Raw genomic sequence first — 57,671 nt, forward strand, 5'->3', positions numbered from 1 at the left:
CACCAATAATGCAGGATTTCCGGTGAATTCCTGGGTAAGCGTCGTCATTGACAGTCGGTGGGTACTCACAGTGCTCGTCCACACGAGCAGTGACGTCGAAGTGGCGGCGACGGGTGTTGCCAACAAGGTTTTGGCGCAGTTTCCCAGTAGCTTCAGCACGGGACTCTGCCCGAATTGAATCATGTCTGTCCCAGGAGGCGAACGTAGTGGTTGAGAAATTCGGTCGTTATGAATTGCAGGATCAAATCGGTCAGGGCGGCATGGGGCAAGTTTGGCGGGCTTATGACCACGAGACCGATCGCTATGTTGCTCTCAAGCTTTTGCCCAAAGAGTTCGCTGCCGACAGTCAGTTCCGGGCGAGATTTGTCCGAGAAGCGCAAATCGTAGCAAAGTTGCAACACCCGAATATTGTTCCCATTCACAGTTTTGGCGAAATCGATGATTGTTTGTACATCGACATGGCGCTGCTCGACGGAACGGACATGGAAACAGTAATAAGACGGACTGGACGGCTTTCACTCAAACGTACGACCGGCATTATTCAACAGGTTGCATCAGTGCTTGACTCCGCCCACAGCGCGGGGTTGGTGCATCGCGATATTAAACCCGCGAATATTTTTCTACATACTAGTGGCCATATTTATCTGATCGATTTTGGAATTGCTTACCAGGACGGAATGACTGCTCTGACGAGTGGTGTGGGTGCAATCGGCACGCTAGCGTACATGGCTCCAGAGCGTTACGACGGAGTGGTAGGTCCTGCGGTGGATGTTTATTCTCTAACTTGCGTCCTTTTTGAATTACTCACCGGTGAACGGCCTTTTTCCGGAGCCAGCGCTGCTCAGCAGGTTGCTGCGCACCTCACACATACCCCGCCGAGCATAAATGCCGTTAATTCGGAAATTCCCGTTGAAATTGACAGTGTTATTCTGCGCGGAATGGCAAAAGATCCGAGCGATCGTTACCAAAGTTGCACTAAGTTGATAGATGCCGTGACTAGGAATTTATCCGGAGAAAGTTATGAGATAGCTCATGGGCGGTTCGAAGAGCTGAATATAGAGAGTGAACTAGCGTTCGAGCCGGTTGAATTAAAAGAAGTAGCGAGGCGTTATGAAGGGCGAGTTTATAGCCTGACTCCTGGCGGAGTATTTTACGGAACCATTGCATTTGGTCGTTCCGGCGATGGTAAAAGAATAGCCGTAAACCATTCTGAAATGACAGAAGGTTCGACAGGCTTGGTCTTGGGTGACTTGGTAACATTTCAGATATTAAATTCGCCGCAATTTGCAACCCCCCGCGCGGTAGATATTGTAAAACTTGCAAGTTCATCTGATCTTGTAGAAGAAATGATCGGGTCACTGAATCCGAGTATTGTCGACGTAGCTAATAAGGTTCCCGTGCCTGGCATCTTTGTCGAACCAAAAGAATCGGAAAAGCGTTACGAAGGGCGAGTGCATGCCCTTACTCCACACGGAGATTTTTACGGAACGATTGAATTCGGTCGATCTGGAATTGGTGGAAAAATAGTAATGGATCACTCTGAAATGAAGCGAAGTTCTATCGTATTAGCTTTAGGTGATCGCGTAACTTTTAGAATAGTGATATCACCGGAATGGGGAACTCAACGCGCAGTCGATGTTCTTAAAATTACCTCATCACCTAAAGATGGAAAGTGGAATTTGTTTACCGGGCGTGGAAATTAGGGATCTGTATCCCTGAGGCGAGGAATTGTGACCTCTTTCGCCATGAACCCCGGCAAGGTGATCTGAGCGCCGCCAGTCGTAACCGAATCGATTTCCGGAGTTACATCGGCGAAATCCCACCTCCCTACTCTCGAGTTGAACCACTTGGTTCAACTCGACGTAGGGAGTCACGAATGTTCTCTTCTCAACTGACCACGGCCAGTATCGTTCCCCGGCGCGTGGACACCGTGGCGGCAGTTCGGGCAGCCATCGCGCTTGACGGCGCGGCGGTGTTCGGCGGACTGCATACGGAAACCGACGCCATTGCGTTTGCGTCGAAGTTACTCGGTGACAAGTACATTCGCGTCGGACGCCAGTTCGAGGCAACAGCCCGCAGCCAGGACGCGGAAGCTGCAGTTGTCGACGAGCAGCCGGTGGACAAGCGTGGCCGCAAGCGGTATTTCGACATGTCGCCGGACCGTATGACGGCGCACAACGACGGCTTTGCCTTTGGCGACTACGCGCCCGATTATCTGTTCCTGTGGTGCAAGCAGCCGGCGCTTCCCAGTGGTGGAGATTCGTTCCTGATCGATGCGGTCAAACTCACCAGACTGCTGGCACTGGATCCGTCCACGGCGGAGCTTGCGGACTTCTGCAGGAGCGTGGACATCGACCATTCCGAACCGAACTTTCAGCAGTCCACGTTCTCGCCCATCGCCAGGACGGTTGCCAGTGGTCGTGAGCAGGCGAGATACCACCCCTTCCTCGCGCCGATCGAGGGTGAATCCGAAGATGCGCAGTGGCCGATGGTCCGCAAATGGAGCGAGACGGTGACTTACGTGCGCGACAGTGGACCGATGTTCCGCGCCGAGGCCGGCGAGATGATCTGCATCGACAACTACCGCGTGCTGCACGGCCGTGACGGATACACCGATCCGAACCGTGAGTTGTACTCGATCTGGGGATGGTCGACCGAAGCCGTCGCGGTTCCGCAGCAGGCCCTCGACATCGTCCAACCGGACCTTGCGGCGCTGGCTATGTAATCGGTTCCGCAGCAGCGATGATCGACTCCGTCAGATGCCGAGCGGCGCGATTGACCAGTGTGCTGTCACCACCGCCGATCAGCGTCATCTGGAACCCGCGCCACGCGGCCACGATTTCGTGTCCCAAAGTTTCGGCAAGTTCGGCGTCGACGCCGGTTTCGGCTATGGCACGGGCGGTTTCGTCGGCCCACTCGTTTGCGACGCCCTCGAGGAGTGGTCGGTACTGCTCCGAGTCGAATGCGGCCACTCCGAAGAGTTCGAAGAAGAGCCGATGGTAGGCAACAAGTTCGGGGTCGGCGAGGATGTCCCACGCGCCGTGGAGACGGTCCGCGATGGGGATCTCGGAATCGCGGATCAGATCGAGGAGGTGGGCTATTCCGGAAAAGCGAAGCCCGGCGCGGCGTAGTGCCTCGAGGAGCAAACCGGCCTTGCTCCCGAAGTAGTAGAGGAGCATGCGATTGTTGGAGCCGAGGGCGCGACTCAACCCGCGGAGCGTTGCAGAGGAGACGCCGAACTCGAGCACGTAGTCGGCAGCAAGGTCGAGAAGGCGATCGCGCTCTGCGCTCTCCGGACTACTCACCGCTCGACTCTACTTCTCGGGCGGCACCAAGCCGTGGACTGTGAGCACCTCGAGGACATCCTCGGGGTTGGTGCCCAGATCCCAGCGTCCGAAGATCAACAGTTTCTCGGTGTCGGTCGCACGGTCCACGATGTCGATCTCGAGCATGGGGACGCGTCGACCCAGACGCGGGTAGCGCACCAGGCGCACCCGGTCGATCTGTGGCCGGGGAAACACGTGGCGGGCGAGTAAACGCTGCACGGCGATAGCTGGGGTGCCGTTGTCGTCGATCACGGCGAGTCGCGGACGCTGCTTCAGGGCGAGCCCGGCCATCACGAACAATCCGATCACGGCAAGGGCGAGAAGGAACCGTCCGGCAGTCTCCGTCGGCACCACGATCGCGGCGATCGCAAGCGCGATTCCACCCGCGAACATCGCGTAGACAGCACCCATCGGAGTGGCCCACGAGACTACGTCCGAGCCGTTGTCACGAGGCTGTGGATGAAATTCATCCTCGAGCATGTGGATAACTTCCTAGGTTGTCCACAGGAGTTATCCACACTGGGGATGAATGACACCCATGTAATTGAAAGCCGGTCACGATCAGGACTAAATCGGGAACGCGCAGGTCAACGCCATTTCATGGTCATGATGAGTCCGACCACCATGAATCCGAAGCCGATCAGGAAGTTGTACGCTCCCAAGTCGTTCATCCATGTGATCGAATCTGCGGCCAAGTAATACACAATCAACCATGCCAATCCGACAAGCATGAAACCGAGCATCACCGACACGTACAACGTGCTCGACGGACCCATCTTCACCTTGACCGGAGTGCGGTTCGCCGGGTTGATCGTGTAGTCGTTCTTCTTGCGTACCTTCGACTTGGGCATAACGTCCTCGCTCTTACGGTGTGACCTGCATATGTGTACCTACACGCTAACGTAGCTGGGTCCGGCCGGTCACGGGCCGACTGGGCATGACAGCGGAAGAACCAGGACAGGAACTAGGAGAGTGACGTGGGACAAACCGTCAGGTCCACCGGGTCACGCAACACCGGGTTACGCACCTTCTGGCGCGTCGGTGTCCTTGTTGTCTGCCTCGTGGCGGGACTGATGGCCGCAACCGCTACGCGTTCGGCCGAAGAAAATCAGCTTCAGGTCACCGACAGCACCAGGCTCTCCGATCTTGTGCGCAGCGCACAGGCAAACGCCGACGGTATTTCCACGACCCGAGACGAACTCTCGGCACAACTGAACGCACTTCAAGTGGAGGCCGCGCGGTCCGATGACGGTGTTGCCGAGGCGCTTGCGCAACTCGACGCGATGGCCGTCGACGCGGGTCTGACGGCCATGACCGGACCCGGTGTAGTCGTCACCATGACCGACGCTCCGCGTAATGCGGATGGCAAGTATCCCGTCGACGCCACCCCGGACGACCTCGTGGTCCATCAGCAGGACGTCCAGAGTGTCCTGAACGCACTGTGGGCGGGCGGAGCCGAAGCGGTCGGGATGCAGGACCAGAGAATCGTGAACACGTCGGCGCCGCGGTGTATCGGCAACACGCTGCTCCTGCATGGTCGGACGTACAGCCCGCCGTACGTGATGCGGGCGATCGGCAACACCGAACGGCTCGAGGCGGCGTTGGCCGGCGAACCGGGAATTCGCGTGTTCAAGCAGTACGCCACCAGGTTCGGTCTCGGCTATACCCAGGCGAGTTCGGGCGAGATCACAGTGCCCGCGTACACCGGCGGTTAGCTCGGGCGTTTACCCTGCTCCTATGAGGATTCTCGTCGTCGACAACTACGACAGCTTTGTGTTCAACCTGGTTCAGTACCTGGGTCAGCTCGGAACCGAAGCCGTGGTGTGGCGTAACGACGATCCGCGACTGACCGCTCCGGGCGGGCTTCATGCGGCTGCAGAGCAGTTCGACGGCATTCTCCTGAGCCCCGGCCCCGGCACTCCGCAGCGTGCGGGAGTGACCATGGACCTGGTGAAGGTGTGCGCCGATACCAAGACGCCGGTGCTCGGTGTCTGCCTCGGCCATCAGGCGATCGGCGCGGCTTTCGGAGCCACCGTGGATCGTGCACCGGAGTTGTTGCACGGAAAAACGAGCAAGGTTCTTCACACGAACGTCGGCGTTCTGGCCGGTTTGCCCAATCCGTTCACTGCGACGCGCTACCACTCGCTGACGGTCCTCGAGGACACCATTCCCGACGAACTGGAAATCACCGCGCACACCGAGAGTGGCGTCGTGATGGCGATGCGCCACCGCGAACTTCCCATTCACTGCGTGCAGTTCCACCCCGAATCCGTCCTCACACAGGGTGGGCATCGGATGCTGGCCAACTGGTTGACGGTATGCGGCGAGGCTCCACCGGAAGCGCTTGTCGCGGCCCTCGAAGCTGAGGTCGCGTCGGCGCTCGGTGGAGCCCTGCCGGCAATACTCTGATCTACCGACTCTGACCTATCGGTTGGGAATTCCCAACGCTCCCACACTGACCGTGACGACCGCGTCCTTGGAGATCTCGGACCCGGCGGGCTGAGTCTGCGAGAGAATCTTGCCGACCATTTCCGGTGTCAGTGTGGTGGTCTGCGTCTGCACCAACTGGGCGGCCGTTCCCGCCCAACCGGCTGCACGGAGCGTGGTCAAAGCTTCGGAGACGGTCTTGTTGGTGAGATCGGGAATCGCGATCTTGTTGCCGTTAGACACCCGGAGCGTCACCGTCGAGCCCTTGGTGGCAGAGGTTCCACCGACAGGATCAGTGGAGACGACCTGGCCTGCAGGCAGTCTTGAGTCGATCTCGGTTATCGACACGACAAATCCGGCGCCTTCGATGTTGGGTCGCGCCACCTCTTCACGCTGGCCCGTGACGTCGGGAACGCGGACCTGTTCGGGACCGGAACCGACGGTGATCGAGACAGCCGAATCGAGAACAACCGAAACACCGACCGCCGGATCTTGACCGACAACCTTGTCCACCTCGGCGATCGTCGACGGCGCCTGACCGATCGTGGGATCGAGTCGCAGGCCGATGGCGTTGAGTTTGCGTTCGGCGTCGTCCTGGCTCAATCCGGTCAAGCGCGGGATGGCGACCTGCTCCGGTCCGGTGGAGACGTCGAGCGTGACGGTGCTGCCCTTTTCGAGGTTGACTCCGCCGACCGGGCGCGTAGTGATCACATTGCCCGGCGCAACAACCTTGTCGGTCTTGTTCTGCCGCTCGACGTTGAAGCCGGCGTTGCGGAGAGTCGCCTCCGCGGAATCGGCGGGCTGATTGGTCAGGCCCGTCGGCACGGCGACGGTTTCCGTCTTCGGCGAGTTCACCTGCCACAGGAAGGCACCGATCAACGCGATGACGATGACGGCGGCGAAGCCCATCAACGCGTAGCGCAGACCTTTCTTCTTGGCCGGCGGCTCCGGTGCCCGCCTACTCGCGGCGGCGGTGGTGACGGGAGCAACGGGATCAGCTGCGGTGCGGAGATTTCCGGTCTCGCTGCCGACGGCACCGAGAATCGTGGTGCGATCCTCGTCGTTCATCACCATCGGCGCGCTCGGACGCTGGCCGCCAAGCACCCGAACCAGATCGCTTCGCATGTCGCCCGCGCTCTGGTAACGGTTGGCGGGGTTCTTGCTCATCGCCTTGAGGATGATCGAATCCAGCTCGCGCGGAATGTCGGGGTTGATCTCCGACGGCGTCGGCGGATCCTCACGGACATGCTGGTACGCCACGGCAACGGGAGAGTCGCCGGAGAACGGCGGCTGACCGGTCAGGACCTCGTACAGCACACAGCCGAGCGAGTAGACGTCCGAACGTGCGTCGACCTGCTCGCCGCGAGCTTGCTCGGGTGAGAGGTACTGGGCGGTGCCGATCACGGCAGCCGTCTGCGTCATCGGGCTGGACGCGTCGGAGATCGCTCGGGCGATACCGAAGTCCATCACCTTCACGGCGCCGGCGCGGTTGATCATGATGTTGGCCGGCTTGACGTCACGGTGGACGATGCCGTTGCGGTGACTGAAGTCGAGTGCGGCGCAGACGTCCGCGATCACTTCCATCGCATGACGCGGCGCCATCGGGCCGTTGCTGCGCACGATGTCACGCAGGGTGTCGCCGTCGACGTACTCCATCACGATGTACGGCAGCGGTCCCGCGTCGGTCTCGGCCTCACCGGTGTCGTAGACGGCCACGATCGCCGGGTGATTCAGTGCGGCAGCATTGTGTGCCTCACGACGGAACCGCAGGTAGAACGTAGGGTCACGCGCGAGGTCGGCCCGCAGGACCTTGATGGCTACATCTCGGCTGAGGCGGAGGTCGCGTGCCAGATGAACCTCGGACATTCCACCGAAGCCGAGAATCTCACCCAGCTCGTATCGGGAGGAGAGATTACGAGGTGTCGTCATTCGTCTTGTCCTAGCGGTTCTTCTGCAGCGTTTGTCGTGGTGGTTGTAGTTGTCGTGGTGGTGGTGGTCGTGGTGGTGGTCGGCTCGGTGGTGGTCGTCGTAGTCGGCACCGTTGTTGTCGTGGTGGTCGGCTCGGTCGTTGTTGTCGTCGGCCGAGTTGTCGTGGTGGTCGGCTCGACGGTTGTGGTGGTGGGACGCGTCGTTGTTGTCGTCGGCCGCGTTGTTGTCGTCGTGGGACGCGTGGTTGTCGACGACGTCACGACGGCCGGCGAGGAATTGTCAGGGCCGTCCGTCGCGATCCACACGCCGCCGATGATCAACGCCAGAGCGATCAAACCACCGCCGGCCCACGCCATCGCCTTCTGGCCACTGGTCAGTCCACCTGCTGCGGCCGCATCGTCAGCGGCCATCGCGGCCGGACCCGCGTAGCCGGCGGTCGGGGGCATTATCTGAGTGGCGCCCGTCGGCGGCAGCGTGCCGCCCTGGCCCAATCCTGGTGGCGGCGGACGCCTTCCAGCGCGGACGGCTGCGACGGCGTCGGCGAATTCGCCACCGTTTGCGTAGCGACCGGCCGGGTCCTTGGTCAACGTGATGTCGATGAGTTCGCGGATGTTGGGCGCCAGGTCGGCCGGCATCGGAGCCGGAATCTCCTGGACATGCTTCATTGCGACGGTCAAAGCGCCGTCGCCGGTGAACGGGCGACGGCCTGAAAGTGCTTCGTAACCAACGATTCCCAGCGAGTACACGTCACTGGCCGACGTGGCGTCCTGCCCGAGGGCCTGCTCGGGAGCGATGTACTGGGCGGTGCCCATCACCATTCCGGTGCGCGTGACAGGCGCGCTCTCGACGGCCTTCGCGATACCGAAATCGGTGATCTTGACCTGACCTGCGGGTGTGATGAGGATGTTGCCCGGCTTGACGTCCCGGTGCACCACACCTGCATCGTGCGCAACCTGCAGCGCCCGACCGGTCTGCTCGAGCATGTCCAGCGCATGCGGAACCGCAAGACGGCCGACGCGCGCCAACACGGCATTGAGCGGTTCGCCGTTGACCAGTTCCATCACCAGGTAGGCAGTGGAATCTCCTGAGCTGTCCCGAGTCTCGCCGTAATCGTAAATACCGGCAATGCCAGGATGATTCAGCTGCGCTGTGGTGCGCGCCTCGAACCGGAAACGTTCCAAGAACTCCGGATCGGACGAGAACTCGGACTTGAGTACCTTGACGGCAACGCGTCGATTGAGCCGGGAATCCGTGGCTTCCCAGACCTGTCCCATACCGCCGGTGGCGATGAGACGGTTCAGTCGGTAACGATCGGCGATCAAAGCGCCATTGTTCAACGCCATGGTTCAGCCCCCTTGTATTCCGGCTGCGATAACTGCTCGACCGATCGGTGCAGCCACCGAGCCACCGGTAGCGGCAAGTCCGCGGTCGCCACCGTTCTCGACGATGACGGCGACTGCAACCGTCGGATTCTGAGCCGGTGCAAACGCGATGTACCAGGCATGCGGCGGTGTTTCGCGCGGATTCACGCCATGCTCGGCGGTGCCTGTCTTGGACGCGATCTGGACGCCGGGGATCTTGCCCTCGCCGCCGGTGAAGTTCTCCGAGCCGATCATCAGATCGGTCAGAGTTGCCGCCACCGTCGGTGAAATCGCCTGGCCCATCGATACCGGGGCCGGTGCACTGAGTTCGGTCAGGTCCGGTGCCTGCAGTTGGGAAATCAGATTGGGAGCCATCCGCACACCGCCGTTGGCGACGGTAGCGGCGATCACGGCATTCTCGAGCGGCGTCACAGCGACGTCGCGTTGACCGATACTGGTCTGTCCGAGGGCCGCGTCGTCGGGGATGTCGCCGACGGTGCTGTCTGCGACCGACAACGGGATGGCGGGAGTGTTGGGGCCGATGCCGAATGCCTTGGCCTCGTCCTTGATGGCGTCGGCGCCGTCCTTGATACCCAGCTCGACGAATGCGGTGTTGCAGGAACGCGCAAACGCGTCACGCAGCGACGCCGTCGGATTGGATCCGCAGGTGCTTCCGTTGTAGTTCTCGAGCGTGGTGCTGGTTCCGGGCAGCGTGATCTGCGGCGCCGCAGTCAACTGATCCTCCGGGGTAGCACCGTTCGTGAGCGCAGCCGAGGTGGTGATCACCTTGAACGTCGAGCCGGGCGGGTAGGTCTGGGAAATCGCCCGGTTCACCAACGGATCGGCCGGGTCAGCGTTCAGTTCGTCCCACGCTTTTGTCGTCTCGGCGCCGTCGTGGCCCGCAAGCAGGTTCGGGTCGTAGCTCGGTGTGCTCACCATGCTCAGGATTCGGCCGGTGCTCGGCTCGATCGCAACGACGGAACCGGTGTAGCCCTTGCTGGTCAACTGGTCGTAGGCAACCTGCTGCATTGCCGGATTGAGAGTTGTCACGACGTTTCCGCCGCGCGGATCGCGACCGGACACCAGATCGAAGAATCGCTGGCTGAACAACCGGTTGTCCGAACCGTTGAGGATCGGATCTTCGGTGCGCTCGAGGCCGGTGCTGCCGTACTGCATCGAGTAGAAGCCGGTCACCGGCGCGTACGGGTACGGATTGGGGTATTCGCGCAGGTACTTGTACCGATCCTCGGTGATGCTGGACGAGGCCAGTACCTGACCGGCAGCGGAGATCTGACCGCGCTGGCGTGAGTACTCGTCGAGCAGCACCCGCGAGTTGCGGGGGTCGGCCCGCAGGTCATCGGCTTTGATGACCTGAACGTAAGTCGCGTTGGCGAGGAGTGCGACAACCATCAACATGACGGCCATCGCGACGCGGCGTAGGGGAATGTTCATACGCGCGGCATCATCTCGGTATTGGCGTCGGCGATAGGGGGCGGACCCTTCTTCTTGGCAACTGCCGGCGCGCGGGCCGCGTCGGAGATTCGGATGAGGATGGCCATCAGGAGGTAGTTCGCGAGAAGCGACGAACCGCCGTACGACATGAATGGCGTCGTCAAACCTGTGAGCGGAATCAGCTTGGTGACGCCGCCGACGACGACAAAGATCTGGATCGCGATGGTGAACGACAAGCCTGCGGCAAGCAGCTTGCCGAAGCTGTCACGCACGGCCAGTGCCGTGCGCAGGCCACGAACGATCAGGATCAGGAACAACATCAAGACAGCAGCGAGGCCGATGAGCCCCAACTCTTCGCCGATGGTCGCGATGATGAAGTCGGTCTTGGCGAACGGCACCTGATTGGGCCGGCCACTGCCCAAGCCTGTACCGGCGATACCGCCCGTGGCCAGGCCGAACAGCGACTGCGAAATCTGATAGCCGGTATTGGCGTAGTCGCCGAGCGGATCGAGCCACGTGTCGACGCGCACGCGGACGTGGCCGAACATCTTGTAGGCGAAGAAGAATCCGATGGCGAGCAGTCCGCCACCGATCACGAGCCACCCCACGCGCTCGGTGGCGATGTACAGCATCACCAGCACCGTGCTGAACAGCAGCAACGACGTACCGAGGTCGGTCTCGAACACGAGCACCCCGACGGACACGATCCAGGCGAGCAGGATCGGACCGAGATCGCGGGCACGCGGAAAGTCCATGCCGAGGAAGTGCTTGCCGGCCGTGGTGAACAGATCGCGCTTGGCAACCAGGACCGACGCAAAGAAGATGATCAGCAGGATCTTGGCGAACTCACCAGGCTGAATACTGAATCCGGGCAGGCGAATCCAGATCTTCGCGCCGTTCACACTCGAGAACTTCGCCGGCAGGATTGCCGGGATCGCCAAAAACACCAGTCCGGCCAGACCCAGCGTGTAGCTGAACCGGGCCATCAACCGGTAGTCCCTCAAGAACACCAGTAGCAGAACAAAACCCGCAATCGCCAAGGCCGTCCACATGACCTGCTGGTTAGCGTCCGGCGATGGCGCTTCGACGCCGTTGTACAGCGCAGTCTGTTGGTCGGCCAGGTCCAGACGGTGAATCAGGACCAGGCCGAGGCCGTTGAGCAATGCCACGATCGGCAACAGCAACGGATCCGCGTACGGCGCATATCGCCTGATCGCCAAGTGCGCAATCAGGAACAGACCCGTGTACGCCAGCGCGTACTTCGCCAGATCCAGAGTGATCTTCTGCTCCTGGCTTGCCTCCACCAGCAGCAGTGACACCGTGGTGATGATGACTGCAAACCCGAGCAGCATCAGTTCCATGTTGCGCCGAGTGGACTGGACCGGCGCCGGAGCAAAACCTCCGGGCGGGCTCGGAAAAGCCGTCCCAGCAGTGGCGTTGGACGACATCAGTTGACCGTCCTGCAAGTCTGACCGGGAATTCCGGTCGGTGTCGGTGTCGGAGTGGTGGTTGTTGCCACGGGAGGCACAGGCTCTACCGGTGGCGGCGGCGCTTCGGTAGTCGGAACCACCGCTGTTCCCACCGGCGGCGGCGTCGGAGTCGCCGAAGTCGTGGTGGACGGAATCGATTCACAACGAGGCAGAAGGTCGCCGCCGATGAGCCGGATCATCTGGCTCTGCGCGTCCGTACGATTGCCCGACGGCAGCCCGGCCCTGACCTGTTCCTGCGCCGACGGCTGCAGATCGGTCACCTCGAGGATGTTGCAATCGCCCGGGATCTCGTTCGGGGAGACAAGCGTCAGGACGTCGTCGTCGCCGACGCACCCGATCAGGTCAGCTTCCTGCAGAGAGTAACCGAGGACTGAACCGGGAATTCCGCGCAGCACCGTGACGCGGCCCTCGTCGGCTCCGACGTAGTAGTTGTTGCGGATAACGGTGCGTCCGATGACGGCGCCAACTCCGATCACCGCGAGCAGCACAACGGCGATAACCACCCACCACAACCGGTTCCGCTTCTTCTTCGGTTCGGGTTCAGGCTGGGAAACAACACGTTTGGGTGTCGCGCGCGGTGGACGCATAGCGGCAGCGCGTCCGGCAGCGGTATTGGGAGGAGGAGTGAACTCTTCTTCCTCGGTGGACGCGGCGCCCGCGACGATGGGACGTGACTGTCCGTAATCGAGGTCGATGACGTCGGCCACGACGACGGTGACGTTGTCCGGACCGCCGCTGCGCAGGGCCAACTCTATGAGTCGGTCCGCGCACTCTTCCTGCGAGCCCTCGCGCATCGTGTTCTCGATGGTTTCGTCGCTGACCACGTCGGACAATCCGTCGGAGCACAGGAGATAGCGGTCGCCGGCGCGGGCTTCGCGCATGGTGAGCGTCGGCTCGATCTCGTTGCCCGTCAGCGCGCGCATGATCAGCGACCGCTGCGGGTGAGTGTGTGCCTGTTCTGCTGTGATCCGGCCCTCGTCGACCAAGGACTGAACAAAAGTGTCGTCGCGGGTGATCTGCGTCAGATGGTTGTCGCGCAGCAGATACGCGCGCGAGTCACCGATATGCACCAGGCCGAGCTTGCTGCCCGAGAAGAGAATCGCGGTGAGCGTTGTCCCCATGCCGTCGAGTTCAGGTTCTTCCTCGACATGATCGGCAATGGAGTCGTTGCCCTCACGCGTTGCCACCTCTAGCTTGCCGAGCAGATCCTCGCCGGGCTCGTCGTCGTCGAGATGGGCAAGTGCCGCGATCATCAGCTGCGACGCAACTTCACCGGCCGCGTGGCCGCCCATACCGTCGGCCAGAGCCAGGAGGCGAGCGCCCGCGTACACGGAATCTTCGTTGTTGGAGCGCACCAGACCACGGTCGCTGCGCGCCGCGTAGCGGAGAACAAGGGTCACGGGCGTAACTCGATTACCGTCTTGCCGACACGGACCGGGGTACCCAACGGGACCCGCACAGCCGTGGTGACCTTGGCGCGGTCCAGGTAAGTGCCGTTGGTGGAACCAAGATCTTCGACGTACCAGTCGGCCCCGCGTTGGGAGAGCCGCGCATGGCGCGTCGACGCGTAGTCATCGGTCAGGACCAGCGTGGAATCGTCGGCGCGACCGATCATGACGGGTTGCGAACCCAACGTGATGCGAGTGCCGGCGAGAGCGCCTTGTGTGACGACCAGATAGCGAGGCACCTTCGTTTTACCGAGGGAGGGGAGGACTTTCCCGGCGCGTGTGTACCGCTGAGGAACACGCACTCCGGAGCCGGCGTAGATATCCGACCGCAGCGTGCGCAGGACTGCCCAGACGAACAGCCACAAGAGGAGCAGAAAGCCTGCCCGTGTGAGTTGCAGAATCAGGCCCTGCACGGCTGTCCACCTCCTTCTATGGCTCGATCCCCGCCGCAGCAAGGGTTCGAGCGTTGTCGACTGGCAGCATCATATGGGGCACGGGGCCCCGAAAGATCACGATACTGACATGCAGTGCCGGAGGCGCGCCGACGGACCGCCCTATGTTCGATTGTTATCGGAATATTCGCCAGCAACCTTCGTCACACTCAGAGGATACGGACCAAGATCTCGGAGTGACCAGCGCGAATGATGTCGCCGTCTGCGAGTTGCCAGTCCTGAACCGGCGCCCCGTTAACTGTGGTGCCGTTCGTGGAACCGAGATCGGACAGCATTGCCGTCCGGCCGTCCCAGCGGATGTCGATGTGACGACGTGAAACACCGGTGTCGGGAAGGCGGAACTGCGCTTCCTGGCCGCGGCCGATGATGTTGCTGCCATCGCGGAGCTGGAAGTGGCGTCCACTGCCGTCCTCGAGCTGGAGGGTTGCCGTCACAGCAGCCTGCGGGGCTGCGGGCGCGTAACCACCCTGGTTGTAACCCTGCTGGGCGTACGACTGCGTCTGGTCGTAGTTGCCGCCCTGATTGTTGTATGCCTGCTGGTCGTAGCTGCCCTGATCGTAAGACTGAGCGTCGTACGGCTGCTGCTGGTAACCCTGCTGGTCGTAGCTGCCCTGATCGTAAGACTGGGCGTCGTACGGCTGCTGCTGGTAACCCTGCTGGTCGTAACCACCCTGGTACGCCTGCTGGTTGTAACCGCCCTGGTCGTAGGACTGCTGATCGTAGGCAGGCTGCTGGTAGCCGCCCTGCTGAGCGTCGTACGGCTGCTGCTGGTAGCCCTGCTGGTCGTAGCTGCCTTGGTACGCCTGCTGGTTGTTGTTGTACGGCTGCTGCTGGTAGCCCTGCTGGTTGTACCCGCCCTGGTCGTAGGGCGCCTGCTGCGGCTGATCGTCACCGGTGCGGTAACCGTCGCCGCGGTCGTACCCGTTCTGCGGCGGCGCTTCCTGGCCCCGTGGTGCCGGGTAGTTGCCGTCGTCGTGTGAGTATCCGTTGCGCGCCGGCTGCTGATCGGGCTGGCGACCAGCCGGTTCGCGGCTGGACTCGTAGCCTGAGTTCTGCGTCATGGTGCCGGCTCCTGGTTGTGACGGGACTGGATTCGAAACAGGGGGAACAATAGGTGCAGGTGATTGTGGCGGTCGAGACGATACCTGCGGAACATTGGACCGGGGCGATGCCTGATCGGCATCGTCGTCCGGGTCGACAGTGCCGCGGGTGCGGAACTGACCGGTATGCAATGTAGGCGAGGGCTCGAAAGTCACCGAAATATCGCCATACGTCTGCCAGCCCTGATCTCGGATGAAATCCTGCAGATGCCGGCTGAAAGCCTTGATAGTGAGGTCGCGGTCGGCCGCCAACTCCTCGTGATCCGAATTGTTGATCGTGATCACATAGTGGTTGGGGGCAAGGAGAATTCCGCCGCCGAGGTGCTCGACGCGGTCGCGCGCTTCCTGTTGGAGCGCAGCCTCTACTTCTTGCGGTACGACGCCGCCGCCGAAGACACGTGCGAATGCGTCGCCGACAGCTCCTTGAAGCTTTCGCTCAAAACGCTGAACGATGCCCATCGGGGTCTCCTCTCGCTTCGCATTTCCCGGTGGAAAAATGCTCGGCAACTAGCGCCGGCATCGCCCACTCGCGTGTCGTTCGAACTGCTGTCAGGTTCCACGGTACTGTCAAACGGCTGTTCGGCAGTATCTGCCTCTGGTTCCTGCATGATATCGGTTCCTCCCACTGAAGTACCCTGTGTTCTTCGTTTCATGCCGTGACCAGTACGAATAGAAGTTTCAAATGTTGTCGTGATAATGTTTCGACGTTGCTCGGGCGAGTGGCGGAATGGCAGACGCGCTGGCTTCAGGTGCCAGTGTCCTTAGGGACGTGGGGGTTCAAGTCCCCCTTCGCCCACCACAGACGAGGCCACGAACTCTTTCGAGTTTGTGGCCTCGTTTTTTGTTGGTTGAGGTAGTCCGGAAATTACGCGTTGTTCTGTCGTCGGACCATCTCGTTGATCCAGATGGGTGCAAACGGAGATGTGCAGTTCGGGGGAGTCGGGTAATCCTCGAGTACCCGCAGCCGTTCGCCTATGTCGATTGCCCGGGCGCGGTACTCGGCGTGCTCGATCCCGATCTGAGCCAGGGTGTGGTTCATCGCCCACTGCAAGCGATCGGGGGCGTCCTTCATCTCCGCCTCGATGACGTCGAGCAGACGCGTTAGGTCGAGGCCATCGGGCTTCTTCGCCACTCGTTCGGTGGTCAGGGCCCAGCCGGCGCTGGCTACCACTGGATCCGGATCCTCTGACCAAGCCAGACGCAGTTCCTCGGAGTGCGGGTTCTTCTTCACTACGTAGTTCACGAGCCAGTCGTGAACCTTGGGAGTGCGGGCCTCCCGCAACATGGCGTCCAACTCGTCGCGGTCGAACGCCTTCGGACGGCAGATCAGGATCGCCAGCAGGCGCGCGGCGGTGTCGTCCGTCTTCCAAAGCTGTTGTGCGAGTTCTTGCTGCGTCTTCAGCCGCTTCGCGAGGGCACGCAATTTGCTGAGGTTCACGCCATGATCGTCGCCGTGCTTCTCGTTCACCGCGCGGGCTTTCGGATCCTCGAGTGCGGCCAGTTCGGCGATTACCTCGGCCACTGTTGTAGCGGCTACCCCTGTTGTATCGGCCACCCCTGTTGTATCGGCCACCTCAGCCTCCTGCCCTTTGCCTGTGAGATCTCAGTCTAGGAGGGCAGTGTCGTCAGGAGGGCAGTGTCGTCGACCACGGTCTCCAGTGGCCATCCGTCGGCGGTTGCACCGGTCCGGCACGAAGCTCGGCGGCTTTCTCCCTGGACAGAGAGGACTTGCCGCTACGACCCCAGCCATTGCCTTCCCAGGAATGTTCGAGCACTGGCCGAAGATTGCCGGTGATGCGTTCGGAGAGTTGCCCAGCAGTCAGCGCTTCGGAGTATTCAGCCAACTCCCGCAAGGTGGATTCTGCGTCCTCACTGCACGCGTCGCATCCGCAGGAGGGGAGCGCGATGTGCTGCCACGCACCGACGTCGAGATACAACCCGGGAAACGAGGTGAAGGTGATCGCGAGCGGTGCCTGGTCCACGTGAACTGGAGTTATCTGTACAGACTCCAACGTCGCGACGCTCTTGGACTTCGACGGTGCCGCCGGACCGCGGGAAATCGTCACGTCGAACCTGGATACCAGATCGCGGATCAACTCTTCGGCAGCCGATATCAACGGAGCAAACCGTTCCGGGTTCGTGACGCGCCCGTATGCCTCTTCGGGTGGATCGTCCAACGTTGTATCCCTCCGCTTTGTCCGAAAAGACGTCCCCGCGGGGACGTTTCGATCAGAATCTACGCAATTCAGACGGATACTGCTTGTAGTCGAACCCGAAGTGCGACCGAACCCTACGATCTTGGTACGGACCAGTCTGCGCAGGAGGTATCGGCCATGCACGGTGCATTGATCGTTACATGGAATCCGGATCAATGGGATTGGGGTGCCGCCTATCTCGATGCCATCGACCAAACAGTCAAACGCGTAAAGGTCAAGGACAGCTGGTCTACCGGTGTGCGAAAGAGTGGGGTGAGCCCAGGTGACCGGGTCTTCCTGCTTCGTCAGGGAACTAAGGGACGAGGAATAGTTGCCAGCGGAAAAGTGACCAGCGAAATTTACGAGAGCAAGCATTGGGATGGTTCGGCGCGTCCGGCAAACTATGTCGACCTGCGGTGGGATGTAGTCCTCGCAGTCGAAGATCTGTTGCCGACTGAGGCCTTGGAAGAGGCTATGCCTGAGCAGCATTGGCGGCCTCAGGGCGGCGGCATCATGCTGGCGGCGAACGCAGCGTTGGATCTCGAAATGTTGTGGGTTGCACACCGGGACAGCCTTGATGTCGAGGCGGAAGGCCGCTTGGGTAGAGGGGCAGCTCAGGGGCGACTGCAGGACCCGGTGCTCCGGAAGAAGATCGAAGATGCTGCACAAGACCGCCTGATGGAGCATTATCGTTCGCGGGGCTGGAAGATAACGGATACCAGGCTTGGTAGTCCTTTCGATGCGACGGCCGAAAAGGGCGGAAAGCTGCTGTACTTGGAAGCCAAAGGCACACAGACTCTTGGCGCTGCCGTTCTGGTGACCCAGCGCGAAGTCGAACATGCGCTCGCCCACGCAGGTTCGACGATGATGGGTATTTGGTCGGGAATCAAATTCAATGATGACGACGAGGTTGATCAGAACTCAGGATATTTCCGCATAATCCCTTTCGATCCCGAATCGGGTGAGCTGACGCCTGTGACATTGAAGTGGTGTCCGGACGACTAGGTAATCACCGTCTTGTGGCGAGGCATTTGTCGGAAAAAGCGTCCCCGCGGGGACGCTTCAGCTCCTGGTCTTCAGCGCCGACTGCGCCGCGTTGTAGCCGCACATCCCGTGGACGCCGCCGCTCGGGGGAGTTGCGGACGAGCAGAGGAAGACACCAGGAACTCCGGTGGCATAAGGATCCAACCCGAACCTGGGGCGGGCGATGAGCTGCCTCGGTGTGTTTGCTCCGGCAGAAATGTCCCCGCCGACGTAATTGGGGTTGTAGGCCTCCATCTGCGGGACGTTGCGAACATGCACGCCGACGATCCGGTCCCGGAAACCGGGTGCGAAGCGTTCGATCTGCCGAGTGACGGACTCGGTGACATCACCCGAATATCCATGCGGGACATGTGCATACGACCAGAGAGGGTGGATGTCTCCCACTGATCGTGATGGGTCGGCCAGGAATTGCTGACCCACGAGAATGAATGGTGCTGAGGGCATTTCACCCCGGGCGGTCTGACGTTCGACGGCGGCGATTTCCGGCATCGATCCGGCGAGATGCAAGGCACCGGCTTTCCGGGCGTGTGGATTCGTCCACGGTACGACGCTTCCGTCGGAGTCGCCGCGCACGGCGTAGTCGACTTTGTAGGCGGCGGGTCCGTAGCGGTACTTGCGGTAGGCCCGCGCAATTCGATCGGGCTGACGGCCGTCGAGGAGTCGTGCCGCGGCGTCGGGTGCGAGGTCGAGCATCACGATGTCGTAGCCGGCCAATGGGGAGAAGTCGGTGACCCGGTTTCCGGTTTCGACGGTGCCGCCGAGGCTGCGCAGAATGGAGGTCAGAGCAGCGGCAATAGCGCCGGAGCCGCCGCGGGCGACTGGCCAGCCGTGCGCGTGGGCGCCTGCGGTGAGCATGAGTCCGCCCGCACTGGACAGTGGGGTAGTCAGCGCACCGAACATGTGCGCGGCGCTGCCACCGAACAGCGCCCGGGCCTGTGGGGTCTTCCACATACGTGCGAAACCAGCTGCGGGGAGAATCGCGCCGGCGCCGAACCTGGCCAGTATCAGCGGGTGTTTCGGGATATGGACGATCGGTTGAAAGACGTCCTCGACCAACGCGTCGAAGTGCTCCGACAGATACCCGAATACCGAGCGCCACCGCTTACCGTCGACGCCCATCTCGTCGGCAGTTCGGTCGATGTCGCGCCACAGAACCCCGGCGGTCCCGTCGTCGAGTGGATGGACCAGATCGATTTCGGGCCAGAGCCATTCCAATCCGTGATCGGCGAAACCGAATTCCCGGTCGAGCCCGCGGAAGAACGGTGATGCCAGCGCGGTGGGGTGGAAGCCCGCGCAGTCGTCGTGGATGAGTCCGTCGACAATGTATTCACTGCTGCGGGTGCCACCGCCGATCTTGTCGGCGCCTTCGATGACATGGACCGCGATACCGTGTCGGGCGAGTTCGATTGCTGCCGCCAGTCCGTTGGGGCCGCTGCCCACGACCACCGCTGTTGTCATGCGGCTGAGCGTACGGAAATCGCAGGGAGCGTAGGGAAATCACACGAATGAGATTCCGTTAACAATTGATGCCGCAGCAGCCCTTGGTTGATCGATCAACTTTTGCTACAGTTTCAGACACACTGGCCGCAGCTGATCTTTATCGCTGCGGCCAGTTGTTGCATTTATCGCACTTTTAGGCCGGTTGCCTGGGGATTCGGTATCCTGTGAAGCGGAACTTTTCTGCACGAACGCAGCCCTGAATCTTTCCGAGGCGCTCTCCGGCGTCCTGCATCGCCGCAGTTCAGAGCAAATATAGGGCTACCTTAGTTGCGCGCATGCTGGGGTTCTGAATTATCGTTTTCGTTACACGGTTGACTCGCAGAAGTTTCAACCGACTGTGCCGGACACATCGTCGTGCCGGTGCTTACGAACTTGCATTGCAAGTTGATGACCATCAGCGTTGCTGGTCGTCGGTGCATATTTATGGCATACGAAGGCTGGGTATGAAGCAACTTCCAGGCCCCCAGGGCCTCTATCACCCGTCCAATGAGCACGACTCCTGTGGAGTCGCATTTGTTGTCGACATGAAGGGTCGCCGCAGTCGCGACATCGTCGAAAAGGCGATTACCGCTCTGGTGAACCTCGAGCACCGCGGCGCTGCCGGATCCGAACCCAACACGGGTGACGGCGCAGGCATCCTGCTGCAGGTTCCCGACAAGTTCTTCCGAGCTGTCGTGGACTTCTCGCTGCCCGCCGAAGGCGCGTACGCAACGGGTATCGCATTCCTGCCCCAGGGCGACGCCGAAGCTCACGAGGCTGCTGCCGCGGTCGAGAAGATCGTCGTCGAAGAGGGCCTGACGGTTCTCGGTTGGCGTGAGGTCGGAACCGACGACTCGTCGCTCGGCGCATTGGCGCGCGACGCGATGCCGACGTTCCGTCAGATCTTTATCGGTTCCGAGGGTGACAAGTTCACCGGCATGGACCTGGAGCGTCGTGCTTACGTCGTGCGTAAGCGCACCGAGCACGAGCTCGGCAGCGCGGGCGCAGGCAAGGGCGGCCCGGGTAGCGAGACGGTGTACTTCCCCAGCCTCTCCGGCCAGACCTTCGTATACAAGGGCATGCTCACCACCCCGCAGCTCAAGGGTTTCTACCTGGACCTGCAGGACGATCGTGTCGAGAGCGCGCTGGGCCTCGTCCACTCGCGCTTCTCCACCAACACGTTCCCGTCGTGGCCGCTGGCGCACCCGTTCCGTCGGGTCGCTCACAACGGTGAGATCAACACGGTTACCGGCAACGAGAACTGGATGCGCGCTCGCGAGTCCCTCATCGACAGCGACGTCTTCGGTGGCCGCGAGAACCTCGAGAAGATCTTCCCGATCTGCACCCAGGGCGCATCCGACACCGCTCGTTTCGACGAGGTGCTCGAGATGCTGCACCTCGCCGGCCGCAGCCTGCCGCACGCAGTTCTCATGATGATCCCGGAAGCCTGGGAGAAGCACGAGAGCATGGACCCCGCTCGTCGGGCGTTCTACGAGTACCACTCGGCTCTCATGGAGCCTTGGGACGGACCGGCGTCGGTGTGCTTCACCGACGGCACCGTCATCGGCGCCGTGCTGGACCGCAACGGTCTGCGTCCGTCGCGTCTGTGGATCACCGAGGACGGTCTTGTTGTCATGGCGTCGGAGGTCGGCGTTCTGCCGATCGATCCGTCCACCGTCGTCAAGAAGGTCCGCCTGCAGCCCGGCCGCATGTTCCTTGTCGACACGGCTCAGGGCCGGATCATCAGCGACGACGAACTGAAGTCGGAACTCGCTGCCGAGCATCCGTACCAGGAGTGGATCGACGAAGGTCTGATCCACATGGACGATCTGCCGGATCGCCCGTATACGTACATGTCACACGAGCGTGTTGTTCTCCGTCAGCAGCTCTTCGGTTTCACGAGCGAAGAGGTCAACCTGCTCGTCAAGCCGATGGCCCTCTCGGGTGCCGAGGCTCTGGGCTCGATGGGCACCGACACTCCGATCGCCGTGCTCTCCGCACGTCCGCGGATGCTGTTCGACTACTTCTCGCAGCTGTTCGCTCAGGTCACCAACCCGCCACTCGACGCTATTCGTGAAGAGGTTGTCACCAGCCTCGGTGCCACACTCGGCCCCGAGGGCGACCTGCTGCACCCGAGCGCTGATTCCTGCAAGCAGATCGCGCTCCCGCAGCCGATCCTGCACAACGACGATCTGTCGAAGCTTGTTCACGTCAACGACGACGGCGAATTCCCCGGCTTCCGCAGTGTTGTCATCCGTGGCCTGTACCCCGTCAAGGAAGGCGGCGACGGTATCCGTCGTGCGCTCGACGGCATCAAGTACCAGGTTTCGCAGGCAATCGCGGGTGGCGCACGCCTCGTCGTGCTCTCGGATCGCGAGTCCACCGAGGATTACGCACCGATCCCGTCGCTGCTCCTGACCTCGGCTGTGCACCACCACCTGGTTCGTGAGAAGTCGCGCACCAAGGTCGGTCTCATCGTCGAGGCCGGCGACGCCCGCGAGGTGCACCACATGGCGCTCCTGATCGGCTTCGGTGCTGCCGCGGTCAACCCGTACATGGCTTTCGAGACCATCGACGAGTTCCTGCAGAACAAGGAACTCGAGGGTCTGACCCTCGAGAAGGGCATCGCCAACTACATCAAGGCAGCCGGCAAGGGTGTCCTGAAGGTGATGTCCAAGATGGGCATCTCGACGCTCGCGTCGTACACCGGTGCTCAGCTGTTCCAGGTCATCGGCCTGTCGCAGGAGCTGACGGACGAGTACTTCACCGGACTGCAGTCGCAGCTCGGCGGTATCGGCCTCGATCAGATCGCAGCCGATGTAGCTGCACGTCACCGCGTCGCGTATCTCGATCGTCCGGAAGAGCGCGCTCACCGCGAGCTCGAGGTCGGCGGCGAATACCAGTGGCGTCGTGAGGGCGAGTACCACCTGTTCAACCCGGACACGGTCTTCAAGCTCCAGCATGCAACTCGCACCGGTCAGTACGAGGTGTTCAAGGAGTACACGACCATGGTCAACGACCAGTCGGAGCGCCTTGCGGCTCTGCGTGGTCTGTTCGACTTCAACATCGGCAAGCGGCCGTCGATCTCGATCGACGAGGTCGAGCCGGCCAGCGAGATCGTCAAGCGTTTCTCGACGGGTGCGATGAGCTACGGTTCCATCTCCGCCGAGGCTCACGAGACCCTCGCCATCGCGATGAACCGTCTGGGCGCTCGCTCCAATTCCGGTGAGGGCGGCGAACATCCGTCACGATTCACGCCGGACGAGAACGGTGATTCGCGTCGCAGTGCGATCAAGCAGGTCGCGTCGGGACGCTTCGGTGTCACGTCGCACTACCTGACCAACTGCACCGACATCCAGATCAAGATGGCGCAGGGAGCCAAGCCCGGTGAGGGCGGCCAGCTTCCGGCTCACAAGGTGTACCCGTGGGTGGCCGAGGTTCGGCACTCCACGCCTGGCGTCGGACTCATCTCGCCGCCGCCGCACCACGACATCTACTCGATCGAGGATCTCGCTCAGCTGATCCACGACCTGAAGAACGCCAACCCGCAGGCCCGCATCCACGTGAAGCTGGTCTCCGAGGTCGGCGTCGGAACCGTCGCGGCCGGTGTCTCCAAGGCACATGCCGACGTCGTTCTGATCTCCGGTCACGACGGTGGCACCGGTGCCACCCCGCTGACCTCCGTCAAGCACGCCGGCGCACCGTGGGAGCTCGGCCTCGCCGAGACCCAGCAGACGTTGCTGCTCAACGGTCTTCGTGACCGCATCGTCGTGCAGGTCGACGGCCAGCTCAAGACGGGTCGCGACGTTGTTGTTGCTGCTCTGCTCGGCGGCGAGGAGTTCGGTTTCGCCACCGCACCGCTGGTGGTCTCGGGCTGCATCATGATGCGCGTCTGCCATCTCGACACCTGCCCCGTTGGTGTTGCGACGCAGAACCCGGTGCTGCGCAAGCGTTTCAGTGGCAAGCCGGAATTTGTCGAGAACTTCTTCATGTTCATCGCCGAAGAGGTTCGCGAGCTTCTCGCGGAACTCGGTTTCCGTACGCTGCTCGAAGCAGTCGGCCAGGTCGACATGCTGGACACCACACGCGCTCTCGATCACTGGAAGGGAAGCAAGGCAGGCAATCTCGATCTGTCGCCGATCCTCACCCAGGTCGAGTCCGCGTTCATGGATCAGGATGTCCACTGCACGGGCACGCAGGATCACGGCCTCGACAAGGCGCTCGATCAGCAGCTGATCGTCTCGGCTCGCAATGCACTCGACAAGGGTGAGCCGGTCGTATTCGAGTCCGCGATCACCAACGTCAACCGCACGGTCGGCACCATGCTCGGCCACGAGGTCACCAAGGCGTTCGGTGGAGAGGGCTTGCCCGACAACACCATCGACATCACGTTCACCGGTTCCGCCGGTAACAGCTTCGGTGCATTCGTGCCCCGCGGTATGACCCTGCGCCTGAACGGCGACGCCAACGACTTCGTCGGCAAGGGTCTCTCGGGTGGACGCATCGTCGTACGCCCGCCGCTCAACGCAGCGGAAGGCTTTGTCGCCGAGGACAACATCATCGGTGGCAACGTGATCCTGTTCGGCGCCACCAGCGGCGAGGCTCTGCTGCGTGGGATCGTCGGCGAACGCTTCGCAGTCCGTAACTCCGGCGCCACTGCCGTCGTCGAGGGTGTCGGCGATCATGGCTGCGAGTACATGACCGGCGGCAAGGTGGTCATTCTCGGTAAGACCGGACGTAACTTCGGTGCCGGCATGTCCGGTGGCGTCGCGTTCGTCTTCAATCCGGACCGTGATTTCGAAGCCAACGTCAACAGCGAACTGGTGGATATCGAGGACCTCGAGGGCGACGAGTACGTCTGGCTCAAGAGTGTCATCGAAAGGCACCGCGACGAAACAGGTTCCGAGGTTGCTGCGCGGATCCTCGCGGACTGGTCCCAGCAGGTGACCCACTTCGCCAAGGTGATGCCGCGTGACTACAAGAAGGTACTGATGGCAATCAAGGACGCCGAAATCCGCGGCGCAAACGTCGACGAGGCAATCATGGAGGCAGCTCGTGGGTGATCCAAGCGGTTTCCTGAAGCACGGTTCGCGCGAATTGCCGGTCCGTCGTCCCGTTCCACTGCGCTTGCTCGACTGGAAAGAGGTGTACGAGGAGTTCCCGAAGGAAGACCTCAAGACCCAGGCCAGCCGTTGCATGGACTGTGGAATTCCGTTCTGCCACAACGGTTGCCCTCTCGGAAACTTGATTCCCGAGTGGAACGACCTGGTGTACAAGGACCACTGGCACGACGCAATCGAGCGTCTGCATGCGACCAACAACTTCCCGGAGTTCACCGGTCGCCTGTGCCCCGCACCCTGTGAGGCGTCCTGCGTCCTGGGCATCAACCAGGATCCGGTCACCATCAAGCAGGTCGAGGTCGAGATCATCGACAAGGCCTTCGACGAAGGATGGGTCAAGCCGGTTCGCGCCGCGCGTTCCACCAACAAGCGCGTCGCAGTTGTCGGCAGTGGTCCGGCTGGTCTGGCTGCAGCGCAGCAGCTGACCCGCGCCGGTCACGCAGTGACGGTCTTCGAGCGGGCTGACCGCATCGGTGGCCTGCTGCGCTACGGCATCCCCGAGTTCAAGATGGAGAAGCGCCACATCGACCGCCGTCTCGAGCAGATGGAAGCCGAAGGCACCGTCTTCAAGACCAACGTCAATGTGGGCGTGGACATCACGGCTGACGAGCTGCGCGAGCAGTTCGACGCGGTGGTTCTGGCCGGCGGCGCTACCGCAGCTCGCGACCTGCCGATCCCCGGCCGCGAACTCGGCGGCATCCACCAGGCAATGGAGTACCTCCCGATCGCCAACCGCGTTCAGCTCGGTGATCTCGATGCTCCGACCATCGATGCCAAGGGCAAGAAGGTTGTCATCATCGGTGGCGGCGACACCGGAGCCGACTGCCTCGGTACCTCGCACCGTCAGGGCGCTGCCAGCGTCCATCAGTTCGAGATCATGCCGCGCCCGCCGGAGACTCGCGCCGAGCAGACTCCGTGGCCGACATACCCGTTGATGTACCGCGTGGCTTCGGCTCACGAGGAGGGTGGCGAGCGCCTGTTCTCCGTCAACACCGAGAAGTTTGTCGGTGAAGACGGCAAGGTCACCGGCCTCAAGGCTCACGAGGTGGAGATGAAGTCGGGTCGCTTCGAGAAGGTCGAGGGCTCGGACTTCGAGCTCGAAGCCGACCTCGTGTTCCTGGCGATGGGCTTCGTCGGACCCGAAAAGCCGGGTCTGCTCACCGATCTCGGTGTCGACCTGAACGAGCGCGGCAACGTCGCCCGCACGTCCAAGTGGAACACCAACGTCGACGGTGTCTTCGTGGCCGGAGATATGGGCCGCGGTCAGTCCCTGATCGTCTGGGCCATCGCCGAGGGACGTTCCGCAGCAGCTGCTGTGGACACCTACCTCGAAGGCGAGACGGCGCTTCCGGCTCCGATCCTCCCGACGGCGGCTCCGCAGCGCTAGTCGCACGAGACGTACAAAGCCGCACCCCACCAGAAACGGTGGGGTGCGGTTTTTCGTGAAGCCGGTCTATCCGAGTGGCGACTGATCAGAAAGATTGGCGTCGAACATCGATCGCCAGCTCGGTGCGGGACGCGCATCCGGTCGCAGCAAGGATTCGGCTGACGTACTTCTTGACGGTGTCCTGGGTGAGATTCAGTTGCCCGGCGATCGAGGCATTACTGCGGCCGTCGGCGACCAATGTTGCTACCTCTCGTTGGCGTGCCGTGAGCTTTGCAAACAGGTCGAGTCCTGGCAGGGTCTGGAGGCCGCGAGTGAGTATCGAGAGCTGCCGGGCCAAGAGTCGAAGAGCCAGAAGATCTTTCGGCCTTATCGCATCTTTGTCGGGATCGAACAGCCCGATCAGTGCATGCCCGCCCGCCGCGAGATCGAGGTGCATCGCAGTGATCGAATGCATCTGGTGCGGATGAAGATATTCGTGAACGTAAACCGCCGCAGGCTTGGGTAGCCCGCCCAACTCGGAAAGTGACGCGACTCTTGTCGATTGGAGCTGCTGCCGTGCTTGCGGGAGATTGAACACGTCGTGGCGTGCCCAATGTTCTTGGTAATTCGCCTTGATCGTCTCCCAGCTGCCGGAGCCGGAGCCGGCAGCTGTGACCGTGGCGTTCCGGTCGGTGAACTGGCTCTCGAAGGTGTCGCCTACGAAACAGGATGCGTGCCGGATGGGGAATGCTGCGGGTATCGCCTCGACTATGACGTCCCGGAACTCCGTCACCGTTCGCACCGAATCGCAGCGATCGAGGACTGCGAAAACCCGCTCGTATTCGACGGCGGTCAACGCGATGTCACTCACTGATGTCCCCCAAAGTGCACTGGTGCTGAGCTAGAACTAATTCTAGCGTCGTATCGACTGGTTCAATCGATATTGAGGAGTATTTCCATGGGCAGGCTACGTTTCGGTGCTTTCGTAGCACCGCATCATGCGGTTGGACAGAACCCGACGCTGGCGTTGCAACGTGACCTGGAGCTGGTGGAGCACCTCGATCGTCTCGATTTCGACGAGGTGTGGATCGGTGAGCACCACAGCGCGGGCAGTGAGATCATCGGCAGCCCCGAGATCTTCATCGCCGCAGCGGCAGAACGCACCAAACGGATCAAGCTCGGCACCGGTGTGACGTCGCTCAGTTACCACAACCCACTTTGGGTCGCGGACCGGTTGGTGCTTCTCGATCACCTCACTCGTGGCCGCGTAATGCTCGGTGTCGGTCCAGGTTCACTGCCGACCGACTCGTCGATGATCGGACTCGATCCCACGGAGTGCCGCGAACTGCTCGAGGACAACCTCGACATCGTGGTACGACTGTTGAACGGTGAGCGCGTCACCGCTAAGACCAAGACGCACAATCTGGTCGACGCGCAACTGCAGCTTCGTCCGTACTCGCACCCGATGTTCGACATCGTGGTCGCCGGCGTGGCCTCGCCGACCGGACCCCGGTTGGCCGGTAAGCACGGTCTGGGGTTGCTCTCGATCGGTGCGACCCTCACGCCGGAAGGCTTCGACGCGCTCGGTCATCACTTCGGGATCATGGAGGAACGTGCCACCGAGTTCGGTACCGTCGTCGATCGTGACCAGTGGCGACTGGTGTGCCCCATGCACATTGCGGAGACGGAAGAGCAAGCGCAGGAAGATGTGCGGTTCGGGCTCGGGGAGTGGATCGACTACTTCGGCAAGGTCGCGGCGTTCCCGCACTTCGGCTCCGGCGGCGCCGACATGGAACAGATGATCGCGTACATGAACCACTCCGGCATGGGCGTTATCGGAACTCCGGCTCAGGCGCGGGAACTGGTCGGCAAACTCGTCGAGCAGTCAGGTGGGTTCGGATCGATGCTGATCATGGGTACCGACTGGGCGAACCCCGCCGCAACTCGGCGCTCGTTCGAGTTGATCGCGCAGCAAGTGGCGCCGCACTTCCAGGGACAGTCGCAGCCCACATTCGACGCGGCGACCAGGGCGGGCAAGGTACGCGAAAGTCACAACGAGGCACAACATGCCGCGATTGCGCACATGACAAAGAAGTACGAAGACGAATTGGCGGCAAAGGCATGAGGGCGGCTGTCCTGTATGGCGTCGACGACCTTCGCGTCGAGGATGTTCCGGAACCGGAGCTTCGCGAGGGCTACGTGATGGTCGAGGTGGCGTTCAACGGCATCTGCGGCAGCGACCTCGGCTTGATTCACGCTTACGGGATTTCCGATCAGCCGCATCCCTTGACTGGTGCGTGTGGACCGCAGGTCCTCGGCCACGAATTCTCCGGAATCATCTGTGAGATCGGTGCCGGTGTCGTGGACGTGGCTGTCGGAGACCGAGTAGTGGTGGCGCCCAACTATTGCTGTGGTCAATGCGCGCGATGCCGTAGCGGTCTCGAGCATCTGTGTGTGATGGCGGCCTTCCATGGGATCAACGCGCATGGCGGAGGACTGTCGGAGCGCACCGCAGTTCCGGCAAGTGCCGTGCATGTTCTTCCGGACTCCGTGACTCTCAGGCAGGGCGCGGTGATCGAACCGCTATCCGTCGCACTGCATGCGGTAGAGCTCTCCGGCGCGGCGGTGGGTCAGTTTGCGCTCGTCCTGGGAGCGGGGCCCATCGGTATCGCGACTGCCCTCAACCTCCGGGCCGGTGGAGTGGACCGGATTCTGCTGAGTGAGCCGTCGCCGGTACGCCAAGCCGTGGCCACGAAGATGGGGTTCGACGTGATCGATCCCGGCATCGATGATCTGGCTGCGGCCGTCGCCCAGCGAACGGACGGGAACGGCGCCGACGCGGTGTTCGAATGTGCCGGTGTCGCAGCGACAGTCGAGAGTGCACTGGCATCGGTGCGAGCGCGCGGCGCAGTCGTCCTGGTAGCGACGTACAAGGAACCGCTCCAGTTCAACCCGTATGCGCTGATGTTGACCGAGGCACGAGTGATGTCGTCTCTCTCGTGTTCGCGTAAGGAATTCGAGAGCGTCATCGACCGGATGGCGTCGGGCGCTTATCCACTCGACCACTGGGTGGAATGTGTCCCCCTTGCGGACATCGTCGTCGAAGGAGTTGAGGCGGCGTCCGCTGGTCGCCGGATGAAAGTACTGGTTGAGGTCGCCACAGGAGGGCTCTGACCAAGTATGCTGCTCAAATATCTGCGGTGACTACAGGGGTCTGCCCGATCGGATGCGGGGTGTTTGATGGGTGCAAAGCGCTTTGTTGCGATGTTGTCGGTTGTTGCGGCCGCCGGTGTAGTGCAGGCCGTCGGCGCACCGACGGCGTCCGCAGCGCCCTGCCCCGAACTGTATGTCGTAGCGATTCCGGGAACGTGGGAGCCCTCAGGCGCTTCGCCCGGTGCAGGCATGCTCGCGCCGGTTACCAGTGGCCTCCCGTCGTCGGTGCGAACCGACTACGTCACGTACTCGGCCACCGCTTTCCCATGGGAATCGAATGTCTACGCCAGGTCGAAAAGGCAGGCGGTCGACAATGCGCGCGGCATGATCGGGGCGATGGCGGCGTCGTGCGGCGACACTCGATTCGCGATAGTCGGGTACAGCCAGGGCGCCGACGCGGCCGGCGACCTCGCAGCCGAAATCGGGACAGGCATCGGCGTCGTTCCGCCCAATCGTGTTGCGGGAGTCGGTCTGCTGTCCGATCCGCGTCGCGCCGAGTCCGATGTGTTGATCGGTCCGTGGGTTGGCGGAAACGGCGCCAGTGGTGCTCGCATCGGCGGATTTGGTTGGCTGTCAGCCGATACCGTCACTCTGTGTGCTGCGGGCGATCTGTACTGCTCGACGCCCGAAGACGATTTTGTGATGCGTCTGGCCGGCTTCATGGCGCAAGTTTCCGATCCCACTCCGGCAACGGCTCTCTCGTTGCGCGACGAGGCGGCTGTGATCGTGCGTGACTTGATCACTGCTGGTGGGCTTCCCGCTCTCATGGCACAACTTGATCCCGGCGCCAACGATCGACGTGTCGATCAGTTGGTCGATTTCTACGGGTCACAGGTTCATACCGACTACACGCGTTACGTAGTCGACGGTTCGGGCACCACCGCTACATCGTGGCTGCACAACTGGCTGGCCGGTAAAGCCTGATCAGCAATACGTGTTTTCTGCTGTCTCCACATAGATTTCGGCGATTCGCTGTGACGGCATCGGAGTGATCTGGGCATACACGTCGCCAACTGCCTTGAACTCTGCGAGCACCTCGTATCGCGGCATGCCCTGGGCGATGGCGTTGCAGGTTCCGTCGGCATAGAGGATCTCGGCGGAATCCATGCCGCTCGGGGGGATTCCCGCCAATCGCAGTGCCGCGAGGTAACGCTGACCTCGTTCACCGGCTCCGGCAACAATTTCGTCCGGTGAGCGCGCGTCGATGGGTGCACCGGCTTCGGTAACTGCCGGCGGCAACGGTTGTGCCGCAGTGGCTTCCGCAGAGGCTGGCGGCGGTGGCGCAAGCGCGGGCGTCGACTCCGCGGGAGTGGGTGGCGTCGGCTCAAGATCCGGTGGCCGAGTCGATTCCCGGCGCTGCTGTTTGTCCGGCGACCGCCGAATCCTGTGTGTCCGTTGTGGTCAACAGCGGGACCTTCAAGAACAACGGGTTCAACCTGCCCATTGGTGACGGCGACATGATCATTGCGGCAGAAGCCGGTGCGGGGGAGGGTGTGAGTACTGTTCTTCTGCCACGCGATGACGGTCATTTCGGTGTATACGCCAAGCCGATGACCGTGCCGGGTGGAGTACTCGGTATCGATCTTCCGTTCAACAATCTATTCGGTTTGGCGGGAGTCACGGCTGAGGTGCAGGCGGTGGGCGTGCCCGTCTTCAACGATCTGATCACCAACATGGACATCAGCCTTCCGGTTCGGATGAAGATCAACAACGCGTTCCTCGGCAACAACTGCTACCTGGGATCCGAAACGGCGCCGGTGAACTTCCACCTCACACCTACGGCCGACTCCAGTCCGGCTTTCGAAGTAGCGCCGTCGGGCTCGTTGAAGGTCAGCCCGGTCAAGAGTGCGACAACCGATTTCGCTATTCCGTCTGCCAGTGGTTGTGGCCCGTTCGGAGTGTTGAATCCGATCGTCAATTGGCGCGCCAAGGCGCCGGCAACTTCGGGTACGTCGCTCAATACGGTGTCCACGGCATACCTGTTCCCGGGCGGTATCGACGGATCCGATCCGCTCGACGACCTCGGTGGTGGAACAGGCTCACTCGGGTCGAGCGGTAGCTCGGGTTCCTGACCGTTCTTGCCGCGCTTCGGCTTCGGTTGCCTCATATTTGCCCGTAGCTCAGTATTGTCAGCGGAAGTCATTGTCTGCTGTTCACTACATACGGGGGAGATTCATCGATGAATCATGTTCGAGTTCTGACTTGGGCGGCTGCAGGTGCTGTGGGAGTAGCAATATTCACTGGCGCACCTGCAGTTGCCGAACCTTTGCCTCCGGTGCCATCGGTGGTAGCGGTCAATTCGATCGAGCCCGTTCGCTCGCTGCCACTCGGCGCCGAGGTTACGGTGTCGGGAATTGCGACTACGTCGTCCGGGGATTTCGAATCCAGCTTCTATGACAAGGGATTTGGTCTCCAGAGCGGCAATTCGGGCATTTATGTCAGTGATCCTGACAACTCGGTTGTAACTGTTGGTGACCAGGTCGAGGTCAGTGGTGTTCTCGCAGATCAGGAGGGCCTGCTTGTCATTCGTCCGAGCGCGGTCACGCGTCTTGGTTCCGCCCCGGCGGTACGGCCGGAGCGGTTGCCGCTCAGTGCAATCGGAGAGAGCAGTGAGGGACGGCTTGTCACGGTGTCCGGCATCGTCAGCGCGCCGGTCATCGACGATCTGCCGTACGGACACAAGATCTTGGTGTCGGGAGCGGGAGGAAACACTGTCATCTTCGTGAACACGCAGGCGGGTCTCGACCCGGCATCCATTCTGGTTGGCCGACCGATCACCGTGACCGGCTTCAGTGGGCAGTACGCGGACACGTATGAAGTGCTTCCCCGATCGAAAGACGACGTCCGACAAGGATTTACGGGAAGTCTTTCTTTTGGAAGCTAACAGCCGCCTCATAGAGCATTGATGCGGGCTCCGACGCGCATGGAACTCGGGTAGAACCGGCTGAGTCGATACCCGAGTTTCGCTTCGGGGGTGACGGGCACAATTGCCTTGTTGGTTCGCACTGCCTTGACGATTGCGCTTGCCACCCGGTCGGGCGTGAAGTTTCGTCGACGGTAGAAGTTGTCCGCCTTCGTTTGGTTTCGAAGTTGTTCCGCTGCAGTGGTTCCGGCAAACTCGGTGGTCTTGACGATGTTGGTGTCGACAATCCCCGGGCAGATGGTGCTGACGCCGATTCCGTGCGGAAGTAGTTCTGCGCGCAGGCAATCGGAAAGCATGAACACTGCGGCTTTGCTGGTCGAGTAAGCGGTCAACGCTTTTTGGGGTGTGTATGCCGCGGCGGACGAGAGGTTGACGATGTGTCCGCCGGAGCCGCGCTTGATCATCATCGGTGAGAAGGCGCGGCAGCCGTACACAACTCCCCAGAAGTTGATGTTCATGACTCGCTCGAACTGGGCCACAGTGGTGTCTGCGAAGGTTCCCGAAAAACCGATACCGGCATTGTTGACCACGATGTCGGGAACTCCGTGGTGTGCGGCGACGGTTTCCGCGAATCGAGTCATCGCTTGCTCGTCGGAAACGTCCACGTGATACGCGTGTGCGCCTCCACCGAAGACGGCTTCGGCTCCGCCGGCGCTCGCGGGTAGGTTGATGAGTGCGGCTGTGTCCTGGGCGCTTTCGAGGTTGACGTCGCACACAACGACGATTGCGCCCTCGGCGGCAAAAGCGAGCGCGGTCTCGCGGCCGATGCCACTGCCGGCTCCGGTGACAACCACGAGTGTTCCGGTGAGGTCGCGTAGGCGTCGCTGCAGCTTTGCTCCGCGTCGCCAGCTCCCGATGTCCTTCAGTAGTCCCATGCGGTTCAGTCTCATGTGTTTCCCCCGTCGTTTTGCGCAGCTTAGGCTATTTTGCGAAACACTGTGTCTCAGGTCACAAACTGTGAGAACTTCGCTTCACACCGCAGTTGTACGACCGACCTGGAGGTTTCGATGAGCCGCAATTCCCGATCAGGTAGTCGCCGCGCGGCAGCTGCCGCACTGGCGATCACCGCAAGTTTGTTCCTTGCATCATGTGCTGGAAATGACGACAACGAGGGCGGGGGCGGAGGCGAGTCGGCTGATTCCGGGTCGTCGTTGAAGATCGGAATGGTCAACGAGCAGGCCGATCCCGGATCGCCCACCAAGGGCGGTACTCTCACGTTCAGCGGCTACTCGCCGGTGACGACGCTCGATCCGGCCAAGGCCCAAGTGAGCGGCTCCACCGGTGGTAGCGAGCTCAGTGCAATCTACGACGTGCTGATGCGATACGACCCCATCGAGCAGACGTTTGAACCGCAGTTGGCGGAGTCGCTCGAGCCGAATGCGGAAAGCACAACGTGGACGTTGAAGCTGCGCGACGGTGTGACGTTCAGCGACGGAACACCTTTCGATGCGCAGGCCGTCACGGCGAGTATCAACCGGTACATGACCAACAAGGGACCGCAGTCGGGGTTGTGGATTGCCAAGGTCGCCTCGATGGACACGCCGGATGCAACGACGGTCGTCTTCAACCTGGTTGATCCCTGGACGGGAATCGAGCCGATGCTCTCCACCGGCCCCGGAATGATCGTCGCTCCGGCTGCGCAGCAGGGTGATCAGTTCACGCCGATCGGCGCCGGTGCGTTCACGCTCGAGAAGTTTGCTCCCAACGAGGAAATGCTGCTCGCTGCTCGTCCCGATTACTACGGCGGCGCGCCGAATGTCGACAAGCTCAAGATGGTCAGCATTCTCGGTGCACAGCCCACCTCCGAGGCGTTGAAGTCCGGTGGCATCGACGCCGCGTACATACGAACGTTGGGGCCGATCCTCGATCTGGTGGAGTCCGACTACCCGGGATTCATCGACATTCCCTCGCTCGGCTACATCGCAAACGTCAACATGGCCCCTGGTCGACCCGGAGCGGATCTGCGTGTGCGCCAAGCGATGGCATACGCCGTCGATCCGGCCACCCTTGATGTCCGGGCCAATGACGGCAAGGGACTTCCGGGTCAGGTGATCTTCCAGGACACGTCTCGCTGGCACAACGATGTCGCTCCGATCGGTGTGGATCCGGCCAAGGCCAAGGAACTGCTCGATCAGGCGAAGGCGGACGGTTACGGCGGCAAGATCAGCTACCTCACCATGCAGGAGCCGTCGGCGCAGGCCACGGCACTCGCTGTGCAGGCCATGCTCAACGCCGTCGGGTTCGACGTCCAGATCGAGAACGTCAACAACGTCGGTGACCTGGTCAAGCGGATGTATGCCGATCGCGATTACGACATGGCGACCGCTGCTCTCAACCTCACCGAGGCGGACCCCTCCGAACGTCTCTACACGGGCCTCAAGACCGGTGGGCGTAACAACACCACGGGTTACTCGGACGCCGAAATGGATCAGTTGCTCGACGAGTTGGGTGTTGCAATCAGCGACGACGACAAGAAGGCCGTCCTCGTGAAGATTCAGGAACGCGCCAACGAAACCCTGCCGTGGCAGGTGTGGGGCACCGGACCGGCTTTGGACGTGTGGAACCAGAATGTGCACGGACTTCAGCCGAGTATCGACGGGATTCTGCTCTTCGACGAGGTGTGGAAGAAGTAGGGGCTACGCTCCCGTGCGCCTTTCTGGTAGCCCCCACTGCCAGAAAGGCGCACAGGCCATTGGCCTCGTACTTTCCACTGAGTGGGACTGAGAATTAATACTTGTGCCTTAGGTCACAAACTGTGACAGCTTCGCATCACATCACAGTTGAAGGTCCGATCTGGAGGTTCGTAAATGAGTCGCAGTTCTAGGCGCGGCAGTCGAAAGGTCGCAGCAGTCGCACTGGCTGTTTCCGCCGGTTTGTTCTTGGCTTCGTGTGCCGACAGTGGAGCGGACGGCGGCAGCGGCGACGCACCCGAGTCCGGCTCAGCTCTGACGATCGGTCCCGTCAACGCATCGACGAACGAGGGCGATCCGGTCAAGGGGGGAACGCTGACATTCAGTGGATACTCCGCGGTGACAAGTCTCGATCCCTCGAAGACACAGATTGCCGGCTCGGTGGCCGGCTCGGAGCTCGGGGCGATCTACGACACCCTGCTTCGTTACGATCCCACGTCGCAGAAGTTCGTTCCGAAGCTCGCCAACTCGATGTCGCCGAGTTCGGATTTCAAGACCTGGACGCTCAAGCTGCGCGATGGTGTGAAGTTCAGTGACGGCACGCAGGTCGACTCTGCGGCAGTGTCGTCGAGCCTGGCTCGATACGTCACCAACAAGGGACCGCAGTCCAGCCTGTACGCGTCGAAGGTCGCGTCGGTCGACACGCCGGACGCGTCGACGGTTGTCTTCAATCTCGTCGACCCGTGGACGGGTATCGAGTCGCTGCTCGCCACCGGCCCCGGAATGATCGTTGCGCCCAGCGCGCAGCAGGGTGATCAGTTCACGCCGATCGGCGCGGGTGCGTTCACACTCGAGAAGTTCGCTCCCAACGAGGAGCTGATTCTCGACGCTCGTGAGGATTACTTCGCGGGTGCCCCGAACGTGGACAAGTTGCGCATGATCAGCATCGTCGGTTCGCAGGCCACGAGCGAGTCGCTCAAGAGTGGCGGCGCAGATGCCGCGTACATGCGATCACTGCCGAACGTGCTCGACCTCATCGACTCCGGCTACCCGGGCTACGTCGACATCCCGTCGCTGTCGTACCTGTCACTGCTCAACACGGCTCCGGGTCGCCCGGGCGCCGACGTGCGCGTGCGTCAGGCACTGGCTCTGGCAACGGATCCCGTTGCACTCGACAACCGACTCAACGAAGGTAAGGGCCTACCGGGGCAGGTCATCTTCCAGGACAGCTCGCGCTGGCACAACGACGAGGCTCCGATCGGTGTCGACCCGGCCAAGGCCAAGCAGCTTCTCGACGAGGCCAAGGCTGACGGTTACGACGGCAAGATCACGTACCTGACAATGCAGGAGAATTCGGCTCAGGCGATGGCTCTCGCGCTGCAGTCGATGGCAAATGCCGTTGGTTTCGACTTCCAGATCGAGTACGTCAACTCGGTTGCCGACGTCGTCAAGCGTTTGTACGTCGACCGCGACTTCGACATGTCGACCGGCTCCGCCAACCTTCCGGAAGCCGATCCGTTCGAGCGTCTGTACTCGAACCTCAAGACCGGTGGACGTAACAACGCAACAAGCTTCTCCGACGCTCAGATGGATACGCTGCTCGACGAGTTGGGTGTCGCGACGTCCGATGACGCGAAGAAAGAGGTCCTGGCCAAGATCCAGGCACGCGCCACTGAGGTTGTGCCGTGGCAGATCCTCGGCAACACGCCGTGGCTTGGCGTGTGGGCCAAGAACGTTCACGGTGTCCAGCAGAGCATCGACGGAATCATGTTCTTCGACGAGGCGTGGAAGACCAACTGACGGAACGTGAATAACTGAGTACGGCAAAGCTGAAGCCGGAGATGCGCACTGCATCTCCGGCTTCGGTGTATTTAACCCATCAGATCGTGGACATAGCACCAGCGCCAGGACTCGCCAGGTTCGTGGGACCGCATCACGGGGTGTCCGGTCTCGCGATAGTGATTGGTGGCGTGTTGGTGCGGGCTGGAGTCGCAACATCCGACGTGTCCGCAGGTGAGGCAGATTCGCAAGTGTGACCAGTTGTCCTCGCCCAGCTTGGCGCATTCTTGACAGACGCCGGGAGTTAAAGCGGCCGGGTCGGTTTCGGGCGTTTCAGCCAATTCTTCGCAACCGCTTGCCACCGGTTCGGGTGCCGGTGTGCGGGCGGCGACGCGCTTCAGGATTTTTTTCATCACCATCCATAGTGCACGGTGGCCGCCGATCCTGCATGCTGCCAGAGTGAACGGCATATTACTGGGGGTTGTAGTAGCGGCTTTGCTGGTCGCAGCGGTTGCGCGTCGATTCGGATTGTCGTCGCCGTTGATACTGGTGGTCTTCGGGTTGATCGCGTGTCAGATACCCGGCGTACCGGATCTCGAGCTCGATCCGGATCTTGTTCTGTTCGTGGTGTTACCACCGTTGCTGTACTCGGCGGCGTTGGACAGTTCATATCTGGCATTGCGATCGAATCTGCGTCCCATCGGGTTGCTCGCGGTGGGTCTGCCCCTCGCGACGACCGCAGCGGTCGGCTTGGTCGCGTATCTGATCGTGCCGGAGTTCTCGATTGCCGCGGCGTTGGTTCTCGGTGCGATTGTGGCGCCGCCGGATGCGGTGTCGGCGAGCGCAATCGGACGCAGGCTTGGACTGCCGCGTCGGATCATGACACTCCTGGGCGGTGAGAGCCTGCTCAACGACGCCACCGCCCTGACGGCGTACAAGGTTGCCTTGGCGGCGGCCGTTGGCACGGGTGCCACATTGGCGAGCGGGTTCGAGACGTTTGTGATCGCCGCTGTCGGCGGAACGGCGATCGGGCTTGCGGTGGGGTTCGTGATCTCCAAAGTGCGTGGCAAACTTCGCGATCCGGTGATGGAGAGTGCAATCGGCTTGGTGGTGCCGTTCTTCACCTACCTGGCTGCGGAAGAGATTCATGCGTCGGGCGTCATTGCCGTGGTGGTGGCCGGACTGTTCCTGGGTCAGCGCTCCACCCGGGCCAGTTATGCAACACGCCTGCAGGATACGGCGGTGTGGAAGGCCGTCGACCTCATTCTCGAGTCGTTTGTGTTCTTGTTGATCGGGCTCCAATTGCCCAGTGTTGTGAGCGGATTGCAGGGGTACAGCACCTCGATGGTGGTGTGGGCGTCCATTGCGGTGCTCGCGACCGTTGTGGTTGTGCGGATTGCGTGGGTTTTTCCGGCCACGTACCTGCCGCGGTGGTTGTCGCCGCGGATCCGCGCGCGGGAACCGGACGTGTCGGTGCGGTCGGTATTTGTCGTGTCGTGGGCAGGGATGCGCGGAGTCGTGTCGCTGGCAGCAGCATTTGCCATTCCCTTGACGGTGAACAGCGGTGAGGAGTTCCCCGGGCGTTCGCTGATCTTGTTCCTGACATTTGTCGTCGTGGTCGGAACATTGCTCCTGCACGGTCTTTCGTTGCCGTGGGTTATCCGCACGCTCGGTGTTCAGGGGGAGGAAGCGCAGTCCGACGCGAGAGCGGAGGCGGCGGCGCAGGACAAGGCGGCGCGGGCAGCAGCAGCGCGGCTGGACGAGTTGGTTGCCGAGCAGGACGGAGGTGTGCCCGCGGTGCGGGATCGAGCGGCGGACATCCTGCGGACCTGGAACACGCACCGAGCCAATTCGGCGTGGGAGCGGCTGGGGCGTAGCGACGACGATCTGGGGGAGAGCCCGTCGGCGGCATTCCGGGCTTTGCGTCTCGAGATGATCGACGCCGAGCGGACGGTTTTCATTGCCGAACGCGATGGCGGCCGCATCGATGACGAGGTCCTACGGAAGGTACTACGTGAGCTGGATCTGGAGGAAGCGACCTTGGATCGGGACTAGATCGGGACTAGACCGATAGGTCTCTTTGGTTTGACGGAATGCGCAGGCCAGGACGATTTAGATAACCGTTGAGGACCGCAACTTAACCAATTCCACTGAGCGGGACTCGTTCGAACCATTCTGTGCGTCGCATCACACACTGTTTCTTGTTCAACAAGAAGTCACAGTTTTTCCTGCCTTGGAGGCATCAGAATGAGTCGTAGTTCCCGCCGCGGGCATCGCAGATTAGCTGCGGTCACGCTGGCGATCACCGCAAGTATGTTCCTGGCGTCGTGCGCCGACAACGGGTCGAGCGGCGGCGGTGAATCTGTCGAGTCGGGTTCCGCGCTCAAGATCGGATTGGTCAACGAACAGGCCGAGCCCGGCACCCCGACCACGGGTGGGACGCTGACGTTCAGCGGGTATTCCGCAGTGACATCGCTCGATCCGGCGAAGATCCAGGTTGCCGGCGCAACAGGTGGCAGTGAGCTCAGCGCGATCTACGACGTGCTGATGCGCTACGACCCCATCGAGAAGACATTCGTTCCGCAGTTGGCGCAGTCCCTCGAGCCGAGCTCGGACAGCAAGACGTGGACGCTGAAGCTTCGTGACGGCGTCAAGTTCAGTGACGGAACATCTCTCGATTCCAAGGCAGTTGTCGACAGCATCAACCGCTACGTCAACAACAAGGCAGCGCAGTCGAGCCTGTGGGCAGCCAAGGTTGCCTCGATGGACACCCCGGATGCGTCGACGGTTGTCTTCAACCTCGTCGACCCGTGGACGGGTATCGAATCGATGCTCTCTACCGGTCCCGGCATGATCGTCGCTCCGGCTGCGCAGCAGGGTGATCAGTTCACGCCGATCGGCGCCGGCGCATTCACACTCGAGCGTTTTGCTCCCAACGAAGAGCTGTTGCTCGCTGCCCGTCCCGATTACTTCGGCGGCGCACCGAAGGTCGACAAGCTCAAGCTCATCAGCATCGTCGGAGCTCAGCCCACTGCCGAGGCTCTCAAGACCGGTGGCATCGACGCGGCGTACATGCGTACGCTCACCCCGATCCTCGATCTGATCGAGAACGGCAATCCGGGCTTCATCGACATCCCGTCGCTCGGCTACATCGCGAACGTCAACATGGCCGAAGGTCGCCCCGGTTCGGATCTCCGTGTGCGCCAGGCAATGGCAATGGCGATCGACCCCGAAACCCTCAACACCCGCGTCAACAACGGCAAGGGCCTTCCCGGACAGGTGATCTTCCAGGACACCTCCCGCTGGCACAACGACGTCGCTCCGACCGGTGTGGATGCGGCCAAGGCCAAGGAACTGCTCGATCAGGCCAAGGCAGACGGCTTCGACGGCAAGGTCACCTTCCTCTCCATCCAGGAGCCGTCCGCACAGTCGACTGCGCTCGGCGTGCAGGCAATGCTCAACGCAGTCGGTTTCGACACGCAGATCGAGTACGTCACCGGCGCAGGCGATCTGGTCAAGCGGATGTACGTCGACCGTGACTACGACATGAGCACCGCAGCCGGTTCACTGTCCGAGGCAGACCCGTTCGAGCGTCTGTACACGGGCATCAAGTCCGGTGGCCGTAACAACGTCACCAACTACGCCGACGCCGAGATGGACGTCCTTCTCGATCAGCTCGGTGTTGCCACCAACGACGAGGACAAGAAGGCTGTTCTCGCCAAGATTCAGGAACGCGCCACCGAGACGGTGCCGTGGATCGTCTGGGGCAACGTCCCGACGCTGGACGTGTGGAACACGAACGTTCACGGCCTGAAGCAGAGCATCGACGGAATCATGCTGTTCGACAGCGTTTGGAAGTCCTGACTCGACCTACACGTGTCCGGCCCTCGCGGGGCCGGACACGTTAACCGAGACGAATGAGATACGAGGAATTGCTGTGAATTGCGAGTTGGCTGCCCGAAGGAGACGAAATCTATGAACATCGGCGCAATCGGTAAGAAGTTGGGCCAGCTCGTCATTGTGCTCCTCATCGTCAGTTTCGGAACCTTCGTGCTGGCGTCGTTGATCCCCGGTGACCCGGCGGTCGCGGTATTGGGTGAGGGTCGTACCCCCGCCGAATACGAGGAAATGCGCCAGCAACTCGGACTCAACGATCCACTCCTGGTTCGTTATTGGGACTGGCTGACGAGCGCCCTTACCGGTGATCTCGGTACCTCGCTGGTCCCGCCGCAGCAGGAAGTTCTCTCCGCAATCGGCTCGGCTCTCCCGGTCAGCGTTCAGCTTGCAGTGATGGGTCTTGTCATCGCTCTTGTTGTCGCCGTTCCGCTCGCACTGTGGTCGGCACATCACGAGGGTGGCGTCATCGACCGCGTCATCAGCGCCGCAACGTTCGGAGTTCTCTCGATTCCGAGCTTCCTGGCCGGTTTGCTCCTCATCATGGTGACGGTGAACTGGTTGGGTTGGTTCCCGCGCTCGCAGTGGGTGCGAATCGGGGACAGCATCTCCGGAAACCTATCGCACGCAATACTTCCCGCAATCACCATCAGTCTGCTCGAGATGGCGATGTTCACCCGCGTTCTGCGCAGCGACCTCGTGACCACCTTGCGTGAGGATTACATCCTCGCCTCGAAGGCCAAGGGCATGCCCACGCTGCGCGTCCTGTTCAGTGACGCACTGCGGCCGTCGTCGTTCTCGCTCATCACCATGATGGGTCTGGCACTCGGCGGCATGATCGGCAGCACCGTCATCGTCGAGACACTGTTCTCGCTGCCCGGTATGGGCACACTCATCGTTCGGGCTGCACAACAAGGCGATTCGCCGATGCTGTTGGGTGCGGTGGTCGTGATCGCCGTCATCTACGTGGTCGTCAACAGTGCGATCGACGTTCTGTACACCTATCTTGACCCGAGGAGTCGTCGTGTCCATGTCTGAAGTGACGCCCGACGGAGCGGCCCCCGCGCCGGCCCCGTCCGAGGTGATGACATATCGGCAGCAGACCGTCCTGCTTGCGCCCGGTCCGATAGAAACGCTGGAGAAGCCGAAGAATCTGGTCCTGATCGGCACGATCCTGACCGTCGTCGGTATCGCTCTGCTCGGCACCGCCCTCTTCGGGTCCGGCATCATGATGATCGTTCGTATCGTCATCGGCCTGGCCTCGCTCGTGTTCCTGTTCAAGGGACTGGGGAAGATCGGTATCGCCAGGTGGGGGAGCCAATTCGACCTGTCGTACTGGCTGGCCTGCATCTGGCTCGTAGCGCTGGTTGTTGCGGCCATCGTCGCGCCGCTCCTGCCGCTCGGTGAATACAAGGACACGGTCAAGACTTTGGCCGAGCCCGGCTTTGCACCTCCGAGCCTGCTCTCGGAGCATCCGCTCGGTACCAACAACTTCGGTCTCGATCTCCTGGCCCGCGCGCTGTACGGAGCGCGTGCCTCGCTCACCGTCGCAATCTGCGCGGTGCTCATCGGTATCGTCATCGGCGGCACGATCGGCGTCATGGCCGGGTACTTCCGCGGCAAGATCGACGCGGTAGTCGGGATCCTCACCAACTCGCTGCTCGCAATTCCGTCCCTGGTTCTGCTGATCGCGCTGGCTGCTGTCCTCACGTCGAACCTGCGCAACATCACGCTCGCACTGTCGATTCTCTGCATTCCCAGCATGGTTCGAATAGCAAGAGCGAATACGATAGTGGTCGCCCAACGTGAGTTCGTGCTCGCTGCCCGGGCAATGGGTGCGACCAAATGGCGAGTCATCTGGCGCGAACTGGTACCCAACGTTCTGGTTCCCGTCGCAGCACTCGGCCTCGTCGCCGTGTCCGGCCTGATCGTCGCGGAAGCATCGCTCAGCTTCCTCGGACTTGGTATCGCTCAGCCGGATCCCACGTGGGGCAACATGATTGCAGAAGGCCAGGGCGGCATCGTGGAGAAGCACCCGTTCATCGTTTTGGTGCCCGGCGTCTTCCTCTTCCTGACGGTGTTCTCGTTCAACCTCATCGGTGAGAAGTATCGGAGCAAGCTGTGACCACTTCAGTGACAAATGGCGTACCGCTGCTGCAAGCGGACAACATCCGAACCGTATTTGCGACTCCCCGAGGCAAACTGCGGGCCGTCGACGGTGTGTCCATCCACGTTTCCGAGGGTGAGACTCTTGGCATCGTCGGTGAGTCGGGTTCCGGCAAGTCGGTTCTCGGCCGCACCATCATGGGTCTGCTGGAGAAGGGTCCGGCACTCGACATCACCGGAACGGTCACGTTTGCGGGCCGCGACATGTCGACGATGAAAAAGTCGGAGATGAAGCACTTCTGGGGCCCGGAGATCGCCATGGTCTTCCAGGATCCGATGACGTCCCTCAACCCGTTCAAGCGAATCGGCACGCACATCACCGAATCCTTGAAGTTCCATCTCGGACTCAAGAAGGACGCAGCCCGTGACCGTGCCGCTGAACTCCTGTCGATGGTGGGAATTCCGGAGCCCAAGCGCCGCCTCGATCAGTACCCCCACGAGCTGTCCGGTGGTATGCGCCAGCGAGTTGTCATCGCAATGGCTTTGGCCTGCGAGCCGAAGCTGCTGATCGCGGACGAGCCGACGACGGCTCTCGACGTGACGGTGCAGAAGCAGATCCTGGATCTGCTCGCCTCGCTCAACGACAAGCTCAACATGGCCGTGATTCTCATCAGTCACGACCTGGGCGTGGTGTCGGGACGCTCCGATCGCGTCGCCGTCATGTACGCCGGTTCCGTCGTGGAAACATCGGCGACGGAAGAGCTTTTCTCGCGTCCACGGCATCCGTACACCGAAGCGCTGATGGCCGCGATTCCGCGACTCGAATCGCCGACGCACACCGTGCTGCAAACCATTCCGGGTGGACTGCCGGACATGACAAAGCCGATGACCGGTTGCCGCTTTGCAGCACGCTGCAAGTACGCGCAGGACGACTGCCTGACCGGCGACCCGGCACTCGCGCTCGGCGGACCGGGCGACAGCACGTCCGACGGCCACTCGTTTGCGTGCCATTTCCCCGTCGACACCCCTGAGGGCACAGCGGCATTGGTAGCCAACGAGAAGGCCGGCAAGACCGCAGCGGGCCTCTCGCTCGCAGTGAAGGAGATGGTCTGATGACTGCAGCAACCGATACCAAGAAGCCGGTAAAGCTCGACGACGCATTGACGGTCGAAGATCTGGTTGTCGAGTTCAATGTCGGCAAGGGACAGACAGTTCACGCCGTCTCGGGAATCAGCTTCACCGTCGCTGCGGGTGAAACCCTCGGCGTGGTGGGCGAATCCGGTTGCGGTAAATCGACCGCCGGGCGAGCCATCATGCAGTTGCCCTCGCCGACATCGGGGTCCATCCGGCTCGGTGACGTGGAGATGACGGAGCTGGGCTCGGAAGAGTTGCGTCGCAGCCGTACTCAGCTGCAGATGATCTTCCAGGATCCGATTTCCTCGCTCAACCCGCGCCGCAAGGTCAAGGCGCTCGTGACCGAAGGACCGTCGATCTGGGGTGGTGAGGACAAGGCCGCAATCGAGGCCCGCGCCCGCGCCGTCCTCGCCGAGGTCGGCCTCGACCCCGACGTGGTCTGGGATCGCACCCCTCGCGAATTGTCGGGCGGTCAGTGCCAACGTGTCTGCATCGCACGAGCTTTGATGCTCGATCCCAAGGTGCTGATCTGCGACGAACCCGTCTCCAGTCTCGACGTCTCGGTGCAGGCACAGATCCTCAACCTGCTCGAGGATGCCAAGCGGCGGCACGGGCTGTCACTGCTCTTCATCGCGCACAACATGGCCGTTGTGAAGAACATCAGCGACCGCGTGATGATCATGTACTTGGGCCGCGTCTGCGAAATCGTTCCCGCAGAAGACATGCAGAACCGTGCGCTGCATCCGTACACGCAGTTGCTGCTGTCCTCGATCCCCGATCCCGACGCAACGGTGACTGCGGCGCAGAACGTCGACCAGAAGGTCGTCGAACTTCCGTCGCCGCTGAACCCGCCGAGCGGCTGCCGGTTCCGCACCCGGTGCCCTCTCGCCACGGATCGCTGCGCCGAGGAAGTTCCGGAGCTACGACTCGTAGACGGCGGACACCAGGTGGCGTGCCACAACGTGTGAGTTGAGCTAGACGCGCAACATGTTTCGGACGTGACCTGTTTCGTTGACCGACGCAACCCGTCGATTACCGTTGCGGGACACGAGAATACGAGTGACGGAGACATACTCGATCGGGAACGTCAGCGGACGCTCCAGGCCGAGTAACTCCTGCAGAACGATATTGACGACGCCGCCGTGGCAGAACACCGCCACGGTGGCGTCGTTGTCCGTTGACGCCACGATGTCGTCGATCGCTCCGAGGACACGAGTGCGGAATGCGTCGGCGTCGATCGATTCGGGTAGCCAACCGGCTTTGATGCGCTCGTAGGTCTGTGGTGCTCGCTCCAAGACCTGGTGCATCGGAATGTAGTGGGATTGCTCGGCGTCGTACTCGGCCAGACCCGCAAGCTCGGTGACCGGGAGTCCGAGAACGTCCGATACCGGACCCGCGGTTTCCAGAGCACGCTTTTGTGGGCTGCTGAAGAGTCCCGTGATCCGGTACGGGGCCAACGCCGCAGGCAGCCGGTGTGCCTGGGCGTGGCCCTCGTCTGTCAGCGCGGGATCAGCACGACCCTCGGTGACCTCTGCCAGTTCAGGGAGCGCGTGTCGGATCAGGAGTAGTTGCACACGGGACACCTTGCCAGACGGCCGTGTCGGCGGGGATCGTGCCGTTGCCGGGTAGTGGACCACTGGCAAGCAGAACGTCACCGTCGGGAAGCGCGATTGGCTCGGAAGACGTGTTGACGACGCAGCGCAGCGCACTGCCGCGCCGGAAGTCCAGCACCTGATCGTTGTCGTCGTTCATCCAGGTCAGCGTCGCGGTAGTCAGCGGCTCGGTGGCCAGCGCCGACAGGCTGCGGCGTAGGGACAGCGCGCTGCGGTAGAGCTCGAGAGTGGAGTCGGCCTTGCCCGTCTGGAACTCGACGGTTCGCTCAGCCCAACCCTGCGGCTGCGGCAGCCACGGCGCCTGGTTGGCGTTCGGGGGGCTGAAGCCGTACGGGGCGGTGTCGCCCGACCACGGCAGCGGAACACGGCAGCCGTCGCGGCCACGCTCGCGGTGTCCGGTCCGCTTCCAGATCGGATCCTGCAACTGATCGTCCGGAATGTCTTCCACCTCGGCCAGGCCGAGTTCTTCGCCCTGATAGATGTAAACCCCGCCTGGGAGTGCAAGCATCAGCATCGCCGCGGCGCGTGCCCGCCGCTCGCCGAGTTCGAAGTCGCCGGGGATGTCGCGGATCTGGCTGAGGAACCAGGTGCGCGAATCTGTCTGCGGCCTCGCATATTTGGAAAGATGACGGACGCCGTCATGGTTGGACAGTACCCAGGTGGGAGATGCATTCACCGCAGCATGCGACGTGATCGTGGTGTCGATGACGCTGCGCAGCGTCGCTCCGTTCCACGGCGCGAGCAGGAAGTTGAAGTTGAAGGCGCTGTGGAGTTCGTCCGGGCGAAGGTAACGGGTGAGGCGTGCGGGGTTGCCCACCCAGGCTTCGGCGACAAATACGCGCGGCGGATCGTAACTGTCGGCCACCGCTCGCCAGGAACGGTAGATGTCGTGGACTTCGTCGCGGTCGAAGTGCGGATGCTCCACCGGTTCGGAACCGTCGGCGGGGACCGGCGTGGGGTAGGTCAGCCCGTTCAGGTCGGGCAGATCCGCGTCTTTGCACAGTGACTGGGCGACGTCGATGCGGAATCCGTCGACACCACGGTCGAACCAGAACCGCAACGTCGTCTCGAAGTCGCCGCGGATATCCGCGTTGCGCCAGTTCACATCCGGCTGTCCGGGTGTGAAGAGGTGCAGGTACCACTCACCTGGATTGCCGTCCGAATCCTTGACGCGCGTCCACGCGGGACCGCCGAAGGAGCTGACCCAGTCGTTAGGTGCCTCGTCACCTGCCGCACCTTTGCCCGGGCGGAAGTGGAACCGGTCGCGCTCGGCCGAACCGGGCTGCGCGAGCAGGGCTTCCTGGAACCACGGATGCGCCTCGGAGACGTGGTTGGGCACCAGGTCGAGGATGACGCGCATCCCGAGATCATGGGCTTCGGCGATCATGGCCTCGGCCTGTTCCATTGTGCCGAATGACGGTTCGATGCTGCGGTAGTCGGAGATGTCGTAGCCCGCATCCTCCATCGGCGACGGGTACCACGGGTTGACCCAGATGGCATCGACGCCCAACTCTGCCAGATAGCTCAAGCGATTTCGGATTCCGGCGATATCGCCGACGCCGTCACCATTGCCGTCGGCAAAGCTGCGGATGTACACCTGGTAGATCGCGGCGCTGCGCCACCATTCGTTGTCGCGGAAGGTGTTGTCGGGCAGGGTGAGATTCGGGGATTCGTGGGGCACCCTTCCGTTCTAACAGGTTGAGTGCGGCCAAATTTCGGCAGTCTTGTTGAGTGAGAAGCTCGAGGTTTCGAGGTCGAGACGTCCCCGCGGGGACGTTTTCGGCAAACCTGTCGGTACCCGCGTCTACTGTCGACGCACATTCGTAACGGTGGGGGGACATCATGACGAAAACAGACAGCGGCGTGACCAGGGATAGAGGCGTGACCAGGGATGGTGCTGCGACAACAGATCGGGATACAGCCGACCGGCTCGGTACCGAAATCTGCGCACTTGCCGGACATATTGCGGCAGCTACCGCCAGATTTCTGACTTTGGTGGCGCGATTCGACGAGACTCGCGGCTGGACGGGGCCTGGCCTGCATTCGTGCGCCCATTGGCTGTCCTGGAAGTGTGGGCTCAGCCAGCATACCGGGCGCGAATATGTCCGGGTTGCAAAAGCTCTCACCACGCTGCCGAACATGCGTGCTGCGTTTGAAGAAGGTCGCTTGTCCTATTCCAAAGTCCGATCTTTGACTCGTGTCGCCACGCCGCTCAACGACAAACAGATGGTGCGCCTCGGCACGAGTGCTCCGTCCGGCCAGATCGACCGTCTTGTTGCCGGCTTACGTAAGGCGACGAGCGATGATCAGGGCAAGCCGAAGCTGGACCGGTTCGAAACCCGGTGGCACTGGGATCCGGACACTGGTGACTTCGTTTTCCGGGGACGCCTCGCAGCGCAAGACGGTGCAAAGGTATTGGCGGCGTTGGCAAATGCGGAGCGGGATCGCACGCGCACCACTGAAGAAACTGGGGAATCCGTAGAGCCTGAAGAGCCACCGGCTGCCAATACGGTGCGGCGCCCACTGCGCAACATCGGTCCGGCGCTGGTCGCAATGGCTGACATCCTCGCGGTAGCAACGGATGCCGGCAAACGTACCCGCCCAGCCGAAGTGGTGTTTCTACGTGAGGAGAAGGTTGTACGCGTGTCCGGTGGGCCCGCGCTCGAGGACGCTGACGCCGACGAAGTGCTGTGTGACGCCAGAGTGCGGGCCGCAACCACCAAGCAGAAGTGCATGCTCAGCCTGGGTCGGCGTACCCGCATTACCAGTGCAAAGCAGATGACTGCGCTCATGTACCGCGACGGGTGTTGCCGCACACCAGGATGCGGACGCACGCGCTTCCTACACGCTCATCACGTTCGATTCTGGCGTGCTGGTGGGAAGACGGATCTCGACAACCTGATCATGTTGTGCGGCACGTGCCATCGAGCGTTGCACCGCGATGAGTTCATGATTACTGCGATTGGAGAGCAACAATTCGAGTTCCGGCTTCGTGGCGGTTCGGTGATGGAACCGGCGCCGCCATCAGTGGGTTTCGCGGATCGATTGCTCAGCGGTGAGATCGCCGACGATGCGATAGTGCCCGACTGGGGCGGCGACGCTCTCCGCCTGAATCACGCAGTCAGCGTCATTCTGGACGGTTGGGCTGCGTAAGACGGTTGGGCTTGTGGAGAGTCACCGTTGCCAATGCCAGCAGCCGGTCGTCCGCACTGGCGTCGACGAGCTGGATGCTCAGTACTGCGTGATCCGCGGCGTCGCGGATCACCGTGCCGTAGGACCGCGCTGGTCCGGTTCGGACTTGCGACAGGTAGTGCATCTGCATATCTGTTGCAACCAGCTCGGGCCGCATAGCCTGGGCTGCCGACTCTACGAGCAGGGCCTGCGCGCCGCCCATGATCGTGCCGATCTGATTGACCACAAACGGAGTGAGATCGAGTTCGAGAACGCCGGCCGAAGCATCGATGACACGCATTCCCAATCGGGAGTAAATCGTTCCCTCGACCGCTTGGGTCGGATGCTCCCTGAGTGTGCCGATCCACTGGTCCGGGGTGTACGAATCGGCGTCCCCCGCGGCAGAACGGGGAATGCGGGCAAAGGTGACGAGTCCGCGAGCTGCGAGGGTGGGTCCGCTGCCCGAGTCGATTGCGTCGGCCAGCGCACGGAGGTCGGTAAGGCCGTGGCCGTCGTAGACATCGGCGGAGACGATGATCGTCTTCTTGCCGATGCGCACGAGGTTACTGTCGACAACGATCGGTCCCTCGGTGAGTGGACCGGCTGAATGAAGTGAGAGATCTTGGGTTGCAGTCCAATCGGGCCGACAGGCCACCAATGCCGGGTCGGAGGTCACATAATCCGCCACGGTGACCAGGACTCCCAGGGAAGCCTGGCCCCCGTGTGACCGCAGTTTGTCGGTGAGATCGGCGCGCATCAGCGAGCGCTCCGGCGTCGGCTGGAACGAGGCCAGCCCGAAGTCGGAGGTGAAGGTTTTCATGCTTGCAAGCACCTGTGGCGACGAGCCGTTCGCGAGGACCATGAAAATGAGAATATCATTCTCATGTGACGGACCGGATCAGCTCCGCCAGTTTTTCGGGCTGATCGATCATCGCGTGATGGTGGGCGGGACGCAGGACGTGGAAGCGCCCGCCCAGGTATGTTGCGAGCCGCTGTTGTTTGGCCATCCAGGACACCGACCACGGGGTCGAGTGGCCGGTGTGGGCGGCTACGACGCTGATGCCGATGTCCGGCAGTCGGTGATCCTCGGACTCGCGTAACTTGTTGAGCTCCATCGCCATATCGGTGTAGGCGACATATTCGATCATGGCGGCTTCGAGATAGTGCGGTTTGCGGTAGATGTGCCCAACCCATTCGGCCATTGTGTGGGACGGGCCTGTCGGGGGCACGGATTGGTTGAGAATCTTTCGGGTGGTGGTGCCTAGAAGTCGTTGCAGCCCAGCGGTACTGGCGGTTGCAGCGGCCAGGTGTGAGGCCGTGAGCAGGAGGTTGCGCGGGACGAGCCGCTTCGGGTTTTTCTCGGCGCTCGAATCGAGGAGCAGGATGCCCGCTGCTCGCTCGGGAAACAGCCTCGCAAAACCCTCGGCATAGAAACCGGCTATCGAATGACCCACTGCCACAGCTGGTTCAGTGATTCCCACGGCATCGAGAACGTCGGCGATACGCTGCGCTTCGCCGCGAACGGTTGGGATTTGGGCGGAAGGTTCGCTGAGTCCGAAGCCCGGCCGATCGAACCGGACTACGGTGTGGTCGAGACTGAGGTTGCGCGCGCAGTCGTCCCAGTCGAACCAGTTGCCGGCCAGTCCGCCGCAGAGGACGACGGCAGGTCCGTCGCCCTCTACGAGCACATGCAGGCTGTCCCCGCCGACCGTCATCAACTCGCCCGGTGGTTTCACGTGGAACAGTCCCGGCATCAGTGCCTCGATTACTGGCGTGGTTTCGCGAGGGGGAACGCCAAGGTTTCGCGGATGCTGCCGCCGGTGATCAGCATGACAACACGGTCGACGCCCATTCCGAGTCCACCCGTCGGCGGCATTGCGTGCTCGAGAGCTTGGAGGAATTCCTCATCCAACTCCATGGCCTCCGGGTCGCCGCCGGCCGCGAGCATCGACTGCTCGGTGAGGCGATTGCGCTGATCAACGGGGTCCGTCAGCTCGCTGTATGCCGTGCCGAGTTCCACTCCCCACGCCACCAGGTCCCACTTCTCGGCGACACCGGGAATGCTGCGGTGCGGACGGGTGAGCGGCGACATCGAGGTGGGGAAATTGGTGTAGAACGTCGGGAACTCGGTGAAGTCCTCGACCAGGTGCTCGTACATTTCCTGTGCCACGGCGCCCGCGTCCCAGTTGGACTGATACGGGATTTCGTTGTCGTCGCACAGTTTTTGCAGCTTTTCGAGGCTTGTCTCGGGAGAGACATCGACGCCGAGTTTTTCGGCAACGGCGCCGTGCATCGTCTTGACGGGCCACTCGCCGGAGATGTCGACCTCGACCAGTTCGCCGTCGGGTCCTGGCCGCATGATGATCTCGCGCCCGAAAGCCGCCACAGCCGCAGCTTGGATGAGCTCGCGGCACATCCGCATCATGCCCTCGTAGTCGCTGTGCGCTTCGTACGCCTCGAGGATCGTGAATTCGGGGTTGTGTTTGAAGTCGACACCTTCGTTGCGGAACACGCGACCGATCTCGAACACCTTCTCCATACCGGCGACGCACAACCGCTTCAGGTACAGCTCGGGCGCGATGCGCAGGTACAGATCGAGGTTGTACGCGTTGATGTGCGTCAGGAACGGTGCGGCGTTGGCGCCGCCGTGAACCTGCTGCAGGATCGGCGTCTCCACTTCGAGGAACCCACGGTTGCCGAGTGAATCACGCAGCGACTTGACGACGGCACTTCTGGCTTCGAGTAGGTCGCGGGCCTTCGGGTTGAGGGCGATGTCGAGGTACCGCTGACGAACGCGAGTTTCGGGATCCGACAGGCCCTTCCACTTGTCCGGCAACGGATGCAGGCACTTGCCGTTCATGCGCCATTCGAGCGCGATCAGCGACAGTTCACCCTTACGGCTGCGACCAATGGTTCCACTGACCTCGATCAGGTCGCCGAGATCGAATTCGGCAGCGAACTCCGTCAACTTCTCGCGCCCGACGTGATCCTGGTCCACCAATACCTGAATGTCGCCGGACCAGTCACGCACGTCGGCGAATGCAACACCGCCGTAGTCGCGGACCCGCAGGATTCGTCCGGCAATGCGTACGCGGGTGCCTTCCGGTGACTGTGCTGCCGCGGCGATCGTGTGAGTCGGAGGGTAGGCGACGGGATATGCGCTGATGCCTTCGCCCTCGAGCGTCGCCAGTTTGTTCATTCGCACGCGAACCTGCTCGGGTCGCCGCGGTCCCGGTGCTGCCATCGCCGGTGCGGAGTCCGGCAGGCTGCCGTCGGCGTGAATGCCTTCGGCGGTGACCAGTGCAGCAGGCAGCGTTTCGTGAATTCCGGTGTGCTTGGTGGCCTTGCTCGATCTGCGACTGAAGGTGGGGAGAACAACAAAACCCTCGGCGATCGCCGACGCGAATCCGACGCGCGGGAGTTCGCGATTGTCCTCGAAGCACAAAAAGCGCGGTTCCCAGTCCGGCTGATACTTCACGTTGGAGCGGTACAGAGCCTCGAGTTGCCACCAACGGGAGAAGAAGACCAACACCGATCGCCAGATACGCAGGATCGGTCCGGCGCCGATGCGCGAGCCCTCCTCGAACACGGAGCGGAACACTGCAAAATTGAGTGAGACCCGAACGATGCCGAATTCGTCGGAGCGCGTGGCAAGCTCGGAGACCATCAACTCGACAACACCGTTGGGTGCCGTCGGCTTACGACGCATCAGGTCGAGGGAGACTCCGTTTGCCCCCCACGGGACGAGCGACAGCATGCCGACGACGGACTCGTCGTCGGTACCTTCGTCCATCACGGCTTCGACGAGGAGGCAGTCGCCGTCGAGTGGATCGCCTAGTCGGCCGAGTGCCATGGAGAAGCCACGTTCGGTTTCGGTGTCGCGCCAGTCGTCGGCGCGAACGATGGCGGCGGACATGTCGACCGGGGGCACGTCGCGGTGGCGTCGCATCCGGACGGTCACGCCGCCGCGTCGTACGCGTGTGACTGCCTGTCGAACGGGGCGCATGTCGCGTCCGTTGAGATTGAATTCGCGGGTACGCAGGATGGCCTCGTCGCCGAGCTGCAGGACGTTGAGTCCTGCCCGCTTGTAGGCGGTTGCACCGGTTTCGCTGGCACCCATGACGGCTGTTGCCCAGCCGTACTTCGAGGCCAGGTCCTGCCACGCTTCGATGGCGTGCGGCCAGGCTTCGGGGTCGCCGATCGGATCGCCGCTGGCCAGGCAGACGCCGATCTCGACGCGATAGGTGACCGCGGCTTTGCCGCTCGGAGCGAAGATCGCGGCTTTGTCGCGTCGGGTGGCGAAGTAGGCGAGGGAATCGTCGGCGCCAAAACCTTGGATGAGCCCGCGGATCGCGGACTCGTCGTTGCCGGTGAGTGCGTTGTTGGAACGTTGGGCGCGGAAGAGCGTGATGACGGCAGCGAGGAGTGCGATAGCACCGAGGAGACCGAGGATCGTGTTCACGAAGGCATGCGGATGACCGTCGAAGACTTCGTTGTCGACCGCCGCTGCAGCGGTGACACGGTTGAGCGCCCACGCAAAACGCTGATCTTCCGGAAGTGTGCCTGGGAAGAGTTCGACCAGTCCCCAGCCCAACAGGGTGGCGATCGCCAAACCGCCGATCAGTACGCCGAGTGCTTTCCAGCCGGCTCCGCGTCGTACGCGGGTGTAGAACTCGGGACGGGCCGCGATCAGAATTCCGATGACGACCAGCAGTACGACAGCAGCTACGGCATTATTCGGATTTTTGTCGGTGAACGTGAACAAGATGTTGCTCAGAGCGATCACGGACAGGTAGACCGTCAACAGCCACCACGCGATGCGCTTGCGGCTGGCTAGTGCGGCAGCAAGAAGACCGACGACGAGCGCCCACGACAAGCTCGTATCCGGTGCGTCGAAGTAGTAGTTGTCGATGTATTCGCGTGGGACCCGGACGATATGACGCAGCGTCGGCGACAGGCTCCACAGGAAGACGAGGACGGAGAAGACTCCGAGGATCAAGCCCGAGATATGCGGGACCTGGCTCAGCCGTCCCGACTGGAAGCGGCGTGCCTTTCGCGGATTCTCCGGCGGAGTTTCAACCAACTCCGCGGTTGTATCCGTTATCTCGCTGATAGGTGCCATCGAGCGTCCTCCCATACCGGTCGATCAGTCTCACTGTTCAGTGTGGCCGTTCGTGTCCGGTTTTGTGCGAGGAGCAGAATGATTGCCATGAGCGCCAACATCCCCGCAGTACCGATCCGCGACGAAATGATCCGTCTCGGCCAGTTCCTCAAGCTCGCCAACCTCATCGAATCCGGCGCAGAAGCCAAGGAAGTCATCGCCGACGGCATGGTGTCGGTCAACGGGGAGGTGGAGGACCGTCGTGGTCGTCAGCTGCGCGACGGTGATGTAGTCGAGATCGGCGGGATGGCCGCCAAGGTGGAAGCTCCCGCCTGATCTCGAGCTCTACTTCTAGCTTTCGCGGACGACTACCCCGTCCTGGTCGCTGTAGACGATCTCACCGGGATTGAAGGTGACGCCGCCGATTTCGACGGGCACGTTCTTCTCGCCGGAACCGGTCTGTGTGCTCTTGCGTGGGTTGGTGCCGAGCGCTTTGACGCCGATGTCGAGGGTGCGCAGGATTGCGGAGTCACGGACGGCACCGTTGACGATCACTCCGGCCCAGCCGTTGTCGACTCCGCGGCCGGCGATGATGTCGCCGACCAGTGCGGTGTGGATGCTCGCATCACCGTCGACGACGAGGACACCGCCGTTGCCCGGTTCGCTGAGGGTCTGCTTCACCAGCAGGTTGTCCTGGAAGCACTTGATGGTGGTGATGGGGCCGGCAAAAACCTCACGGCCACCGAACGCAGTGAACTGCGTGTCGCAGCTACGGATGTCTGGTCCAATTTCGTCGGCAAGGTCAGCAGTGGCTACAGGCTCGGTCATGCACGACAGAATAGTCGGCAGAGCGACAAAAGCTTCCTTCAACTTCACGCGATCACACCGTCAGCGGAATGTGCTTCCGATAACGTGGCCTTGAATTATTCGATTCACTGCAGTTGACGACTAGGAGTGTTCTGTGACGATTTTCGCGATTTTGGATGTGCGGTTGAAGAAGGAGAGCCTTGATACCGCGCGCGAGGTGTTCGGGCGAGTTTTGGCTGAAACCCGTGCTTTCGAGGGTTGCGAAGGCGTCGACGTGGTGATCGATGCCGAGGACGAAACGCACTGGTTGTGCGTCGAGAAGTGGGCGTCTGCCGAGGCTGATGCCGCTTACCGCGAATGGCGCGCGGGTCCGGGAGCTATCAAGGATTTGGGACCACTTCTTGCCGGTGCGCCCGGTCTGGGTAAGTACGAACTGGAATCCGCGATCTGATTTTTTTTGGGGGGCGTTTCCTTCGCGAACTGTGCCGAAGGAAGCGCCCCATTCTTGTCTTACCGCCACGTCACGCTTGGGCTTGTTCACTCGGCTTCACGTGCTTGACGGGGCACCCCGTGGGAAAGGTTCCCAGTTGGTCGACCTTGTAGCCGGCTGGGTAGCTGCGGATATTCGGAAGATCGCGGGCGAATTTCCGGGCGGTGCGCGGTGGGAAGAATCGCAGCAGGCGGCCGCGTGCTTTGAGTGCGCCCCTGGAGAGCGCACGAACCACCGCAGGTGGGCGCTTGTACCCGAACGCTTCGAGAAGGTGATCGTCCATGAGTGAGTAGGCGAATGCCTTGATCAGGGGCTTCGGCGCTAGGTTGTTGGGCGGGAACGTACACATGAGTTCCAGTGTGGAGTCGGCAACCGCCCTGGCACCCGGATCGAACGAAAAGTGTTCGCGCTCATACTCGTCCAAGAGCTTCGCGAATCCGTCGTAGGTCGTTGGCATGTCCTTGATGTTCATGTGACGGCCGAGTTCGCGGTAATAGAAGGTGGATCCGGCTATTTCGTTGGGCGTCAACGGGCGCCAACCGTACGATTCGAGCCAGCGCACCGGAGTGACGACAAAAGTAGCCAACACGTATCGCATGTCGTCGTTGGAGATGTCGTACGAGCCGTGCATCTGGTTCATCCGGCGAACACTCGATCGACCTTGGTCGCTGCCCAGGCCGTGTTCGAGGACGGCGTCGAGAATGAGGCTGGTGTCGTCGTACCGTTTCTGGACCCGGTCGGTGAATTCACCCGTGGAGAAGAGCAGTTTGCCGATCGACGGCACCGCGTAGGTGCGGAACAGCGCAAAACTGAGGGCCTGGTTGATGTCCCAGGGAAACTCTTGAGCAGCAAGAATGCGAGACATCTCTTCGTAGTCGGTCTCGGGATCGAGCTGATCTGTGCGCGCGCGAAGGTCGTAGCGCTTCATGTGAACACTCCCATGGCTTCGGTGTGAGCTGTGCCACCGAGAGTAGTTCTGACAACGCATGTTGTCTAGAGGTGTCGAATTGCCACTGTTCGGTCGTTTCGGGTGTTGTACCAGGGGTATCCGATCAGGGAGTTGTCGACCCGAGGAGTTTCAATGAGTATCTCCCGTACTGCCCGAATCCTGGCAGCCGTAGGTTTGCCGATCGTTGCGTCACTCGCATACGTGGGCACCGCTTCGGCGGATCCACCCCATCCGTTCGGTGGTGCTGCAGTGACCATCGGTTGTCCCAACCAGGGGTCACTGGCGTCGATGACCGGTCTCACCGGGCAGTCCGGGCCTGAAGCCAATCCGCCGATCGCCAAGGGCGACATACGCTTCGAGTCCTTCCCGGCAGCAGCACCGATACCGGCCGCCGGGCAGGTCACCGTCGCGTGGGTCAACACCGACACCGGTAAGGCCGGAATCGTCGATCTGATGGGGACGTACCCCTATCTGTCGGCGACGGTGAATACCGGTGTCGGCAACGTTGTTGCGACCGCTTTCGGTTCCATCAACTGGGGCAGTAGCCCTATCTGCCAAAGCAATCCGACGATTGGACGGTTCATAGCCTGACTTTGTGGCCTGATGTTCTAGCCTGACGCCGCAGCAGTGGCGGTATCGCGTGATTATCTGTCATCTCGGAGATACCGCCACGACCTTGCTGTCCCATATTCTGAAACATGTTCGGTAAAAGTATATTTCAGGTGAGGGAGAAGGCTGCGGCGTGAATGGGTCGAGTGCACGTCAGTTGATGAGCCGGCTGCTCGTAGAGAAGCGCAATAGCCTTGCGCCCGAGAAGGTCGGTATTCGATGCGAGGGTGCTCGTCGCATGCACGGCCTCAGCAGACGTGAGGTCGCGCAGATCGCCGACATCAGTTTCAACCACTATCAAAGGCTGGAACAGGGTACGTCCGTGGGTGTTTCGTCTCGGGTCATGGTTCGTATCTGCGATGCATTGTTGATGGAAGACGACGAGAAAGCGCGCATGCTGGCGTTGCACCAAGCATGGGCGCGTCCGCGTCGTCCGGGGGCCCGGCCTCAAGCTATAGGGGAGATTTCCGGCAGGCAGCGCTCGAGTTCCGCGGGCGTGTAGAAGAAGCTTCCGCTTGCTACCGGCGTGCAGGGCGCTGCAAACGCGGTTTCACGCTCGTTGTAGAGCATGCGAACCAGCTGCGCGTTGTCCGGTCCGGCAAAGACGTCCCACTGGATGTTGGCGCCCATCGGGCTGACCTGCTCGCCGCGCCACGGGTTGTTGTCGTACGTGTACAAGGTGCCCTCAGGCTGTGCGACCGTGCTGCCGGGCAGCTTCAGCAGTGCAGCAAAGGGGATGATCGTCTCGGCGTGCGCAAACCGAAAGTCGGCCCCGGGCAAAGAATCTGCACCTGAATGTTCTTTCAGCCCCGCCAGGAATTCGTCGCGGAGCACCGTCGCCATCCGGTAGGTAACGTCCTCACCGGCAAATCCCGGTCCCTTGGCGTAGAAGTCCTCTGCGTCGTTGGTGTATGCCAGCCACTGAGCGTCGTCCTGGTCGATGAAGCGACCGAAATTCCAGTCACCTTCCTCGGACATGCCGGGGGTGATGATGTACGTGTTGTAAAGCATGTACGCGGCATCGACCTCGTTGTTGATCTCTTCCGAGCCCTTGCCCCGGTCG

General features: G+C 61.8%; 52 protein-coding genes and 1 tRNA gene (2 of these 53 cut by a window edge). 27 read left to right on the top strand and 26 right to left on the bottom strand.

Going from position 1 to position 57,671, the window contains the following annotated elements; genetic code table 11:
* The 3 genes from R4P64_RS03625 to R4P64_RS03635 form a co-directional block, all read left to right on the top strand.
* Positions 1-178 carry the end of a penicillin-binding transpeptidase domain-containing protein gene (locus R4P64_RS03625; protein WP_317819307.1) on the top strand. Its footprint begins 2,531 nt before the window's first position, so the window shows 178 of its 2,709 coding nt (coding positions 2,532-2,709); the start codon falls outside the window, past its left edge; its stop codon occupies positions 176-178.
* 28 nt (positions 179-206) lie between these two features.
* Complete coding sequence (locus tag R4P64_RS03630; RefSeq protein ID WP_317819308.1) at positions 207-1,703, top strand: serine/threonine-protein kinase; 1,497 nt, start codon at positions 207-209, stop codon at positions 1,701-1,703.
* Between the two features lie 173 nt (positions 1,704-1,876).
* Positions 1,877-2,725, top strand: coding sequence for a TauD/TfdA family dioxygenase (locus tag R4P64_RS03635; protein ID WP_317819310.1), 849 nt, complete (start codon positions 1,877-1,879; stop codon positions 2,723-2,725).
* On the opposite strand, the gene R4P64_RS03640 is transcribed toward R4P64_RS03635, so the two are convergent.
* From R4P64_RS03640 to crgA, 3 genes are all read right to left on the bottom strand, one after another.
* A complete protein-coding gene (locus R4P64_RS03640; protein ID WP_051730599.1) occupies positions 2,718-3,305 on the bottom strand; it encodes a TetR/AcrR family transcriptional regulator in 588 nt (195 codons plus the stop codon). The two genes, R4P64_RS03635 and R4P64_RS03640, sit on opposite strands and share 8 nt — an antisense overlap.
* A gap of 9 nt (positions 3,306-3,314) precedes the next feature.
* Positions 3,315-3,806: a PH domain-containing protein gene (locus R4P64_RS03645; protein WP_033235328.1), complete on the bottom strand. Its 492-nt coding sequence runs from the start codon at positions 3,804-3,806 to the stop codon at positions 3,315-3,317.
* Positions 3,807-3,913: 107 nt separating this feature from the next.
* Complete coding sequence (crgA, locus tag R4P64_RS03650) at positions 3,914-4,177, bottom strand: cell division protein CrgA (RefSeq protein WP_033235329.1); 264 nt, start codon at positions 4,175-4,177, stop codon at positions 3,914-3,916.
* Positions 4,178-4,399: 222 nt separating this feature from the next.
* On the opposite strand from crgA, the gene R4P64_RS03655 reads away from it, so the two are divergent.
* Together R4P64_RS03655 and R4P64_RS03660 are read left to right on the top strand one after the other, a co-directional pair.
* The gene (locus tag R4P64_RS03655; RefSeq protein ID WP_317819745.1) at positions 4,400-5,041 is read left to right on the top strand and encodes a DUF881 domain-containing protein; all 642 of its coding nucleotides are present in this window, start codon (positions 4,400-4,402) and stop codon (positions 5,039-5,041) included.
* 22 nt (positions 5,042-5,063) lie between these two features.
* The gene (locus R4P64_RS03660; protein ID WP_172937736.1) at positions 5,064-5,735 is read left to right on the top strand and encodes an aminodeoxychorismate/anthranilate synthase component II; all 672 of its coding nucleotides are present in this window, start codon (positions 5,064-5,066) and stop codon (positions 5,733-5,735) included.
* 15 nt (positions 5,736-5,750) lie between these two features.
* Here the strand turns inward: R4P64_RS03660 and pknB are convergent, their stop codons facing one another.
* The 7 genes from pknB to R4P64_RS03695 form a co-directional block, all read right to left on the bottom strand.
* Complete coding sequence (pknB, locus tag R4P64_RS03665; RefSeq protein ID WP_317819312.1) at positions 5,751-7,682, bottom strand: Stk1 family PASTA domain-containing Ser/Thr kinase; 1,932 nt, start codon at positions 7,680-7,682, stop codon at positions 5,751-5,753.
* Positions 7,679-9,025 carry a protein kinase domain-containing protein gene (locus R4P64_RS03670; protein WP_317819313.1) on the bottom strand — a complete coding sequence of 449 codons (1,347 nt, stop codon included), beginning with the start codon at positions 9,023-9,025 and terminating at the stop codon, positions 7,679-7,681. Before R4P64_RS03670 ends, pknB begins: the two co-directional genes overlap by 4 nt.
* Positions 9,026-9,028: 3 nt before the next feature.
* Complete coding sequence (locus tag R4P64_RS03675; RefSeq protein WP_033235333.1) at positions 9,029-10,495, bottom strand: peptidoglycan D,D-transpeptidase FtsI family protein; 1,467 nt, start codon at positions 10,493-10,495, stop codon at positions 9,029-9,031.
* Positions 10,492-11,943, bottom strand: a complete 1,452-nt coding sequence (locus R4P64_RS03680; protein ID WP_317819314.1) for an FtsW/RodA/SpoVE family cell cycle protein — start codon at positions 11,941-11,943, stop codon at positions 10,492-10,494. Before R4P64_RS03680 ends, R4P64_RS03675 begins: the two co-directional genes overlap by 4 nt.
* Complete coding sequence (locus R4P64_RS03685) at positions 11,943-13,385, bottom strand: PP2C family serine/threonine-protein phosphatase (RefSeq protein WP_317819315.1); 1,443 nt, start codon at positions 13,383-13,385, stop codon at positions 11,943-11,945. The genes R4P64_RS03680 and R4P64_RS03685 overlap by 1 nt, the downstream gene beginning before the upstream one ends.
* Positions 13,382-13,846, bottom strand: a complete 465-nt coding sequence (locus tag R4P64_RS03690; protein ID WP_033235336.1) for an FHA domain-containing protein FhaB — start codon at positions 13,844-13,846, stop codon at positions 13,382-13,384. The genes R4P64_RS03685 and R4P64_RS03690 overlap by 4 nt, the downstream gene beginning before the upstream one ends.
* A gap of 188 nt (positions 13,847-14,034) precedes the next feature.
* Positions 14,035-15,444: a DUF3662 and FHA domain-containing protein gene (locus R4P64_RS03695; protein ID WP_141485318.1), complete on the bottom strand. Its 1,410-nt coding sequence runs from the start codon at positions 15,442-15,444 to the stop codon at positions 14,035-14,037.
* Between the two features lie 254 nt (positions 15,445-15,698).
* Here R4P64_RS03695 and R4P64_RS03700 point away from each other — a divergent pair.
* Positions 15,699-15,784, top strand: a tRNA-Leu gene (locus R4P64_RS03700).
* Positions 15,785-15,850: 66 nt separating this feature from the next.
* Here R4P64_RS03700 and R4P64_RS03705 read toward each other — a convergent pair.
* On the bottom strand, positions 15,851-16,558 hold the full coding sequence (locus tag R4P64_RS03705; protein WP_411742629.1) for a DNA alkylation repair protein: 708 nt from the start codon (positions 16,556-16,558) through the stop codon (positions 15,851-15,853).
* A 52-nt stretch (positions 16,559-16,610) separates the two neighbouring features.
* A complete protein-coding gene (locus R4P64_RS03710) occupies positions 16,611-17,162 on the bottom strand; it encodes a DUF6226 family protein (protein WP_317819317.1) in 552 nt (183 codons plus the stop codon).
* 156 nt (positions 17,163-17,318) lie between these two features.
* On the opposite strand from R4P64_RS03710, the gene R4P64_RS03715 reads away from it, so the two are divergent.
* Complete coding sequence (locus R4P64_RS03715) at positions 17,319-18,185, top strand: protein NO VEIN domain-containing protein (protein ID WP_033235340.1); 867 nt, start codon at positions 17,319-17,321, stop codon at positions 18,183-18,185.
* A 57-nt stretch (positions 18,186-18,242) separates the two neighbouring features.
* On the opposite strand, the gene R4P64_RS03720 is transcribed toward R4P64_RS03715, so the two are convergent.
* Positions 18,243-19,682: an NAD(P)/FAD-dependent oxidoreductase gene (locus R4P64_RS03720; protein WP_317819318.1), complete on the bottom strand. Its 1,440-nt coding sequence runs from the start codon at positions 19,680-19,682 to the stop codon at positions 18,243-18,245.
* Positions 19,683-20,167: 485 nt separating this feature from the next.
* On the opposite strand from R4P64_RS03720, the gene gltB reads away from it, so the two are divergent.
* Positions 20,168-24,766, top strand: coding sequence for a glutamate synthase large subunit (gene gltB / locus R4P64_RS03725; protein ID WP_033235342.1), 4,599 nt, complete (start codon positions 20,168-20,170; stop codon positions 24,764-24,766).
* Positions 24,759-26,210 carry a glutamate synthase subunit beta gene (locus tag R4P64_RS03730; RefSeq protein WP_317819319.1) on the top strand — a complete coding sequence of 484 codons (1,452 nt, stop codon included), beginning with the start codon at positions 24,759-24,761 and terminating at the stop codon, positions 26,208-26,210. Before gltB ends, R4P64_RS03730 begins: the two co-directional genes overlap by 8 nt.
* Before the next feature lie 85 nt (positions 26,211-26,295).
* Here the strand turns inward: R4P64_RS03730 and R4P64_RS03735 are convergent, their stop codons facing one another.
* Positions 26,296-27,060 (bottom strand): helix-turn-helix transcriptional regulator, encoded by a 765-nt coding sequence (locus tag R4P64_RS03735; protein WP_045066158.1) that lies wholly within the window; start codon positions 27,058-27,060, stop codon positions 26,296-26,298.
* An 87-nt stretch (positions 27,061-27,147) separates the two neighbouring features.
* Here R4P64_RS03735 and R4P64_RS03740 point away from each other — a divergent pair, with 87 nt between their 5' ends.
* From R4P64_RS03740 to R4P64_RS03750, 3 genes are all read left to right on the top strand, one after another.
* A complete protein-coding gene (locus tag R4P64_RS03740; RefSeq protein WP_033235345.1) occupies positions 27,148-28,314 on the top strand; it encodes an LLM class flavin-dependent oxidoreductase in 1,167 nt (388 codons plus the stop codon).
* Positions 28,311-29,363, top strand: coding sequence for a 2,3-butanediol dehydrogenase (locus R4P64_RS03745; protein ID WP_317541848.1), 1,053 nt, complete (start codon positions 28,311-28,313; stop codon positions 29,361-29,363). Before R4P64_RS03740 ends, R4P64_RS03745 begins: the two co-directional genes overlap by 4 nt.
* 66 nt (positions 29,364-29,429) lie before the next feature.
* Positions 29,430-30,326: a cutinase family protein gene (locus tag R4P64_RS03750; protein WP_033235346.1), complete on the top strand. Its 897-nt coding sequence runs from the start codon at positions 29,430-29,432 to the stop codon at positions 30,324-30,326.
* Here the strand turns inward: R4P64_RS03750 and R4P64_RS03755 are convergent, their stop codons facing one another.
* Positions 30,327-30,641 carry a DUF732 domain-containing protein gene (locus tag R4P64_RS03755; protein ID WP_317541851.1) on the bottom strand — a complete coding sequence of 105 codons (315 nt, stop codon included), beginning with the start codon at positions 30,639-30,641 and terminating at the stop codon, positions 30,327-30,329.
* A 38-nt stretch (positions 30,642-30,679) separates the two neighbouring features.
* Here R4P64_RS03755 and R4P64_RS03760 point away from each other — a divergent pair, with 38 nt between their 5' ends.
* Positions 30,680-31,474, top strand: a complete 795-nt coding sequence (locus R4P64_RS03760; protein WP_317541853.1) for a hypothetical protein — start codon at positions 30,680-30,682, stop codon at positions 31,472-31,474.
* Positions 31,475-31,581: 107 nt separating this feature from the next.
* Positions 31,582-32,286 carry a hypothetical protein gene (locus tag R4P64_RS03765; RefSeq protein ID WP_317819322.1) on the top strand — a complete coding sequence of 235 codons (705 nt, stop codon included), beginning with the start codon at positions 31,582-31,584 and terminating at the stop codon, positions 32,284-32,286.
* An 8-nt stretch (positions 32,287-32,294) separates the two neighbouring features.
* Here R4P64_RS03765 and R4P64_RS03770 read toward each other — a convergent pair whose 3' ends face one another.
* The gene (locus R4P64_RS03770) at positions 32,295-33,200 is read right to left on the bottom strand and encodes an SDR family NAD(P)-dependent oxidoreductase (protein ID WP_317541856.1); all 906 of its coding nucleotides are present in this window, start codon (positions 33,198-33,200) and stop codon (positions 32,295-32,297) included.
* Positions 33,201-33,332: 132 nt separating this feature from the next.
* On the opposite strand from R4P64_RS03770, the gene R4P64_RS03775 reads away from it, so the two are divergent.
* Together R4P64_RS03775 and R4P64_RS03780 are read left to right on the top strand one after the other, a co-directional pair.
* Positions 33,333-34,958 (top strand): ABC transporter substrate-binding protein, encoded by a 1,626-nt coding sequence (locus tag R4P64_RS03775; RefSeq protein ID WP_317819324.1) that lies wholly within the window; start codon positions 33,333-33,335, stop codon positions 34,956-34,958.
* Between the two features lie 174 nt (positions 34,959-35,132).
* Positions 35,133-36,755 carry an ABC transporter substrate-binding protein gene (locus R4P64_RS03780; RefSeq protein WP_033235349.1) on the top strand — a complete coding sequence of 541 codons (1,623 nt, stop codon included), beginning with the start codon at positions 35,133-35,135 and terminating at the stop codon, positions 36,753-36,755.
* A 71-nt stretch (positions 36,756-36,826) separates the two neighbouring features.
* Here R4P64_RS03780 and R4P64_RS03785 read toward each other — a convergent pair whose 3' ends face one another.
* Positions 36,827-37,147: a UBP-type zinc finger domain-containing protein gene (locus tag R4P64_RS03785; RefSeq protein ID WP_317819326.1), complete on the bottom strand. Its 321-nt coding sequence runs from the start codon at positions 37,145-37,147 to the stop codon at positions 36,827-36,829.
* 46 nt (positions 37,148-37,193) lie between these two features.
* Between R4P64_RS03785 and R4P64_RS03790 the strand changes: the two genes are divergently transcribed.
* The 6 genes from R4P64_RS03790 to R4P64_RS03815 all read left to right on the top strand — a co-directional run bounded on the left by R4P64_RS03790 (position 37,194) and on the right by R4P64_RS03815 (position 44,836).
* Positions 37,194-38,789 carry a Na+/H+ antiporter gene (locus R4P64_RS03790; protein ID WP_116104245.1) on the top strand — a complete coding sequence of 532 codons (1,596 nt, stop codon included), beginning with the start codon at positions 37,194-37,196 and terminating at the stop codon, positions 38,787-38,789.
* A gap of 192 nt (positions 38,790-38,981) precedes the next feature.
* Positions 38,982-40,598 carry an ABC transporter substrate-binding protein gene (locus R4P64_RS03795; RefSeq protein ID WP_317819329.1) on the top strand — a complete coding sequence of 539 codons (1,617 nt, stop codon included), beginning with the start codon at positions 38,982-38,984 and terminating at the stop codon, positions 40,596-40,598.
* Between the two features lie 111 nt (positions 40,599-40,709).
* Positions 40,710-41,666 carry an ABC transporter permease gene (locus tag R4P64_RS03800; RefSeq protein WP_033235352.1) on the top strand — a complete coding sequence of 319 codons (957 nt, stop codon included), beginning with the start codon at positions 40,710-40,712 and terminating at the stop codon, positions 41,664-41,666.
* Positions 41,659-42,753 carry an ABC transporter permease gene (locus tag R4P64_RS03805; protein ID WP_230590249.1) on the top strand — a complete coding sequence of 365 codons (1,095 nt, stop codon included), beginning with the start codon at positions 41,659-41,661 and terminating at the stop codon, positions 42,751-42,753. The genes R4P64_RS03800 and R4P64_RS03805 overlap by 8 nt, the downstream gene beginning before the upstream one ends.
* Positions 42,750-43,847 carry an ABC transporter ATP-binding protein gene (locus tag R4P64_RS03810; RefSeq protein ID WP_317819332.1) on the top strand — a complete coding sequence of 366 codons (1,098 nt, stop codon included), beginning with the start codon at positions 42,750-42,752 and terminating at the stop codon, positions 43,845-43,847. Before R4P64_RS03805 ends, R4P64_RS03810 begins: the two co-directional genes overlap by 4 nt.
* The gene (locus R4P64_RS03815) at positions 43,847-44,836 is read left to right on the top strand and encodes an ABC transporter ATP-binding protein (RefSeq protein ID WP_033235355.1); all 990 of its coding nucleotides are present in this window, start codon (positions 43,847-43,849) and stop codon (positions 44,834-44,836) included. Before R4P64_RS03810 ends, R4P64_RS03815 begins: the two co-directional genes overlap by 1 nt.
* 6 nt (positions 44,837-44,842) lie before the next feature.
* On the opposite strand, the gene R4P64_RS03820 is transcribed toward R4P64_RS03815, so the two are convergent.
* On the bottom strand, positions 44,843-45,442 hold the full coding sequence (locus R4P64_RS03820; protein ID WP_233364803.1) for a histidine phosphatase family protein: 600 nt from the start codon (positions 45,440-45,442) through the stop codon (positions 44,843-44,845).
* Positions 45,408-47,162, bottom strand: a complete 1,755-nt coding sequence (locus tag R4P64_RS03825) for a glycoside hydrolase family 13 protein (RefSeq protein ID WP_317819337.1) — start codon at positions 47,160-47,162, stop codon at positions 45,408-45,410. Before R4P64_RS03825 ends, R4P64_RS03820 begins: the two co-directional genes overlap by 35 nt.
* A gap of 200 nt (positions 47,163-47,362) precedes the next feature.
* On the opposite strand from R4P64_RS03825, the gene R4P64_RS03830 reads away from it, so the two are divergent.
* On the top strand, positions 47,363-48,634 hold the full coding sequence (locus tag R4P64_RS03830; protein ID WP_317819339.1) for an HNH endonuclease signature motif containing protein: 1,272 nt from the start codon (positions 47,363-47,365) through the stop codon (positions 48,632-48,634).
* Here the strand turns inward: R4P64_RS03830 and R4P64_RS03835 are convergent.
* From R4P64_RS03835 to lysX, 3 genes are all read right to left on the bottom strand, one after another.
* The gene (locus R4P64_RS03835) at positions 48,609-49,472 is read right to left on the bottom strand and encodes a hypothetical protein (protein ID WP_317819341.1); all 864 of its coding nucleotides are present in this window, start codon (positions 49,470-49,472) and stop codon (positions 48,609-48,611) included. The two genes, R4P64_RS03830 and R4P64_RS03835, sit on opposite strands and share 26 nt — an antisense overlap.
* Before the next feature lie 61 nt (positions 49,473-49,533).
* Positions 49,534-50,406 (bottom strand): alpha/beta hydrolase, encoded by an 873-nt coding sequence (locus tag R4P64_RS03840; RefSeq protein ID WP_317819343.1) that lies wholly within the window; start codon positions 50,404-50,406, stop codon positions 49,534-49,536.
* A gap of 11 nt (positions 50,407-50,417) precedes the next feature.
* Positions 50,418-53,774: a bifunctional lysylphosphatidylglycerol synthetase/lysine--tRNA ligase LysX gene (gene lysX / locus R4P64_RS03845; protein ID WP_033235358.1), complete on the bottom strand. Its 3,357-nt coding sequence runs from the start codon at positions 53,772-53,774 to the stop codon at positions 50,418-50,420.
* 87 nt (positions 53,775-53,861) lie between these two features.
* Here lysX and R4P64_RS03850 point away from each other — a divergent pair, with 87 nt between their 5' ends.
* Complete coding sequence (locus R4P64_RS03850; RefSeq protein ID WP_033235435.1) at positions 53,862-54,089, top strand: RNA-binding S4 domain-containing protein; 228 nt, start codon at positions 53,862-53,864, stop codon at positions 54,087-54,089.
* A 15-nt stretch (positions 54,090-54,104) separates the two neighbouring features.
* On the opposite strand, the gene rraA is transcribed toward R4P64_RS03850, so the two are convergent.
* Positions 54,105-54,581: a ribonuclease E activity regulator RraA gene (gene rraA, locus R4P64_RS03855; protein WP_033235436.1), complete on the bottom strand. Its 477-nt coding sequence runs from the start codon at positions 54,579-54,581 to the stop codon at positions 54,105-54,107.
* 133 nt (positions 54,582-54,714) lie between these two features.
* Here rraA and R4P64_RS03860 point away from each other — a divergent pair, with 133 nt between their 5' ends.
* Positions 54,715-55,011, top strand: coding sequence for a putative quinol monooxygenase (locus R4P64_RS03860; protein ID WP_033235359.1), 297 nt, complete (start codon positions 54,715-54,717; stop codon positions 55,009-55,011).
* Between the two features lie 70 nt (positions 55,012-55,081).
* Here the strand turns inward: R4P64_RS03860 and R4P64_RS03865 are convergent, their stop codons facing one another.
* Positions 55,082-55,978, bottom strand: a complete 897-nt coding sequence (locus R4P64_RS03865) for an oxygenase MpaB family protein (RefSeq protein WP_033235360.1) — start codon at positions 55,976-55,978, stop codon at positions 55,082-55,084.
* 153 nt (positions 55,979-56,131) lie between these two features.
* Between R4P64_RS03865 and R4P64_RS03870 the strand changes: the two genes are divergently transcribed.
* On the top strand, positions 56,132-56,590 hold the full coding sequence (locus tag R4P64_RS03870; protein ID WP_033235361.1) for a hypothetical protein: 459 nt from the start codon (positions 56,132-56,134) through the stop codon (positions 56,588-56,590).
* Between the two features lie 127 nt (positions 56,591-56,717).
* Here R4P64_RS03870 and R4P64_RS03875 read toward each other — a convergent pair whose 3' ends face one another.
* Complete coding sequence (locus tag R4P64_RS03875) at positions 56,718-56,903, bottom strand: hypothetical protein (protein ID WP_317819348.1); 186 nt, start codon at positions 56,901-56,903, stop codon at positions 56,718-56,720.
* Between R4P64_RS03875 and R4P64_RS33980 the strand changes: the two genes are divergently transcribed.
* The gene (locus R4P64_RS33980; RefSeq protein WP_353805919.1) at positions 56,847-57,110 is read left to right on the top strand and encodes a helix-turn-helix domain-containing protein; all 264 of its coding nucleotides are present in this window, start codon (positions 56,847-56,849) and stop codon (positions 57,108-57,110) included. The genes R4P64_RS03875 and R4P64_RS33980 overlap by 57 nt on opposite strands.
* Here the strand turns inward: R4P64_RS33980 and R4P64_RS03880 are convergent.
* Positions 57,056-57,671: the final stretch of a histidine-type phosphatase gene (locus R4P64_RS03880; RefSeq protein WP_116104254.1), read on the bottom strand. 839 nt of this gene lie beyond the right edge of the window; 616 of the gene's 1,455 nt are visible here — the last part of the coding sequence; the start codon falls outside the window, past its right edge; its stop codon occupies positions 57,056-57,058. The genes R4P64_RS33980 and R4P64_RS03880 overlap by 55 nt on opposite strands.

The sequence above is a fragment of the Rhodococcus sp. IEGM 1366 genome (genome assembly GCF_033142425.1).
Lineage (GTDB): Bacteria > Actinomycetota > Actinomycetes > Mycobacteriales > Mycobacteriaceae > Rhodococcus_F > Rhodococcus_F globerula.

Bases quoted from the DNA above. Each gene is read 5' to 3' on its own strand.
- R4P64_RS03635 (WP_317819310.1), top strand. From the start codon at position 1,877: ATGTTCTCTTCTCAACTGACCACGGCCAGTATCGTTCCCCGGCGCGTG.
- R4P64_RS03645 (WP_033235328.1), bottom strand. From the start codon at position 3,806: ATGCTCGAGGATGAATTTCATCCACAGCCTCGTGACAACGGCTCGGAC.
- crgA (WP_033235329.1), bottom strand. From the start codon at position 4,177: ATGCCCAAGTCGAAGGTACGCAAGAAGAACGACTACACGATCAACCCG.
- R4P64_RS03655 (WP_317819745.1), top strand. From the start codon at position 4,400: ATGGCCGCAACCGCTACGCGTTCGGCCGAAGAAAATCAGCTTCAGGTC.
- R4P64_RS03660 (WP_172937736.1), top strand. From the start codon at position 5,064: ATGAGGATTCTCGTCGTCGACAACTACGACAGCTTTGTGTTCAACCTG.
- pknB (WP_317819312.1), bottom strand. From the start codon at position 7,682: ATGACGACACCTCGTAATCTCTCCTCCCGATACGAGCTGGGTGAGATT.
- R4P64_RS03670 (WP_317819313.1), bottom strand. From the start codon at position 9,025: ATGGCGTTGAACAATGGCGCTTTGATCGCCGATCGTTACCGACTGAAC.
- R4P64_RS03675 (WP_033235333.1), bottom strand. From the start codon at position 10,495: ATGAACATTCCCCTACGCCGCGTCGCGATGGCCGTCATGTTGATGGTT.
- R4P64_RS03680 (WP_317819314.1), bottom strand. From the start codon at position 11,943: ATGTCGTCCAACGCCACTGCTGGGACGGCTTTTCCGAGCCCGCCCGGA.
- R4P64_RS03695 (WP_141485318.1), bottom strand. From the start codon at position 15,444: ATGGGCATCGTTCAGCGTTTTGAGCGAAAGCTTCAAGGAGCTGTCGGC.
- R4P64_RS03715 (WP_033235340.1), top strand. From the start codon at position 17,319: ATGCACGGTGCATTGATCGTTACATGGAATCCGGATCAATGGGATTGG.
- R4P64_RS03720 (WP_317819318.1), bottom strand. From the start codon at position 19,682: ATGACAACAGCGGTGGTCGTGGGCAGCGGCCCCAACGGACTGGCGGCA.
- gltB (WP_033235342.1), top strand. From the start codon at position 20,168: ATGAAGCAACTTCCAGGCCCCCAGGGCCTCTATCACCCGTCCAATGAG.
- R4P64_RS03740 (WP_033235345.1), top strand. From the start codon at position 27,148: ATGGGCAGGCTACGTTTCGGTGCTTTCGTAGCACCGCATCATGCGGTT.
- R4P64_RS03745 (WP_317541848.1), top strand. From the start codon at position 28,311: ATGAGGGCGGCTGTCCTGTATGGCGTCGACGACCTTCGCGTCGAGGAT.
- R4P64_RS03750 (WP_033235346.1), top strand. From the start codon at position 29,430: ATGGGTGCAAAGCGCTTTGTTGCGATGTTGTCGGTTGTTGCGGCCGCC.
- R4P64_RS03765 (WP_317819322.1), top strand. From the start codon at position 31,582: ATGAATCATGTTCGAGTTCTGACTTGGGCGGCTGCAGGTGCTGTGGGA.
- R4P64_RS03770 (WP_317541856.1), bottom strand. From the start codon at position 33,200: ATGGGACTACTGAAGGACATCGGGAGCTGGCGACGCGGAGCAAAGCTG.
- R4P64_RS03775 (WP_317819324.1), top strand. From the start codon at position 33,333: ATGAGCCGCAATTCCCGATCAGGTAGTCGCCGCGCGGCAGCTGCCGCA.
- R4P64_RS03780 (WP_033235349.1), top strand. From the start codon at position 35,133: ATGAGTCGCAGTTCTAGGCGCGGCAGTCGAAAGGTCGCAGCAGTCGCA.
- R4P64_RS03785 (WP_317819326.1), bottom strand. From the start codon at position 37,147: ATGAAAAAAATCCTGAAGCGCGTCGCCGCCCGCACACCGGCACCCGAA.
- R4P64_RS03795 (WP_317819329.1), top strand. From the start codon at position 38,982: ATGAGTCGTAGTTCCCGCCGCGGGCATCGCAGATTAGCTGCGGTCACG.
- R4P64_RS03800 (WP_033235352.1), top strand. From the start codon at position 40,710: ATGAACATCGGCGCAATCGGTAAGAAGTTGGGCCAGCTCGTCATTGTG.
- R4P64_RS03805 (WP_230590249.1), top strand. From the start codon at position 41,659: ATGTCTGAAGTGACGCCCGACGGAGCGGCCCCCGCGCCGGCCCCGTCC.
- R4P64_RS03815 (WP_033235355.1), top strand. From the start codon at position 43,847: ATGACTGCAGCAACCGATACCAAGAAGCCGGTAAAGCTCGACGACGCA.
- R4P64_RS03835 (WP_317819341.1), bottom strand. From the start codon at position 49,472: ATGAAAACCTTCACCTCCGACTTCGGGCTGGCCTCGTTCCAGCCGACG.
- R4P64_RS03840 (WP_317819343.1), bottom strand. From the start codon at position 50,406: ATGCCGGGACTGTTCCACGTGAAACCACCGGGCGAGTTGATGACGGTC.
- lysX (WP_033235358.1), bottom strand. From the start codon at position 53,774: ATGGCACCTATCAGCGAGATAACGGATACAACCGCGGAGTTGGTTGAA.
- R4P64_RS03850 (WP_033235435.1), top strand. From the start codon at position 53,862: ATGAGCGCCAACATCCCCGCAGTACCGATCCGCGACGAAATGATCCGT.
- rraA (WP_033235436.1), bottom strand. From the start codon at position 54,581: ATGACCGAGCCTGTAGCCACTGCTGACCTTGCCGACGAAATTGGACCA.
- R4P64_RS03865 (WP_033235360.1), bottom strand. From the start codon at position 55,978: ATGAAGCGCTACGACCTTCGCGCGCGCACAGATCAGCTCGATCCCGAG.
- R4P64_RS03870 (WP_033235361.1), top strand. From the start codon at position 56,132: ATGAGTATCTCCCGTACTGCCCGAATCCTGGCAGCCGTAGGTTTGCCG.
- R4P64_RS33980 (WP_353805919.1), top strand. From the start codon at position 56,847: ATGCACGGCCTCAGCAGACGTGAGGTCGCGCAGATCGCCGACATCAGT.